This window comes from Solibacillus sp. FSL H8-0538, assembly GCF_038003525.1.
Lineage (GTDB): Bacteria > Bacillota > Bacilli > Bacillales_A > Planococcaceae > JBBOPI01.
Window position 1 is genome coordinate 3,669,960 of sequence record NZ_JBBOPI010000001.1, and the last position, 57,671, is coordinate 3,727,630.

Genomic DNA, 57,671 nt, shown 5'->3' on the forward strand with positions numbered 1-57,671 from the left:
AGCTACTCTCAACAATGTGCACTTTGTGACCAAGTCGCTCTACTAACATTGCCTCGTCAGTACCGAGAAAACCAATCTTTTCCGCTACATCTGCCGCTTCTTTAATCAGATCAAACCGAAAAGCTTGCGGCGTTTGAATTACCCACAAACTTTCACGGTCGACTGTTTCAGTAATGACGCCTTCTGTCACCTTTTTCATCGTATCCTTCGCGCGCACACCCGCAATAGCAGCACCTTTTTCGTAAGCCGTCTGCGCTAAACGCACAATAATTTCTTGGGTAATAAATGGACGCGCAGCATCATGGACGAGTACAATGTCCACTTCTTTCATTTCTTTAATACATGAATGAACCGAATGCTGACGCTCCTCACCACCAGCTGGTAAACCTTTGACTTTCGTCATGCCGTACGCGGTGAGGAGCTCTTGGATAAATGTGCGCTCCTCTGGCTTTACTGCAAGCCAAATACCAGTACAATTAGCATCCTGTTCAAATACTGTGAGCGTATGAATTAAAATCGGACGGTCTTGTAATTGTAAAAATAATTTATTTTTCCCTGCCCCCATACGCTTACCGCTTCCGGCAGCAGGCAATACTACTTCATATCGCAAAAAATCCACTTCCTACTCTTTATACAGCTTTATCTTCTTTTGGTTTCGCGAAAATCATACGACCAGCAGACGTTTGCAGTACGCTCGTCACTGTTACGGTAATCGCTTGACCAATAAATGCGCGCCCACCTTCAACGACAATCATCGTACCATCATCTAAATAAGCAATACCTTGATTATGCTCTTTGCCGTCTTTTATGACAACCACCTGCATATCCTCTCCAGGAATAACAATCGGTTTAACAGCATTCGCTAAATCATTAATATTTAATACTTGTACTTGATGCAACTCACATACTTTATTTAAATTGAAATCATTCGTTAAAATTTGTGCATTCATTTTTTTGGCTAACCGCACAAGCTTTAAATCCACTTCCTGTATGTCTTCGAAATCAACTTCTGTAATAAGTACCTTTGACGCGCGCTCATCTTGCAGGCGCTTTAGTATGTCTAAGCCTCGGCGTCCACGAGTGCGTTTTAATGTATCCGATGAATCTGCAATATGCTGTAGCTCAGTTAATACAAACTGCGGTACAACAAGTGTCCCCTCAACAAAACCTGTTTCCGAAATATCCGCAATGCGCCCGTCAATAATTACACTCGTATCTAACAGTTTATACAACACCTTCTCTTCTTGCTGAGCAAGTGCTTCAGTGGCCTTCCGCTTAGCCGAAGATTTCGTTGAAAACATTTGTAATAACTCATCACGTTTCTTAAAACCTAGACGGAATCCTAAATACCCCGAAATAATGGTCAACGTAACCAGCACTAAATCAGTGACAACGGGAATCTCAATACGATTGATGCCAAATCCAATTAGAAACGCAACACTTAGTCCAATAATTAGACCAAGCGTACCAAATAGTAAATCACCCACCGGCAATTTAAACAGTGTATCTTCTAGCCATGTAATCAAACGCACACAATAATCAGACAATACGAATGACAACACAAATAAAATCGTTGCTCCTAGAGTTACCGAAATATATGGATTGTTGATCCAAGGATTAGATGATAAATTAATAAACTCGTATAATGGCGGTAAGAAAAGTAGACCTAACGCTCCCCCGATAAATAGAAATGCAACTTGAATTACCATTTTTAACATTGTTTTCACCTCCTATTTTAATTATACATAGTTACCTACTTATTGGCGATGTATAAACACGCGCTTCATAATAGTACAGAAGTTGAATTCATTTCTCAACCTTACGACAAAATATGCTGTTTTAAACAATATTTCTATAAAAATTCGTAATTTTAACAAATTTCGCTGCATAAAATTAATACAATAATTCTCCCTGGAATGAACTCCTTCTTGCAAAATGTCTTTATCATATAGTTAACATAAAAAATGTAGTATAAACTCCGTACATTTCAGATAAATGGCACAGTTTTACACATCTGTATTAGATTCTGCGCATAACAACACTTTTGCTACGCTAGCTTTGCTCTTTTGAGGAAGATTATCCGAATAAGCTGATTTATCCAAGCAGGTGTATTTGGAGAAGTACGACAAACGTCTGGTGATATCCGCTAACTCGGCGCCGTCTACATAGGGTATTTACCGTTTACCCTTTTCATGACAATTGGAGCGACCGAGACGAATAAAGTATTATTTACTCCCTTTGTGTTAATCGACTTTTTATTTTTCAGTCTAGCACTTAGCTTGATAGGCATAATGGCACATAACATTTGATTTCCATTACGAAACCCCTTCGCGATAATAAACTATTATTTTACCAGAAATTATACCCGTACATATCATTTATATGTCATCTATAAACAATCCAAAGTATTCTATATTTATAAAAATTATCACTACATTATTTAGGTACTACCCTATTTATAAAATTTCTTACCAAATGAAGAAAACACGTTAGAACGACAAGCATTCTAACGTGTTTTCAGCGCGATCGGCACTCTCGGTCCATGCATCATATACACAAGTTATAAATCATTGAAACACTGGCGTAGCGAATCGCTAATCGTTTCAACACCCACTACTTGAATACCGGCTGGATAATCCCAACCTCCGATATTCGACACTGGGATAAAGGCGCGCTTAAAGCCAAGTTTTGCCGCCTCTTGTACACGATGCTCGATACGTGAAACACGGCGCACTTCTCCTGTTAATCCTACTTCACCAATAAAACAATCGGTCGGCCGAACAGCCTGATCTTTAAAGCTCGACACAATCGAAGTTAACACAGCTAAATCGATGGCTGGCTCGTCTAATTTCACGCCGCCCGCTACTTTAATATAAGCATCCTGCGCTTGTAGCATCATGCCCATACGTTTTTCAAGTACCGCCATTAATAACTGCACGCGGTTTTGGTCAACACCTGTTGCCATTCGCTTCGGATAATTAAAGCTTGTAGGTGTTACAAGTGATTGAATCTCGACTAAAATTGGACGCGTCCCTTCCATCGACGCAACAATTGTCGAACCCGCTACTCCTTGCGAGCGCTCCTGAAGAAATAACTCAGACGGATTTAATACTTCCTTTAAACCGCCTTGTAGCATTTCAAAAATTGCAATTTCATTCGTTGAGCCGAAGCGATTTTTCTGACTCCGTAAAATTCGGTGGTTATGATGACGCTCCCCCTCGAAATACAGAACCGTATCTACCATATGCTCAAGCAGACGTGGGCCAGCAATTTGCCCTTCTTTCGTTACGTGACCGACTAAGAAGATCGCGATATTTTTCGTTTTCGCAATGCGCATCAATTCTGCTGTACATTCACGGACTTGCGACACACTTCCCGGTGCACTCGTTACTTCCGGATGATGGACCGTTTGTATCGAGTCAACAATGACAAACTTCGGTTGCACTTCTTCAATCGTTTGGTGGAGAAATTCTAAATTCGTTTCCGAGTAAATATAAAGCTCCGCTGATTTTACACCTAAACGCTCCGCACGCAGCTTCGTTTGACGAATCGACTCCTCACCAGAAATATATAATACGCGCTTTCCTTGATTTGAAAGCAGTGCAGACACTTGTAATAATAACGTCGACTTACCAATTCCCGGATCACCGCCAATTAGCACGAGCGAGCCAGGTACAATTCCACCACCAAGTACGCGGTTAAACTCATCCATTTCTGTAACAATCCGTGTTTCTTCTTGTGTTTGAACATTTATAATCGGAGTCGCTTTTGTTGTTGTACTTGAATGTTGGAAGGCACCACGAGGCCCTTTTGTAATAATTTCTACTTCTTCATTCATTGTGTTCCACTCACCACAGCCCGGACAACGCCCCATCCATTTTGCAGCTTCGTAGCCACAACCACTACACATAAATTTTGTTTTTTTCTTCGCCACTTGCATGCCCCTCCAAATGTTTGTTCTCATTTTATTGTACAGTAAATAAGCAACGCGTTCTAATGTTATTGTCTGCAATCAGCCAAACGCATCTTTTGCGTTCACTCAGTTAAATTTCATTGTATTTTTCTAACGGCATTTGTCTCAATCGGCGAAATTCACACACAACTTATTTTAAAATAAGCGAAACTGGCACATATTTACGGTTATGTTGTATCACGAATCCATCGAATTGATAGTTTTGAACAAAAAAACAACAGCCTTTTATTATAATTACAATAAAAAACGAGGCAGGAAATCCTACCTCGAAATTATTATTATTATTTACTTAGTGTTACTTTGTCATTGCTTCGAACGATGAATTCACCGTCAGCAAAGTCTAATACTACTTTATTTTCCTTATCAATCGTGCCTTTTAAAAGCTCCTCAGATAATCGGTCCTCTACATGTTTTTGTAGTGCACGGCGTAGTGGACGTGCGCCATATTGCGGATCGTAGCCTTCTACAACAATCTTATCCAGCGCTGAGTCTGTTAGCTCAAGCTCAATTTCCTGTTCTTTTAGACGCTTTGTTAACGAGCCTGCCATTAATGACACAATCTCTTTTAAATGTTCTTTCTCTAAAGAATGGAACACAATCATTTCATCAATACGGTTTAAGAATTCTGGGCGGAATGCTTTTTTCAGCTCTTCTAGCATTGTCCCCTTCATATCTTTATGCTTGGAAGCTGTATCGCCAACCTTAAAACCTAAGTTTTTCTGATACTTCAGCGCATCGGCACCAACATTTGAAGTCATAATGACAACCGTATTACGGAAGTCAACGGTACGACCTTTTGAGTCTGTGAGGCGGCCGTCTTCTAAAACTTGCAATAAAATATTAAACACATCTGGATGCGCTTTTTCAATTTCATCAAGTAGCACAACTGAGTATGGCTTACGGCGCACTTTTTCTGTTAGCTGCCCACCATCTTCAAAGCCTACATAGCCAGGAGGCGAACCGACTAGACGAGATGTTGAGTGTTTCTCCATATACTCAGACATATCAACGCGAATCATGGCATCCTCATCACCAAACATTACTTCAGCTAGTGCACGCGCAAGTTCTGTTTTACCAACACCTGTTGGGCCTAAGAAAATGAAGGACCCAATCGGACGCTTCGGATCTTTTAGTCCCGCACGTGCTCGGCGAATTGCACGAGAAATGGCTTCTACAGCTTCACTTTGACCAACAACACGTTTATGCAACTCTTGTTCAAGTTGCAGCAGCTTCGCAGATTCTTCTTGTGCAATTTTCGATACCGGGATTCCCGTCCACATTGAGACAACCGCTGCGATATCCTCTACCGTTACTTGCGATTCTTCTTTACCTTGCTTTTCTTTCCATTCCTTCTTCGTTTGCTCTAACTCGGTTTTCATTTTTTGTTCTGTATCACGGAATGCCGCTGCCTTTTCAAACTCTTGGCTTTGTACGGCGGCATTTTTCTCCGAACGGATGCCCTCTAAACGGTCTTCTAACGCCTTTAAATTTGGTGGTACTGTAAAAGAACGTAAGCGTACCTTCGAGCCAGCTTCATCGATTAAATCAATCGCTTTATCAGGTAGGAAGCGATCTGAAATATAGCGGTCTGATAATTTCGCCGCCGCATCTACAGCTTCATCCGTAATTTTTACACGGTGATGTGCCTCGTAGCGGTCGCGCAGGCCTTTAATAATTTGAATTGTTTCATCTACGGATGGTTCATTTATTTGAATTGGTTGGAAACGACGCTCAAGCGCTGCATCCTTTTCGATATATTTACGATACTCATCCAGTGTTGTCGCACCGATGCATTGTAATTCACCGCGCGCTAAAGAAGGTTTTAATATATTCGATGCATCAATCGCACCTTCTGCACCACCCGCACCGATTAATGTATGAAGTTCATCGATAAATAAAATGATATTGCCCGCTTGGCGGATTTCATCCATTACTTTTTTCAAGCGGTCCTCAAACTCTCCGCGGTATTTAGTACCTGCAACCACTGTACCCATATCAAGCGTCATAACACGCTTGTCACGTAGTGTTTCTGGTACTTCATTATTAATGATTTGCTGTGCTAAGCCTTCTGCAATTGCTGTCTTACCAACACCTGGTTCCCCGATAAGTACCGGATTGTTTTTCGTACGACGGGATAAAACTTCAACAACGCGTGTAATTTCTTTTGAACGGCCAATAACCGGATCCAGCGAACCTTCACGGGCTACCGCTGTTAAATCACGCGCTAAACTATCCAGTGTTGGTGTGTTTACGGCTTGGGTTGCGCTTGTGCCATTAGTATTCGAATCATTATTTCCAAGTAAAAGCAGGACTTGCTGGCGCGCTTTATTAATGCTCACACCTGTATTCGCTAATACACGTGCGGCTACACCTTCGCCTTCACGAATTAATGCCAGTAAAATATGCTCTGTGCCGATATAAGCATGCCCCAGTTTACGTGATTCATCGACTGATAGTTCAATAACTTTTTTTGCTCGCGGTGTGTAATGCACGATTGGGCCTACATCCTCGGTCCCTTTTCCAACAAGCTCCTCAATACCTGATTCAATCATTTGTGGGCTAATATCAATGGCTTCTAATGCTTTAGCTGCTATGCCGCCACCTTCACGAATAAGACCAAGTAAAATATGCTCTGTGCCGATTGACTCGTGTTTCCAGCGAATTGCTTCTTCTTGAGCGAGTTGTAAAACTTTTTGTGCACGTTGAGTAAAACGATTAAACATCATACGGTTCCTCTCCTTTTTCTCCTGTATCAGGAGTTTCATTACGTTCTTGTGTCTGTAGCTTTCCTTGCATTAGCTTCGCGCGGTACATATCGCGTTCAGCAGGTTGTAATGTTGTGCCAGCATATTGCTGAATAAATCCAGGCTGTATGAGCAGCATGCACTCATTTAATCTGTTTTGTGAAATTTCTTCTATCAATCCTAAATCCACACCTAGACGAACATTCGATAAACATGTAGCGGCTTCCTCGCTAGTAAGTATACGAGCAAATTTTAATGTCCCAAGTGAACGGCTTAAGCGGTCCTCTAAAACAAGGGGTGCTTGCTCTAGTAGCTGCTTACGTGCCAGTCGTTCCCTTTGAATAATTCGCTCTACAACGTTGCGTAATTCTTCAAGTATGTCGGCTTCTGATTTGCCAAGTGTAATTTGGTTTGAAATTTGATAAACATTTCCTAAATTTTCGCTACCTTCTCCATATATACCCCTAACAACCATTCCTAATCGTGTCATCATTTGAATTAAAGCATTCATTTGCTTTGACATCGTAAGAGCTGGTAGGTGCATCATGACGGAAGCTCGGAGACCGGTGCCCACATTCGTTGGACAGCTCGTTAAGTAGCCATATCGTTCGTGATAGGCATAGGGTATCTTCCTTCGTAAATAACTATCAATACGACTAGCTGCCTCATATGCCTCTTCTATTTGCATGCCCGGTGCTAAGCATTGAATGCGAATATGATCTTCTTCATTGACCATGACGCTCATTGCTTCATTGTCCGTTAAAAATACGGACGCGACTTTTTCATTTTTTGCTAAGTACGGGCTAATTAAGTGTTTTTCTACAAGTATTTGACGCTGTAGAATCGGCATATCTTTAATCGTGAAATAAGAAAAGTGCAGTTGTTCTTCATTTAGTGATAGCAGGGCTTGCATCACCTTATCATTGACTAGCTTAGCCTCTTGCTCTGAAAAGCTAATTGGGAATTTGAGATCGGCTAAATTACGCGCCAGTCGAATACGCGTGCTCATGACAATATCCGTCTGCTGTGCATCTACTATCATCCAGCTCGGAGCGGCATTTGTTAAAAAGTGCTCGATATTCATTTGAAATCGACACCTCCCGCATGGACTCTGCTTTCTAGCATCCGAATTTCATCTCGCATTTTAGCAGCTTCTTCAAACTGCTCCTCCGCAATCGCCTGTTTCATTTGTTCGCGAATCGCAGCAATTTGTTGTAACCATTGTCCGATATGCAACTGTTCACCATCTGCCTTACCGATGTGCTTCGTTCCTGCTTGTAGTCTCTTTAATACATTAGGAAGCTGATCTCTGAACGTTTCATAACACTGTGCGCAGCCGAACCTCCCTTTATTTAAAAAATGACGATACGTAAAACCACAGGACGGGCAAGAGAGTAGTTTTTTGTCCGGATTTTGTTTCTCCTCCTGTACGTTTTTTGGGAATGGTACATTGAGCCAATTCGAAACGAGCTGTTGAAGGGAAACCGGTTCTTCTTTTACTTCAAATTGAAATGGATGGAATTGCGCTGCGCAAACTTCACAATAATGACGTTCAAACTTTTGACCGCTTTGAACTTGCGTCACGGTAACATTTGCATGTCTTTGTTTACAATGTTCACATATCACGTGTCAACACCCCTATAATTTTTCAAATTTAATTGTTCGCAACATCGCTTTTAGTATATATGCTCGAATCTCATCTCGTAGTGGTATTGGCAGGGGTATTGTAGAGCGGTCTATTACTACACGCATTATATTCGCTTCCCGTTCCGAAATTACATCTTCGTTTAGCAGTCGGTATATCATATGCTCCGCACTCGCTTGTGCAATGCCGTTGCCAACCTGTGCATCCATTTCATCCAGTAAGTCGGTTCTTGAATGAACGGTTACACGTAAAATTCGGATATAACCACCACCACCACGCTTGCTTTGCACCAAGTAGCCATGTTCTGCTGTAAAACGAGTATTAATGACGTAATTAATTTGCGACGGTACACAATGAAATTTATCAGCAAGTTCGCTTCGCTTTATTTCAATATACCCTTGTCCTTGTAATTCAATAACATCCTTCAAATACCCTTCAATAATGTCAGTAATATTCTGCATTTTTTTACCTCACCTCATTTGAACGACTGACTTTGACTATCTTTGACTTAAATATACAATAGTCAAAAAACGAAATGCAAATTATAACTTCTTTGCCAAAAGAACTAACGTGTTCATGCGCCTGCTTCGCCCCGACAAGCGCAGAAGAGTCCAAAGTGAAGGTGTTCTTTGCTTTCAACCCGAAGACAGACCGCGACCTTTAAGGGGCTGGCGTTTTCGACTGGAAGTTGGGTGTACTTATTTGAATATTATCCACATAGTGAAATTTTATAATTTCCTTCACAATAAAAAAAACAGCAAAACCTGTATTAAGGTTTCACTGCTCACACGTTATACCCAACGACCAACAATTGGGTAATTCCACGATGTTTCGTTTAGTGCTTTGACAATCCCAATAATCGGGGCAACTACCCACATCAATAGGAACACGATTAAGAATGGAAGGCCAATTATAAAAACGCTGAAGAAGCCTGAAATTGCTACTAAAATCCCCATCACAATTTGAAATAATAATGCCTGAATAGACAAACGTTTTACCTCTTCATCCGAACTAATTACGAAAAATAATATCGGTACTAAAAATGGCGCAAAAAACGCACTGGCATGAATAATTACTTTTGACCATTTTAAATCCATGTATATCAACCTCTCATATTTACTTTTTTTAGTCGTTAAGAAAGTATGACTTTCTTAACGACATAATAAAGGACATCCTCTCGCCCTCTAGTTTGGGGCAAGATGTATCTGTTTAATTTACTACTAGTTATACGAACTAGTTGCCAAAAAGATTCTAAAAAAATGAGCTACACCAAAATAGTGGCGTAGCTCTACACACATCAATATGGCCCGAAATCATCCGGACGATCTTCACCAGCTTGTGGAAATAGGAAATACGAAATAAACGCTGCTAAAACTGCCGCGCCTACTACAATTAACACTTTATTCACTGTTGGAACTTCGTTGTATTTGTTTACCAGCATAAAACCTGAAGAAACAGCTACGACAATAGACAATGGAATAACAAATTTTAAACGACCTTTATAAAATTTCATACGTAACTTCCTTTACTCATATTGGAGAAAATATTTCAACAATCAACATATATTTTACAGTGTTTGAAAATAAAACACAAACTGTACTAAACTTCAATTACCAGACGAAATAGTGGTGTTCATTTTGCAAAAACATAGTAAAATAGATAACATACAATTCAATAATATTACTAATTTGAAACTTGTAAGAAACGAGGAAAACGATGATTACTTGGCTTTCTAAATCTGCAAAAAATGCAAACAAACCGTTTTTTGAAACGACTAAATTCATCCGAGAAGTCCATCTTGATGTTTCAAAATATCCTGATTTAAACAAACAGCTCCAATTATTAAAGCTAACAAAAGAGGACTTAGCCATAGTAAAACAACTACAACCACATGCAGGTGAACTGATTCCAGTTATGGTTGAACAGTTTTACGCTTCTATTAGTTTAAGTTCTGAGTTAATGACAATTATACAAAATACGACGCGCATTGAGAAATTGAAAGTAACTTTACATAAGCATTTAACCGAGATTTTTAATAGTCGCATCGACACTGCGTATATTGAAGAGCGAAAAGTGATTGCTCGTGTTCATGTACGCATCGGCTTAAAATCAAAATGGTATTTAGCTTCTTTCCAATCCTTAATGACGACCTTTATTGATTTTATTAATACAATAGAAATGCCAAAAGAAGACGCAACAAAAGCCATTAATGCTTTTTCTAAATTAATCAACTTTGAACAACAGCTTGTAATCGAAGCTTATGAAAACGAGGAAGAACGTATCCGTAATGAAGCAGAGGAGCTTAAACACTCGCTTGTACATACGATTCAAAATACCGCGAAGGAATTAAATGCGATTAGCGAAGAAACAAATGCTTCACTACAGGAAATCGCTGTACAAACAGATGAAATAGCTACAAGTACTGTACAAGGCTTAAATTTCGTTGCTGAAACAGAATTAAAATCTTCTGTCGGTAAAGATCATTTACAAACACAAACAAAGTTAATGACGACTGTTCTAGACCGTGTCGACGTATTAGAAACATCGATGGCTGCTTTACGTGTTTCTTCAAAAAAAATCTCAGAAATTGTTGGCCTAGTTACGGGCATTGCTGACCAAACAAACTTGCTTGCACTGAATGCGTCGATCGAAGCAGCTCGTGCTGGAGAGCATGGCAAAGGCTTTGCTGTCGTTGCCGATGAAGTACGTAAACTTGCAGAGGAAACGAAAAATGCCGTACAAAACGTGTCACATTTAATTAAAGAAACGGAAAACAATATTGTGAGTATGGCCGATTCTGTTAATAGTGTAGATACACAGGTGAAAATGAGCGTCGATACCCAACATAGTATAGCCGATTCCTTCAATTCAATTGCGGAGGCCGTATCTGGAATTAAAGAACAGTACATGAGTACTTCCGAAGATATCCAAACAATTTCAAATGTAATTACTGAATTGACGCAAGCAGCAACGCTCGTATCGTCATCATCTGATTCTCTTTTACGCGTTGTCCACGAACTAAATGATTAATAAGAAAAGCGTATTCGCGCCAGCTAACACTAGTATTGGAATTTTTTCCTGATCGAAAGGCGGTAGCCGTTAGCAACAAAAACGACACGTCCTTTGTCCAATTTAACTAACGTCGTGTTAGCCTCATGCACTTTATAAGCGACACGAATACCTCGCCCCATCTAATAAAAGCTGAGGCTGTGCAAATCGCACAGCTTCAGCTTTTTCTCTTCTGCATTAATACCCGTTTCGCTTTACGATGATCTCGGCGTAAAGGGCCTGTTTCAAATAGACGTCGCTCTTCATCTGTTTCTGGAAAAACTTCTGGGACTGCTGACGGCTTACCTTCATCATTCACTGCGACCATTGTGACGAAAGATTCCGTCGTCAAGCGCTTCTCTCCCGTTTTTAAATTACGTGATAAGACATGGACATATACTTCCATTGATGTACGACCTGTACTCGTCACGAGTGCTTCAAACTCTAAGACATCTCCAGCATGCGCGGGTGAAACGAAATCTACCGAATCAATCGATGCCGTCACCACTTCACTTTGAGCATGCTTCATTGCTGCAATTGCAGCAATTTCATCAATGTAGGCTAACACCTTTCCTCCAAAAATCGTGTTATGATGATTTGTATCGGGTGGTAACACTAATCGTGTTTGTATCGTACGTGACTGACCCATTGGCACTGCATTCCCCATGTAAGACACCCCTTAATTACTATTTATCTCCCTTATGTTACAAGTGAGTCTACTGAAATACAATTGTTTTGCTAAATAATAATCCACTAAAAATTGGTTTTAATCGTAATAAATTTTAACTCGGTCATTTCTTCTACTGCATACTGAATGCCTTCACGTCCGTAACCACTCATTTTCACGCCACCATAAGGCATATTATCCACGCGGAATGTTGGAATATCATTAATTATAATCGCACCCGCCTCCAGTTCGTCTGCCGCGCGCATTGCATCTGTTAGTACATTCGTGTAAATTCCCGCATTTAAGCCCAGTTTCGAGTCATTTACAAGTCGAATTGCCTCGTCTAATGTTTCATATGGAACAATTGATACGATTGGCGCGAATGTTTCCTCACACACTATTTTCATATCCGGCTGCACATTTGTCATTACAGTTGGTGTACAAATACGGTTTGTAAACTCGGCTCCAGTTGCCACAACCGCACCTTGCATTTTTGCTTCTTCTATCCATTTTTTAATACGGGCTACTTCGTCTAGGTTAATCATCACGCTCACGTCTGTGTTTTTATCAAGTGGATCGCCGATTTTTAACTTCTTTGTCTCTTCAACAAAGGCTTGTGTAAATTCATCACAAATCGAACTGTGCACATAAATTCGTTGCAGTGAAATACAAACTTGACCCGCAAAACCGAATGCGCCACCGACACAGCGCTTCACAATTTTTTCAAGCGGCGTAGATGGCTCCACAATGACAGCTGCATTTGAACCAAGCTCTAGGGTAATTTTTCGTAAGCCAATTTTTTCTTTTAGCTTTAAACCAACCGCACCGCTCCCGGTAAATGTCACTTTTTTTACATGTTTATGCGTTATGAGCGTATCACTTAACTCTCTCCCACCACCTGTGACGATTTGTAGTACACCGTCTGGTAAGCCTGCTTCTTTAAAAATTTCGGCCATCACAATTGAACTAAGTGGCGTTTGTGTAGCAGGCTTTAATACAACCGTATTACCTGCCGCAAATGCGGGTCCTAGCTTATGCGCCACTAAATTAAACGGAAAATTAAACGGAGAAATTGCGGATACGACACCGAGCGGAATCCGTTTTGTGTAGCCAATACGGTCCGTTACACCTGGTGCTGCATCTAACGGGATTGTTTCACCCGTCGACTGCTTCGCGGCTTCTGCTGCAAATTGATACGTCGCTATGGTACGGTCAATTTCTGCAAGTCCTGCTGACAGCGGTTTCCCTGCTTCCATCGCTATAATTTCTGCAAATTCATCTTTACGGCCGCGCATAATGTCGACTACTTTATATAAAATCTCTGCACGTTCATACGCAGTTGTTTTTTTGAATAATTGGAATGCTTCATGTGCTCCTTCAATTGCTCGTTCGACATCAGTAGGTGTTGCCTTCGCTACTTTTGCAATGACTTCACCCGTATATGGCGCTGTTAATTCATAGCTCTCCGCCGTGTTTTCCCAATGCCCATTAATCCAAAGCTTTGTTTCTTTCATGTGAAATGCCTCCATTTATATTTGTCTTCTATTCCTTCTATTGTGTAGCCTTAAGTTAGCTGAAAAAGTATCCTATAAAATTATCTACTATACCCAAACCTATTTTTAGTAGATCTTGTAGACCTAAATCCGACATGTTTAGTGCTTGTGTTCAATTAGTGACCTGCATAAAATTTTGAATAATTCATGGATTCCCTTTTTTCACTCACCCTCCCCGTTTATTCGATTATACGCCTCATTTGTTTCAGTGTGAAAAAAGTAAAAGCTGTGCCAATGTGGAATTCCCACTTTTGACACAGCTTCTAAATTAATTTAATTCAACTAGCTCTTCTTTGTTAAAAGCACGGGAGCGAGATAAAAAGCGTTTCCCTTCCACACCTTCTAAGGAGAACATGCCTCCACGGCCATCGACGACATCGATAATAATTTGTGTATGCTTCCAATAATCAAACTGATTTTTGTGCATGTAAAATGGGCTATCACCAATTTCACCGAGTAACACGTCCTGATTACCAAGCAGCAAATCGCCGTCCGGATAACACATAGGTGAGGAGCCATCACAGCAGCCGCCTGATTGATGAAACATCACAGGGCCGTGGCGTTCACGCAGTAGCACAATTAGCTCAAGTGCAGCATCTGTAGCGATGACTCGCTGAACCATCTACCTGCACCTCCTCTCATCTTAGAAGAAACCTAGTTTGTTTTCATCATAGCTCACAAGTAGATTTTTCGTTTGCTGATAATGACTTAACATCATTTTATGATTTTCACGTCCAACACCTGACATTTTATATCCGCCAAATGCAGCATGTGCTGGGTATGCATGGTAGCAGTTCGTCCACACGCGTCCTGCTTGAATACCCCGACCAAAGCGGTACGCCGTATTCATATCGCGCGTCCATACACCTGCACCTAAGCCATATAATGTATCATTCGCGATTTCAAGCGCTTCTTCTTTCGTTTTGAAGGTTGTGACAGCCACAACCGGTCCGAAAATTTCTTCTTGGAAAATACGCATTTTATTATGGCCTTTGAAAACAGTTGGCTTAATGTAGTAGCCATCTGCTAAGTCCCCTTGAAGTTGATTGCGATCGCCGCCTGTTAAGCATTCAGCGCCTTCTTGCTTACCAATTTCTATATACGATAATATTTTTTCCATCTGCTCTGTTGATGCTTGTGCACCCATCATTGTACTCGGATTTAGTGGATTGCCTGTTTGAATAGCTTCAACGCGTTGTAACACACGCTCCATAAACTTGTCATAAATCGATTCTTGAATTAATGCACGGGACGGACATGTACATACTTCACCCTGATTTAGTGCGAAAAGTACAAAACCTTCAACCGCTTTATCTAAGAACGCATCGTCTGCTTCAAAAATATCCTCAAAGAAGATATTCGGTGATTTCCCACCAAGCTCGAGCGTTGCTGGAATTAAATTTTGTGATGCATATTGCATAATAAGACGACCAGTTGTTGTTTCACCTGTAAACGCAATTTTGCCAATGCGTGGATTTGACGCAAGTGGCTTTCCTGCTTCTAAACCAAACCCATTTACAATATTTAATACGCCTGGTGGTAATAAATCTTCAATTAACTCAGCGAGCACCAAAATCGATACAGGTGTTTGCTCTGCTGGTTTTAGCACAACACAGTTTCCTGCTGCTAATGCTGGTGCAAGCTTCCAAACTGCCATTAGTAATGGGAAATTCCAAGGAATAATTTGTCCAACAACACCGATTGGCTCGTGGAAATGATACGCTACTGTGTTATCATCCACTTGGCTTAAACCGCCCTCTTGTGCTCGTAATGCACCTGCAAAATAACGGAAATGATCAATAGCAAGTGGCAAGTCCGCATTTAATGTTTCTCGAACAGCTTTCCCATTATCCCAAGTTTCAGCTACAGCCAACACTTCAAGGTTTTGCTCAATACGGTCCGCAATCTTCAGTAAAATATTACTGCGCTCTGTTACAGAAGTTTTACCCCAAGCATCTTTTGCCGCATGCGCTGCATCTAATGCAAGTTCAATATCTTCTTCAGTTGAGCGGGCTGCCTGTGTAAAGACTTTACCTGTTACTGGTGTGACATTGTCAAAGTACTGACCATTCGTCGGTGGTGTCCATTTACCCCCAATGAAGTTGTCGTAACGCGCTTTAAAATTGACAATTGCCCCAGCTGTGTTCGGATTTGCATATGCCCCTGTTGAGTTTAGAACTGCTTCTGTCATTGAAAATTCTCCCCTTTGCACAAAATAGTTTGTCCATACCTTCTAACAAGGCTGCGTGAAAACTCAGGCTGAAAAACTTTCTATCTGTAAAAAGGTACCTTCTATTAATATATTGACAGAAAACCCATTTTATTTCAATTAATAACCTTCAATTTTCCGAATTTACTGTTTTATTTTTTCTGCTATACTTGGTACGTATGTTTTATACAACAATATTACTTAAAAATAGAATTTATTGGGGGATATTAGTACGTGAGGAATTTGTTTTTAGTCGTGGTAGCATTGATAGGATTGATTACTATGTCAAATAATGAACGGGTATTGGCAGCTACACCCGTAATCACAATGACAGATGATACAACAGCACGGTTCACCCTTCAAAATGGACAACCCGTGAAATATATTACGCTCTCAAAAGGGCAGCACTTTGCCGCAACGAAATCAGATGGTTCGTGGTCCATTAAAGTCGGAAGCGGAATGGTAACTGTAGAAGACCGCCTCGTAACACCATCGAAGAAAAAAATTTCATTTGCTTCTTTAAAAAACAAAATTGAACTCAATACAAATACATTCGCACCTATCTATGCCGCACATGCTAAGAAGGGCAAACCAATTGCGACCATAGCCAAAAATATGCGTATTAGCTCAAATGGATTAAAAGGACAGTTTTATGAAGTAGTTATCGGGGGGCGTACCGGTTATATTCACTGTAATGATGTGAGTGCCGATACAGGCGTACCCGTTTTAATTTATCACCACTTCGTAAAAAATCAGGCAAACTCCGTCTATAAAGATAGCTCATCTGTATATGACATTGATCTTTTCGACCAGCAAATGAATTATTTACAGAAAAACGGATTTTCCACTATTACACTAAAGGATTTAGATTTATGGATGCAGCGCAAACAGGCATTACCTTCTAAGGCGGTTGTCTTGACGTTTGATGATGCCAATCTTTCTGTCGAAAAACTTGTTTATCCAATCTTAAAACGCAATAATATGGTCGCGACGACATTTATCATTGGTGATCGTGTAACGAATAACACTCCTGAATTTAATATGGAGACAGTTCAATTTGCAGGATACGCAGAACTAGCAGGCATAACGGATATTTTTGATTTGGAGTACCATACTTATGGGCTTCACGTCTTTAATTCCCTCACAGGAAAAAGCGGTCTACAATACGCTTCGGCTAATGCACTAAAATATGACTTCATCAACGCCAAAGAGGTGCTGTTAAAGGCAGACCCAACAGCCGTTCCGAGTTATTTTGCCTATCCGTACGGCAAGTATATCAAAGCGAATGAAGCTGTGCTTATTCAAAGTGGGATTTCTTTAGCCTTTTTAAATAAAGGCGGAAAAGCGGAAATTTCAAGCCCGCGCCTCTATATCCCGCGCATACCAGTTCAAGGTCATATGACGGTGAAACAATTTGCAAAAGCCATTCGTAATTAATTACTTCGTTACAGTCCAATTTATTTGGCTATATTGTATACTGAAGATATTCTAACTGTAGGTGAAAAAATATGCGTATAAATAAATTTTTAAGTGAAACAGGCATCGTGTCTCGTCGTGGTGCAGATAAATGGGTAGAAGAAGGTCGCGTAACAATAAACGGCGTACTCGCAACAGTCGGCAGCCAAGTCGAAACGGGGGATGATGTACATGTGGACGGCAAGCCCGTTCAAAAAGAAGAACAGCTTGTCTATATTGTCTTAAATAAACCCGTCGGCATTACAAGTACAACTGAAAAACACATTAAAGGGAATGTTGTTGATTTCATCGGGCATCCTTTGCGAGTTTTTCATATCGGACGTCTGGATAAAGATTCAGAGGGATTACTCCTTTTGACAAATGATGGAGATATCGTAAATGAAATTTTGCGTGCCGAAAACCATCATGAAAAAGAATATGTCGTGCAAGTCGATCAGCCGATTACAGAGGACTTCCTTCTCGATATGGCTTCAGGTGTTGAAATTTTAGATACCAAAACTCTTCCTTGCCGTGTGGAGAAAATATCTTCACATGTATTTAAAATCATTTTAGAGCAGGGACTCAATCGTCAAATACGTAGAATGTGTTCCGCGCTTGGCTATTCAGTCAAACGTCTGCAACGTATCCGCATTATGAATATCCATATTGGGAATTTAAAAGTGGGACAGTGGCGTGATTTAACAGCTAAAGAACGCACAGATCTATTCAAACTACTAAACTACACACCAAAACACTAAAATCCGCAGACTGTTCGTATTGTTTGGAGGCATGCGTACAGTTTTACTAGGGGGAACTTCCATGCTTTCCATTCATCCAACAGAGCATTTAACTGGTGCTCGTATTAGTGGTGACTTTTGGGATATCGACGAATTAGTAAATGCCATTTACCATGTCATCGGGGATGAAAATCGCTACTATGATTACCAAGGTTCACGCAATCGCCTACTCAGTATTTGCTTGGATTTACGCCATGCCACACAAGGTGAGCGTCAAATTGAATTCGTAACAAATGGTATACATAAGGGGATTTCACGCAAGCAGCAGCTTTTATTGCCAGAGAAAAATGTGTATTTTGCTGTAGAGATTTTAATGCCTGAGCTTATTTTTTGCGCACTGGCATTAAATGATTTCATTACGCTTCATAAAGAAATCATTGATGATTCAGAGTGGAATGAACAGATCGCAACAATTCGTAAATTCCAAGCACAAATTGCTGAATGTTTAGAGGGATTAATGGAAAGGGAGCATTACCTCGTCTTTTTCACGACACTTCATGCGAAATCACCCTTCTACTTCCGCTATGCCACGCAATATGTGGACGTGTTGAATCTAGAGTATTTATCTCTTTCCAAAGAAGAGCGCTCCCAGCACTTAACCGCCTTTGCGTTACGGTTACTGATGGAGGACGAGCCTTACAATGCACTCAAAAATCAGTTACTTGAAGCAACGAGTACTTCGAAACTTCCGCTGCACGAAATTCAACTACTATTAAAATACCCAGAAGAAATAGTCTGGTAAAAAAACGACACTGAACAAAGGGGTATCCCTCCTGTTTAGTGTCGTTTCCTTTAATCTAGCGTTTCATAGGCCATCTTACAAATAACTGCTTCATGCTGCGGATACTTTTCAAGTAACTCTGTTTGTGTGAAAAGTTCAAAATCAGCAAAATCAAAACCCGGTGCAACCATACAACCAACGAGGCTAAATGTATCCTGCTCCTCTACAGAAGAACCAAAAATCGCCTGCTTTGGAACAAGAACTTGTGGCACTTCTCCGGCTTCAATATTTAATCCAAGCTTTTTCGCCTCATAGTGCCCATCCGCATGAATAATATGAACCGTTAGCGCGCTACCACCATGATAATACCAAAGCTCATCCGACTGCAACCGGTGTAAATGTGAAATATCATTAGATCCGAGTAAAAAATAGATACTCGTAAACAACGGACGTTCACCTTGCGCGCAAGTAAGCTGCTCATCTGCACGGAATGTCGATTTAAAATAGCCACCTTCCGGATGTGCTTCCATTTGTAATTTTTCAATAAAATATTGTGCTGTAAACTCCATCAAATTATTTTCCCCCAAAACTTTAACATATAAGATAAGCACACCCTCCAAAATAAAGTGATATGATGTTCTTATTTACTTGAATATCCCCAAATTATACTCCTTTCTTTTAGAAAGACACAACTCGCCCAAAATAGGGCGAGTTGATGTCCTTACTTATGTGGTTAAGAAAGTTAAACTTTCTTAACCACCAAAAAAAGGAATTGCCCCTCGAAAAATCGAGAGCCAATTCCTAGACATTATAAACCACCTAAATAAGCAGCCTTTACTTCTTCACTTTCTTGTAATTCTTGAGCTGAACCAGAAAGTACAATTTTTCCTGTTTCAAGTACGTACGCCCGGTTTGCTACGGATAGTGCCATATTGGCATTTTGCTCAACAAGCAATACTGTTGTGCCCTCTTTATTGACCATTTCAATAATATTAAAGATGTTTTTTACCATGAGCGGCGCAAGCCCCATCGATGGTTCATCCATTAGTAGTAGCTTTGGTTTTGCCATCAGCGCACGGCCCATTGCAAGCATTTGTTGCTCCCCACCTGAGAGGGTACCAGATAGCTGCTTTCGACGTTCGTAAAGACGTGGAAACAGTTCGTAAACATGCTCCATATCTTTTTTGATGCCGTCGCGATCCTTACGAAGATAGGCACCTAGATCTAAATTTTCTTCTACGGTCATATTTGCAAAGACACGACGCCCTTCTGGTACATGTGAAATCCCAGTTTTTACAATGGACTGCGCTGCTTTCCCGTCAATCGCTGAACCTAAATATTCAATCGAACCGCGTTTTGGTTTTAGTAATCCTGAAATTGTTTTAAGTAATGTACTTTTACCTGCACCATTTGCACCGATTAATGTAACAATTTCACCTTCATTTACCTCGAGGGAGATTCCTTTTAACGCTTGAATATTGCCGTAGTATACATCGATGTCATTCACTTTTAGCATATTATTCTGTAACCTCCTCACCTAAATACGCTTCAATTACTTTCGGATTTGCAAGAATTTCCTCTGGTGTGCCATTTGCAATCAATTGCCCATGATCCAACACATAAATACGTTCGCAAATGCCCATAACCAGTTTCATATCATGTTCAATCAGAAGAATTGTTAAATCAAATTCTTTTCGAATAAACGCGATTAACTCCATTAAATCATGCGTTTCCTGTGGATTCATACCGGCTGCAGGTTCATCCAATAGCAACAGCTTTGGACCCGCTGCAAGTGCACGGGCAATCTCAAGGCGGCGCTGCATTCCGTACGGTAAGTTTTTTGCTAGCTCATCGCGATACGTATCCAGCCCAAAAATTTTAAGGAAAGATAGTGACTCCGATTCCATCTTCGCCTCACCTGAAAAATGTTTTGGCAGCCGTAAAATAGAAGAAACAATATTATGGTTGGCAAGCGAATGGTTTGCTACTTTTACGTTATCTAATACCGATAGTTCTTTGAACAGGCGAATATTTTGGAACGTACGACTAATCCCGCCGCGCGTTACTTTATACGGATCTAATCCTTGAATCTGCTTGCCATTAAACGTAATCGTTCCTTCTGTCGGAGCGTATACCCCCGTTAACATATTGAACGTTGTTGTTTTTCCTGCACCATTTGGCCCAATTAAACCAATAAGCTCGCCTTGGTTCATATATAAGTTTACATCTTGAACCGCTTTTAGACCGCCGAATTGAATCCCTAATTTGTCTACTGAAAGAAGAGTACTCATGCTTTCGTACCTCCCTTTTTACCAAACTTCAATAAATCAGTAATTTCCTTTGTCCCCATTAACCCTGTTGGACGGTAAAGCATAACAAGAATTAATACAAGCGAATATATAATCATACGTGTTTCCGGGAAGCCTTGTAAGTACGTTGAAATGACCGTTAAGAAAATAGCTGCGATAATAGAACCCGATAGACTACCTAGCCCACCAAGTACCACGAAAATCAAAATATCAAATGATTTTAAGAAACCAAACGCTGTTGGCTGAAGGATATAGAAATTATGCGCATAAATGGCTCCTGCAAGACCTGCAAAGAAAGAACCAATCGCAAATGCAGCTACTTTGTAATACGTCGTGTTAATCCCCATCGCATCCGAAGCAATCTCATCCTCGCGAATCGAAATACATGCACGACCATGACGCGAATTTGTAAAGTTTGAAATGACCAAAACCGTAATTAATACGCCAAAGAAAGCGTATGTCCAGTTCGATTGATGTGTCACCTGCATCCCTGCTGCTCCACCTACATAATCCACGTTTAAAAACACAATCCGAATAATTTCAGCGAATCCGAGTGTTGCAATCGCTAAATAATCGCCCTTTAAACGAAGTGTTGGAATTCCTACCAGTAATCCAGCGAGCGCTGCAAAAACGGCACCTGCTAAAATCGCGGTTGGGAACGGCATACCTAGCTTCATCGTAAAGATAGCAGAAATATATGCCCCTACTGCTAAAAACCCTGCGTGTCCAATCGAGAATTGTCCTGTTATCCCAATGACAATATGTAAACTCACTGCTAGCATAATATTAATACACATTGTAATAAGCATATTTTGATAATAGAAGTTGATAGCTCCTGTTGAAATCATTACTTGAACGACGGCATAGATTAATAGCGCTAAGATTGCATAGCCCCAAAAGACTTTAGACTTTTTCATGCTGCTCACCTACACTTTCTCACGAGTATTTTTACCGAAAATACCCGCTGGTCGTAAAATTAAAATTAAGATTAAAATAACAAATGCCGCTGCATCACGCCATAAAGAATAGCCTAGCGCACTTACAATGGTTTCAACAACACCTAATACTAATCCACCTGTCATCGCACCTGGAATAATACCGATTCCCCCAAGTACAGCGGCTACGAATGCCTTTAGCCCTGGTAATACTCCCATCAATGGATCAATACGTGTGTAGTACACACCGAAAATAACCCCTGCGGCACCCGCCAATGCCGAACCAATGGCAAACGTTGCTGAAATTGTATTATCTACATTAATCCCCATTAACTTTGCTGCATCTGCATCATGAGACACCGCACGCATCGCTTTTCCGATTTTTGTTTGATGTACGATGAACTGCAGTAAAACCATTAAAACAATTGAAACCGATAATATTAAAATTGACTGTGTACTAATTTGCACACCAAAAATATCGAAATTTTTAGCAGCAAATACCGTTGGATACGCTTCTGGAGACGATCCACGGAAGAAAATTACCGTATATTCGATTAATAAAGAAACCCCTATTGCCGTAATAAGTGCTGCGATACGCGTTGCACTTCGTAAACGTTTATACGCTACGCGCTCGATAATTACGCCAATAACTGCACATAACATCATCGCCATAATTAGGGCTAGGAAGAAGTTCATCTCCCATCGTGCAATGGCATAAAAGCCGATAAAAGCGCCAAGCATAAATACGTCACCGTGAGCAAAGTTGATTAACTTGATGATCCCGTACACCATCGTATAGCCTAGTGCGATAAGTGCATAGATACTACCAAGTGAAATCCCGTTCACTAGTTGTTGTATCCATTCCATATTTCTCACTCCTTTTGTCCGTACTTACTTATTATTATGAAAAAACTATAGCTCAAAATCATTAGTTCGACACACCTCGCCCAAAATAGGACGCGTTGATGTCCTTACTTATGTGAATGGGAAAGTTATCCTTTCTTATCCACTAAAAAAGGGGGGCTCGGCTCGCCCCCCTTTTGGTTAAATTTAAGGATTAACTTTAGAGTTGAACACTTGTTTGCCATCTACAAATTCAAGAACCGTTGCAGATTTTACTGGGTTGTGGTTTTCGTCAACTGTGAATGTACCTGTAATTAAGCTTAAATCTTTAGTAGAAGCTAATGCTTTTTGAATTGCTTCACCAGTTACTTCATCTGCACGCTCAATTGCATCTTTGATGAAGTAAATAGAATCATAACCTAATGCATGGAATGCGTTTGGTGCTTGATTGTATTTCCCTTTGAATGCCTCTACGAATTCTTGAATCGTTGCATCTGGATCTTCAGAAGAATAGTGGTTAATGATGTAAGTGTTATTTAATGCATCTGCACCAGCTAGGTCAACTAAAGTTGGTGAATCCCATCCATCCGCACCCATTAACGGTACATCAATTCCAAGTTCACGTGCTTGTTTAACAATTAGACCTACTTCTTCGTAGTAACCAGGAATGAAGATGAAGTCTGGGTTAGCTGCTTTAATTCGAGTTAATGTTGAACGGAAGTCCGTATCTTTTGCTACGTATGCTTCTTCCGCTACGACATTGCCGCCTTTTCCTGTAATCGTTTCTTTAAATGATGCTGCTAAACCTTTTGCATAGTCAGAAGCATTATCCGCAAAAATTGCTACGTTTTTTACGTCTAGCTCATCGGCTGCAAAGTTTGCTGCTACTGTTCCTTGGAATGGGTCAATGAAGCATGTACGGAACGCATATTCGTTTACTGAGCCGTCCTCATTTACGGTAACGTTTGGCGCTGTGCCTGAACCTGTTACGATTGGCACTTTATATTGATTCGCAATTTGCACTGTTGCTACTGAGTTTCCAGATGTAGCAGGTGCAAGCATTGCTACTACTTTTTCTTGTTCTGCTAAACGAATGGCAGCAGTTGTAGCCTCTGAGTTTTCTGATTTGTTATCAACTTTAATAAGTTCTAAAAGTCGGCCATCAATACCACCAGCCGCATTAATTTCTTCAATTGCTAAAACTGCTCCATCACCAATTGAAGAACCGTAAGATGCTACACCACCTGATAACTCAAGGTTTGCACCAATTTTAATTACTTCGCTTGATGAAGAACCACCGTCACCTGTTGATGATGATGATGATGATGATGACGAACTTGAATCATCAGTTGTACCACATCCTGCTAGTACACCCGCTAGCAATGTAGATGCTAAAAATAATGAAGCAAACTTTTTCATTTTGTTTGTCTCTTTCACTTTATGTTTCCCCCTATGAACTTATTAAAATATTAGATATTTCTGATAATTATACTAAAACTATCAATAACCCACAATATAAATTTAAATATTCTGAATTAAGAGAACTGTCCAATATTTTATTTTGCCTTCTGTATTGTAAATCAAACTTAATTTTTAGTCTAGAGTGATTTTTCAGTAAATTTAAGATATTCTCTCCCTAATCCTATTAACCCTCCCAATACCATGCCATAAATAATATGAGCAAGTAGCCAGACAAAAATTGACGACAACGAAAACAGTTCAGGCGTTCTAGTAGAAAATACGGTCGTCGGATAAATTATGATAGCAATCCCTATATTCCCTAGTACACTGCTATTAGAAAGCCACATCTCGCCCAAAATAGGGCGAGATACTGTCCTTACTTATGTAGATATGAAAGTTATACTTTCTTATCTACTAAAAAATCTTTTTGCCACTCCATCTCAGCTTAATCGCTACCAGGTATAATAAAAGACTGATAGCGACTGAAATGACTAAATGAAAGGAAAACTCAACCCATTCCGGAAATTGAAATGCTTTTAGAACTGGCACGTAATCAATATTCATGAGCAGTGTGTAAACCTTTAAGCCGGTAACAGCCTGCATCCCTTTCAGAAAAAAAACCTAATACAAATCCAGCAATGATTCCTCCTATTACCGCCTGGAAAAATTGACGTTTACTCATGTTATCGCCCCTCATTAACCATTCAAAGTGAACACAACGATACGTTCATTTTCATTTTTCTCATTTGCCAATTTAACCTCGACTAATCGTTCAAATGCAGTTTCATACTCTAAATACGCCATATATTCATACGCTGGGTAATACATAATTAAATGGATTTCACGTGGATATTGTTCATAACTATATAAAATATTGCTCATAACTTGACGGAAAATATGAATGGAAAACGGATTAAAAAAGAAAAACACATTGTCTCTAGCATTAATCTCATATTTTTCCGCGAGCATATGTAAAAACGTAATTGGTAAATGCTTCTTCTTTGCCTTTTCTAAATAAAGCTCTCGGTTATTTGCCGCTTCAAAAAAAAACTTCTGGTCCATTTCAATGCCACTCGTCGGAATGTGAAAACGGTAATGCATATAAATTGGAACACGTCCCTTACCACAACCTATATCAATGACTCTCGCCTTTTCTGGAAGTTCGTATTGCTCAAACAGTTGCTCTAATCCCTCATAAGGCGTTGGCTCGTAGCGGTGATATTGTGTGAGCTTCGGAAATCCATGTTGAAATCCTGCTGTATTAATATTTAATAATCTCTCAAATTGTGCCTCGTTCATTAACGTTATTCCTCATTCCTAATATATACGTAATTCTCTATGTTTCAGTTTTCTTGCGGGGGCTCAAAACCTTTAGAAACATAGTACCTTATTTGACGTTATTTTCTATTCCTTCTATATTACACGATCAAATAACAAAAGCGCTAAAGCGCCTGCTTAGCCTAGACATTGCATTTACTTGTTTAAATGTTATCCACATAGCGAAATTTTATAATTTCCTTAACAATAAAAAAGCAGTTAAACACTTCCTCTCTTTTCACAAGAGCGAATTTGTTTACTGCTTTTTGAATGAAACCAACATCGCCACTTCCTATCTAGTAGGAAGTTTACACTTTGTCCCCAGTTGGCATTGCCTTTCAGGTAGATAGAGGGATTTTCACCATGGCTGTCGTCTCTAATTCATTTGTTGAATCAATTGAGATTGTTCCATTATATTCATTTACTACTTCCTTCACAATAAATAATCCTTGCCCTCTTAATTTACCTTGTTCTGTTTTTTTTGTTGAATACCCTTTTTTAAAAACATGTTCATTTTCTATAATCTTAGGTCCTGTATTCGTAATCTTAAATACATACTGCGTATCAAATGTTTTACAATCAATCGTTATTTTACGTTCATTCTCAGGTAATTCTATTGCTGCATCAATGGCATTATCAATTAAATTCGATAATATTTTTATTAAATCTGTTGTTTTTATTTTATCGAAAGCATTACGAGAAATTGTAACATCCATATCAATATTATGATTTTGTGCAGCAAGTTTCTTTGTTTGCAATAATATAGAAAGACCAGGATGATCTATATTTAATTTTAGAGATTCGATCGCCTGAACTTCTTTAGACAAAGACGATAAGTATTGTTGTGCCTGCTCAGCTTCCCCTAATTGAAGAAGTCCGTGTACCACTTGAATATGATTCGTGAAATCATGTCTTAAAGAGGATACAGAGGTGATTAATGTTTTAATTTCTGCTTGATATGTATCTTCTGTTACCCCTACCTCCTTTGTCACTTCTTTTTGATACCACCTTTGTAAAAATAAAAAGGAGCCTATTACGACCAAAATAAATACACCATTAAAGACAAAGATAAAAAGATTATCCTCCAGTATTTTCCCTTTGATATCATTAAGTTTAGCGGCACCAATATCGATGCCAAGGTAGGCGATTACCTTTCCTGCGTCATCCTTTATGGGTGCTCCAACAGAAAGATAGGCACCATAAAGGGAATCATCTATTACACCTGTGACATATGTATTTCCTTCATAGGCTTGTTTGACCTGCTTTTCGGGTACTGTACAAATCTCTCCAATGCCAAAATCCTTTGTTACTTCCTTGGGTAATCCGATTATCATTGCCTTCGATACCTTTGGATTATCAATTTGCAATGTATACACAAATAACGCGCCCTGCTTTTCTCTGGCATCATTTAAATAGCTTCTTATTGCCCAATAATATTCATTTTTCACGGGGTCCTTTAAAAATTTTTGATAGGTTTCTATATCAATGGATGACGCAATGGATATTGCGGCGTCAAGACTTTGGTTTGCGATAGACTCTTCAACCGTCTTTTTCATCTTCACATAAGAAGTAAAGATATTTAAACTTGTAAACAACAATAATAAGAAAGTAGATAATACTAAAATTAGTTTTATTTTACGATTTTTCATAGAAACGGATACTTCCTCAACTTTTCTAATTGAACAGATAGCTAACGGCATAGATTATTGGGATTTTATACACAATATTTATTTACTTATAAAAATTATCTATCCAACTATAGTATTATACTATAGTTAATTCTAAAAATTCCTTCTATTATTTTATATATCATACTTTTTTGAAGACATGAACTGTATGACCACGCAATCCTTATGGTGACGATAATCTTTAAATACTGAAATAGAAAACAATACAAAAAGAGAATAGTATTATCGCTGCCCCATACCTTATACTACCTTAAAAACCGCTATAACCCCAATACGGTACTCTGTATTAGGGTTATTGCGGTTTACGCTTTAAATTGATGCCTTCAGCACAACGCGCACTTAACTTTAAGCATGAGTGAAGAGACCGAACATTTTATGACAGGCAAAAAATACTGAAATAAAATCCCCCTTACACTTTGAGAAACGTGCGGGGGATTGACTCACTATTACCGATCTTCCACAATCTCTTCCACTTCGTTCAATTGATGCTTTACCTGCTCTAACAGCTCCTTATTTTGCTGGACTGTATCCATATGCTCATTATGTTGTTCTGCATTAAATAGCGCATTTTCCGCATGAGATATTGAATTGAAAGCATGCTCAACCGCTATCTCCTGTGGGTGTGACATCGCTTGCTTCACTGCACGATTTGCCTTTTGGACAGAGTTGCTCAACAAAGTGCTTGGATGATCCTGTTTCCAACTTGTATGTGAGTGCTTAGCCAATTATGCATCTTCCTTTCCAGCTCATTAGATAATGTTATCTAATGAATAGTATTGTAAAACATTCAGGAAAATATGCATGGATTGGAGCAAACGAATATTTCTTATACATCATAAGAAGTATATTCTTATACATAACTTTACTTCCGGCGAGCAATACTAGCTACAACCACTGATACATCAACTTAATGAATAGTCAGATGAAAAACCCAAACCACGAGTAATTTATGCATAGGTAGCAGTTATCACTTTAAAAGAATCTTCACCAATTCAGAAATAGGCCCTGGTTGATTTTTCATGTTCAACCAGAGCTTATAAACACATTCCTCAAGTATTTGGTGAAAGACTTCACTTATTAATAATATGGCGTTCCATAATAATGCTAAATAAAGTTTTTACGGCTTTACTTTGAATAATTGTGTGGCTTGCCTGGCACCTCTTCAATGCATTATTTTTATGAGCTTAAATAGCTTCAATATACTTTCTGGGAACGTGCGATCCTTCATTGTGCTTAAGTATACATTGCGATTTAAAAACTCACTATGCACTGGGCGTGTTAGTAAGCACTCTGATAAATGCTGCGTGACATAGTGTTGTGGTAGGATGGCAATTCCTAACCCTTCCTCTACTAATACTTTTATCATTTCAAATCGTTCTATTTTATATTGAATATGCGGTGTGACATTTTCCTGTTCAAATGCTTTTAATATTTGTGCACTCGTTTGAAATTCTGGCATTCCAATTATTAATGCTTCTTCAGTAAAGTCTACTAGCGTTATTATTTCCTTCGTGGAAAATGGATGATCTTTTTTTATTAATACGACGTACGGTTCGTTATACAATAATTCACTTTTTATTTCAGTATCAACAATATGTTGGTTAGTAATTACTCCATGCACTGTTAAACCTAACAACGCCTGGCGCACGGTTTGGTTATAGAGTGTATCAATTAGTGTAATTCGATTATGTGGGTATTGTTTTTGATAGGCAATGATTACTTGTGAAAACCAGTAATTTGCTGATTCAATCATGCCTAATCGAATTTCTAAATGCTCTCCTTTAGCTAACTCTTTTAGCTCCGTATCCATTACTTCAAATTGAGCAATTAAACCTTTCGATCGTTCATAAAATTGCTGACCTAATTCTGTTAATTGAAATTGTTTCGTTGTTCGTTCTATTAACGGTGCACCAATTTCTCGTTCCAAATTTTTTATCGTATTGCTTAACGAAGGCTGTGAAATATGTAACACTTTTGCGGCCCTTGAAAAACTTTGATATTTTACCGTCGCAACGAAATAATACATTTTTCTTAAATCCATGTTGCCACCTCATTTATAGTTTTAAACTATTATAAGATAAAAAATTAGTATTTGTTATTATAAATGTTTAAAAATATAATGAAAATATAAATTTTTCAGTCTTCAGGAAGGTGAATACTATGTATAAAAAAACAGATTCAGCAGTTTGGCAAGGTCGCACCGATCATGAAACGGATCACGCTTACTTTCGATATCATCAAATTGTTCAATTGGCAACGACAGCTAAACAAGGATCAATTGGATTAATAGGCTTTGTTTGCGATGAAGGTGTACGCCGTAACAATGGTCGTGTTGGTGCAAAAGACGCTCCTTTAGCCTTACGTAAGCAGTTAGCACCGTTGCCTTGGCGTAATCCTGTTCATGAAAATTCGCTAATTGATTTAGGGGATATCATTTGTGAAGGTCATGAATTAGAGCGTGCTCAACAGGAACTAGGGGATAAAGTTTCCGATATTTTAACAAACGGAAAGGCCATTGTACTTGGGGGCGGGCATGAAACATTATACGGACAATATTTGGGGGTGCGAAAAGCAGCGGGTCCGGACGCTTCAATTGGATTGCTAAATATTGATGCGCACTTTGATATGCGTTCGTATGACAAACAAACTTCATCCGGTACAATGTTTAAACAAATTTTAGACGACGATCCCAATGCACACTATTTCGTATGTGGCATCCAACAATATGGAAATACGACCGCATTATTCGATACAGCCGATCAATATGATGTGCAATACTTTTTAGATGAAGAATTGGATTCATTATTGTTCACTACAGAATTAAATGACTTTATGGATGCACATGATGTTTTACTCGTTACGCTTTGTATGGATGTTTTAAATGCGGCTGAAGCACCTGGTGTCAGTGCGCCTTCACCATTTGGTCTATCCGCTTTAAAGGTTCGTGACATTTTACGCCAAATGGTTTCACACAAAAAAACAGTAAGCTTCAGCATTTGTGAAGTCAACCCGTTACTTGATGTAAATAACCGAACAGCAAAATTAGGGGCTTACTTTATAAATGAAGTAATTATGAATAGTTTCGAATAAACAAAGGGGGAATTTGTATGGCATTAAATCAAATTACAACGCTATGCCTAGCAGTTACATTATTTTTAATCGGCTCATTTTTAGTTAAAAGGATTGGTTTTTTAGATCGATTTTGTATTCCAGCACCTGTAGTTGGGGGCTTACTATTCGCTATTTTAGCAACGGTTTTAAAAAGTTTCGACATTCTTGAAATTACATTGGACACTTCACTGCAATCCATTTTTATGGTCACGTTCTTTACAACAATTGGACTTGGTGCAAGTTTCAAACTTGTTAAATTAGGTGGAAAACTGCTAGTAATATATTGGTTAGCTTGTGGGTTTTTAGCCCTAATGCAAAATGTGATTGGTGTTTCATTGGCAAAATTAATGGACATCCACCCATTAATCGGGGTGATGGCTGGGGCTGTTTCCATGGAAGGTGGACATGGTTCCGCTGCTGCTTACGGGGAAACGATTGAAGGTTTAGGCGTAACTTCTGCTATTTCAATCGGAATGGCTGCAGCTACTTGTGGATTAATCGCTGGAGGACTTGTTGGAGGTCCAGTTATACAATACTTAATTCGAAAATTCAACTTAAAGCCATCTTCTGAAGAAACAGAAGAATACGTTGAAAAAGCACAACATCCAATTACCGAAAAATCATTCATGTTACAAGTGTTCTTAATCACATTTAGTATGGCTGCTGGTACTTACGTTGGAGAATGGTTCTCTACTATGACAGGATTCGTATTACCAGGTTATGTAGGTGCCATGTTCGTAGCTGTCTTCGTTCGTAATATCGTTGATCGCTTTAACCCTGATTTAATTAACATGAAAGAAATCAACTTAATTGGTGATATTTCTCTTGGTATTTTCTTATCAATGGCATTAATGAGCATTAAATTATGGGAAGTTGCAGACTTAGCGTTACCATTATTTATCATCGTTTTAGCTCAAGTCATCTTCATCGTATTATTCGCCGTGTTCGTTCTTTTCCGCTTACTAGGCAAAAACTACGATGCAGCAATTATGGTGTCTGGTTTCCTTGGTCACGGTCTTGGTGCAACCCCAAATGCAATGGCTAACATGTCAGCTGTCGTTTCTAAATTCGGCCCATCACGTAAAGCATTCCTCATCGTACCAATCGTAGGAGCCTTCTTAATCGACGTGTTCGGCATGCCAATTATTATTACAACAATTAATATGTTTAAATAAACGTGCCTGGCACTGACACAATTCAAAAAGCACAAACCCTTGCATTCCATGGGTTTGTGCTTTTTTATTTAGTAAATTAAGTGCGTGCCTGTAACAATTACTTCACAATCGTTACTAACATCGCCAACCCAACAAGCGGAATACTAACTATTAGAAAAAACAATCTACTTATGGTACGGTTCTCCAAAACCAGCCAACTAGCGATTTTTATTTCAACCTCACAAATCACTACGAATTGAAAAGATCTCGACTTACTACCATATATTCTCTCCTCAAAACCTCACTCAACAAAATCAATCATTTCTCTAAAGTTGTTTGAGGGACTGGCATCAAAATAATAAAACGATTGTAGATTAACCTAACGTCCATTACACTAAAGCTGATGCTTCAACAAATTACAGGGGGATGGCAATGAAGAGTCTATTCAAACCAGGGATATTTATTTTAGACAAATTAACATTCAGTAAAAAATTCATGTTGCTATTTATCGTAGTCATATTAACGTTTAGTTACCTATTGTTAGACATTGTCCAGCAAACGAATGAGCGAATTCACACTGTCGAAAAAGAATTAACAGGGGTCGACCTAATTGAAGACGTTTACCCCGTATTAAAATTCACACAACAACACCGCGGCCTTACTGTGAACTTAGTCAGTGGAGATGCAACTGCCGCTTCTAAACGAGAAGAAGCAGGTAAAAATGTAAATGACTCTTTCGAAGCATTACAAAAAAATATCAAAAATTATCCATCTTATTCTGATATTCAAGCGGACATCAACGCTGTGAATGAAAATTGGAAGGAGGTCCAAACCTCTTCAGCTAACGGAACTGCAGCGGAGGCCATTTCATTACATAGTAATTTAATTATCCAAATGTTAGATTTAATAAAGTTTATTGCAGAAGACACACAGCTTTCTTTAGATCCAGATTCAACTAAACATCATTTAAACAACTTGTTAACTGAAACATTACCTCCCATTACAGAAAATATGGGGAAAGCGCGTGCGACAGGTGTTGGGGTTGCGACCAAAAAAGAACTATCAGACGAAAATCGTTACCAGTTGTTATTTTTAATGCAAACGATGCAGAGCTACGTAGACGCATCCTTCGATAATTATGAAACGATTTTCAAAACAGATCCGTCTTTAAAAAATCGTTTAGAAACACAAGCAAATGAATCATTAAAAAGTACTGAAGATATTTTAGCAGTCATAAATACAGAATTATTGAATACTACAATGATTACAATCGTACCTGCTGATTATTTTGATGCAACGACTGCTGCAATTAATTCGATTTTCGAATTAATTGCTTTCCAAAAGAATGAGTTGCAAGACCGTTTAGAAAACGACTTAGCATCCTATGAGTCAAAACGTGCAATTACATTAGCTGTAATTGCAGTCATTGTATTCATTTTATTGTATGCTTTACTTTCATTCTATTTCAGCATTCAAACTCAAGTGAAATCCATTCAGCACGTTGCAAAACAACTAGCTACAGGGGATTTAACAGAACGTATCGCTATTACATCAAAAGATGAATTTGCATCTATTTCTACATCATTAAATGAAATGATTGAAGAAATTAAGCGGGTCATTACAAATAGTAAAACAACAGCTGAGTCTGTTGATTATTCAAGTAAAGATTTATTTGCTGTCACAGAAGAAACAACGAAAGCAACGAATCATATTTCTGAATCAGTGGAAAAAGTATCAGAAATTATTGAAGAACAACTGACTCAAGCGAAGAAAAATGTACAATTAATGGATGATGCGGCTCAGCAATTAGATATGATTGCACAAGCACATGTGCACGTGTTAGATGCTTCAGATGCGACACTACGCGAAGTAGAAGACGGCAATCACAACTTCGATAACTTAACGAAACAAATGAATATTATTACACAATCCGTAACCACTACTTCAGACGTAATCCATCAATTAAACGAGCGTTCAAAAGAAATTGGTACGATTCTAGATGCGATTGTTACCATCGCAGAACAAACAAACTTATTAAGCTTGAATGCCGCAATTGAAGCTGCACGCGCTGGTGAACATGGGAAAGGCTTTGCCGTCGTAGCCAATGAAGTACGGAAATTAGCCGATGAATCATCTCGTTTTACTGAACAAATTCGTCATATTGTTCAAGGAATTCAACAAGATACAACGAATTCGGTAACCGCTATGCAAAATGTCTCGAATGAAACTGTAGCTGGCACAAAGTTAATTCATACAACAAAAGATTCTTTAACACGTATTTTTGAACAAACAAAAGACGTTTCAGAAGAAATTCATTCCGTTATCAAATCGGTTGAAACCGTAGCCAAAGAAATGAGGCTATTAGATGATTCCATTCATATAGAAGCGGACCAAGCAGAAATATCTGAGGACAATATTCAAATGATTGTGGCAGCTACAGAACAACAGCTTGCCTCCATGGAGGAAGTAACTGCTTCCGCTCATATGCTTAGTGACAAAGCATTACAATTAAAAGAGACAATGGAAAATTTCAAAACGGATTTATGAACAGTTAAAGTTGTGCGAAAAATTGATTGTTTAATTAATAGGGAAAAGCCATTCGGTCAAATGACAACCGAATGGCTTTTTCTTATCTGTTGTTTGAGTGACGGGCACCAACACTAAAAAACTCACTTACATATGGTAAGGTTCTCCGTAATGTAGCAAAGTGAGGTTTAATCTTCATCATCTATATCTATGTCGCAACCGTCACATAAAATTATTCTTCATAATTTGCACCTTTATGCGCTCTATCAAAAGCTAAGGATATTTTCTCCTAAAATAAGGATTACCATACCTATTTGTGCTACAGTCCACCGTGATAGGAATGCACGAGGTTTCTTAAATTGTCACCAAGCATTATTACTTCGACAATCAAGGTATAGCTTATCCATATACTTTGCTTAAAAACACTTTATCCTATTATTAATTCCACAATCCTGCTTTTTCTAATTTCTTTTTACCTTTAAATGCTAAGATAATGGCTCCAACATTCAAGATCAACATTATAAAAATACCATATAAAACATAAGTGTAACTACCTGTTAATTCAAAGATATAGCCGTATGCAGGTAACACAACAATACCTGCAACTGCTAAACCCGTAATTGCAAGTCCATAGATTCGACTAAACTCTTTACTACCAAATAGAGCTGTTGTTAAAAGAGGCCCTAATGTTCCAAGAGATGCGACAACAAATCCATATAGACCAGTAGCTATTGTAAACATCATTGGGTTTTCAGGAACTATAATAAGAATTCCTACTGGAACTAGCCCTATAAGCATTGCGGAAATCGCTGTATTCTTCACTCCTATTTTATCACTGAGGAAGCCGAAGAATAACGCTCCAATTACTACACCTACCGACCAAGCGCCCATTGCATTACCCGCAAACTTGATATCATAGCCTAAACCCATCGCGAATGGCGCAACATGTTGGTTAAAAGCAGCTATTGAGGTATCAAACAAGAAAAAAAGTATTAAGAAATAAAATGCACTCGACTTTTTCGCTATGGCAACAGTAACGCCGCTATTTGTTGTAGTTTGAACTTGAATCTTTTCATTTGGCTTAATTTCATCCATACCATACGGCTGTAAACCTTTTTGTTGCGGAGCCATTCTAATCGTTAATAACACGACTGGTATAACAACCACCATTACGCCTACCCCTAAAATAAAGTACGTATTTCTCCAACCTTCACTAGCAATTAAATTTCCTGCTACCGGTTGTAGGAAAGCTCCTATTAAACCTCCAGCTCCGACCATAATACCCATAGCCAAGCCTTTATGCTTTTTAAACCAATTATTAATCAGTACCGGGCCTGCCAATTGAGTGACTAATACCGACCCCATTGCCATTGGGATAGCAAACAAATACCAACCCCATACTGAGTTCATGAACCCAAACATTGCAAAGGAGCCTGCCTCTAAAATAACAGCTACTACTAAAAGTATTCTAATATTATATTTTGCTATCATCTTACCTGCAATTGGTAAGGAAATCATTGTTATAATTGATGATATACTAAAGTACAATGTTAAACTTCCCATTCCAATACCTAAATCTTCTGTAACTGGCGTTAAAAATAACCCACCTGTAGTCATAATGCCACCTTTAGCAGCTCCGACCATTACAACTAACCCTAACAATACCCACCAAGCATAGTGAATTTTTCTCTTTGACTGACTCATGATGTTGTCCCCGATTCGCATATCGATTTCCATTTTTTGCAAAATATCATTATTTCCATAATAAACGTTTAATCTCTATTTCCAATTTGAAAGAAGATTTATTATTAAAATACCGTTAATTAGTATATACAACTTTTAATAACCTAGTTATTTCACGTAACAACAATAACCCGATGCGGATAATGTGTCAATAATATGAACTTTACTAATTTGACAAAAAAAAAACTATCTTATATAAGTTGAACTTAAGAGTCCTACATGCTACCTATACATTTGCACTGGCCGCACGCTCACATAAGCCCTCAAAATACGTGCGGTCTCATTCCTCACGTTCATGCGGCATACTAGGCGCCAATGTGTACGGTGTTGCTTACTTACTAGAATCATTAGTTGAATATACACTTCTATTAAAATGAATAAAAACCCCATCCTATTTAGTGGAAGGGGTTAAACAAACCAATACATATTATTTACTGATTTTTAAGTAGTAAAGCCGCAAGATATAAAAGATAAATAATTCCTCGCGTCATCCACTCCTGCCATATCTTTTAAGAAGAATCAAATATCTTCGTATACTTGTTCACGTTCTCTGCCTAAAGTAATAATATGACCAGATTGTTCATACTACTTTAGCTTTTTAACTGATGTCCGTACATTGTCATAATACTAGTAGTGCTGTATTTATATGAAGACTACTTCAAGTAAAATTCGTATAATTTCGGTTAATCAACACGCTTGATAAAAAATAAAATGAAACCTCATTTACTTATGATACGGTTCTCCCTTAATAATTCTAAAACTACGGTAGATTTGCTCTACTAATACAAGCTTCATTAGCTGGTGCGGCAGTGTCATTTTACCGAAACATAACTTTTCATCTGCTCGGCGAAGTACGTCATCATGCAGGCCTAGTGAACCACCAATGACAAAGGCCACTTTGCTTTTGCCGTACGTCATTAAAGAATCTATATCGGCTGCCATTTGTTCGGATGTTTTCATTTTTCCATCTAGTGCAAGCGCAATAACATGTGTGCCTTCACTAATTTTGGCTAAAATGCGTTCGCCTTCTTTTTTCTTAACAATTTCCATTTCAGCATCACTAAGTTGTTCAGGCGCTTTTTCATCTGGTACTTCAACAAGTTCGATTTTTGCATAGCCCCCTAAACGTTTTACATATTCCTCGATGCCCATTTTTAAATACTTTTCCTTTAATTTACCCACGGAGATGATGGTGATATTCACAACTTATCCACCTTTACAATTCATTTACGAACAAGTTATCCACAATAGTTATCCACATATCAACAGGCAGGCGCTATATATTGTGTAAAGTTATTTACTTGATACAATATATGTCGCCAACTCTTTACAATAAGAACATTTTGTTGATAACTTTTCTTCTTCTTTTAGCATATCCATCATTGGGTACTCTTCCGTTTCCGCCACATGCATGTCTAATGCATGATCTATATGGGTTTCACAGCTATACTTTTTCATTTTCTAATACCTCCGAAATTCTGAAATTTCTACAAACTTATGCACAATTTCATGAATGTTATCCACAATCCATTGTAACAAACAAAAAACAAGTAGGAAAGACAAGCTTTTCTTTCACTACTTGTTGTGTACAAGTTTTTTAATTATTCCCAGTTATCCACATTTTATAAGGTTGTGTTATTAACTAATGTTAATTTCAGCTCAACTAATTTGCCTTGGCGATATACTTTAATTTGTAATGTGTCGCCGATTTTCTTTTCATTATACAGATGCTTACGCAGATCAATGGCATTTTCAATCTTCTCGCCATCCATCTCTACAATGACATCATATTGCTGCATACCTGCTGTTTGCGCTGCTGAGTCTTGAACTACTTGTGTTACGACTACTCCAGTTGTCAATTCTGCAGGAATACGTAATGTTTGTTGCTGATAGAATGCTGGTACTTCTGTTAAATCAAGTAGCGATACACCCATCGTTGGTCGTTGTACTTCCCCATTTTTCTCTAGCTCTTCGATAATTGGAATAGCCGTGTTAATCGGGATTGAGAAGCCAAGCCCCTCTATTGTCGATTCTGCAATTTTCATCGAATTAATGCCAATCAAATCACCAGTAATGTTAATAAGTGCGCCGCCGCTGTTACCAGGATTGATTGCCGCATCTGTTTGCAATACTTCTGTTGACCAGTCTTCATAGCCATCCTCATTTAAATCAACGGGTACTGAACGGTCTTTACCTGAAACAACGCCTGTTGTAACAGAGCCGTAAAAATCTAAGCCAAGTGGATTTCCAATAGCAATGACCGTTTCTCCTTGTTTTAATACATCCGAATCCCCAAACTGTGCGACGGTTTTTATATTTTTACTGTTAATCGCAATGACAGCTAAATCTGTCCAAATATCACTGCCGACTAGTTGGGCTTCTTCTTTTGAGCCGTCTGGTAAGGTTACTTCTAGCTGCTGAGCGCCATTTACTACGTGGTGGTTTGTGACAATGTAAGCTTTATCGCCCTCTACCTTATAGACAACACCCGAGCCGCTTCCTGCTTCCTGGGATGACGAAGATTGATTCCAGAAATTTGTTGCGACCTGCTGAATATTTGTAATGCCGACTACTGCTTCTGATACTTTTTCAACGGCCGTTGTCACATCTGTTGTTACTTCCGTTGCCGTTTGTGTAGTTTTATTAGGATTTTCATTTGATGAGTTTGTTAAAGTTGAGCCTGGTAGCTGGTTCGATAGTGACGGCAATAGTAACCAAATTATTAGTGCGCCGACAATGACACCGCTAAGTCCACTAAGGAAGTAGCCTCCTTTGCTGCCGCCTCGTTTTTTCATGGAACGTTTTTGCTTGTCCTCCTCCTCTTTCTTCAACCTTTCCTGCAATGGTGTTAATTCATTATTTAAAGGATCTTTGCGTTCATCGTCATTGAAATAACTCATTTTCTTCATCCTTTCATTCTTTACTTACGTATAGAATACACATGAAACATTAAAATTAAATGAAAATTTTTTAAAAATACATTAAGAAAGTCACAACCTGCAGAAAATAGGGGAGAGGATGTCCTTACTAATGTGGATGTGAAAGTTATACTTTCTTAACCAACAAAAAAAGAATTTTGCTGATGCAAAATTCCTTTCTCAGTTTTATACCGTTACAAGCGGCGTTGGTTCTTCCGCATTAGTATCATGTAAGTGTACAAATTCTCCTGTAACAATGCCACATGATTGCAATGTTTGTGTGACACTCATGCGTGCTAAGTCTTTCATATTATTATCTTTACTTAAATGTGATAGATAAATTTGTGTCGGCTTTTCAAATACGACTTCACTCATTGCAACAGCCGCGTCCTCGTTGCAAACGTGACCAACATCCGATAAGATACGGCGTTTTATACTCCAAGGGTAACGGCCCATTTGTAGCATCCCCACATCGTGATTGCTTTCAAATACATAGGAATCTGCACCACGAATATAACCTTTCATACGATCGCTCACATAGCCAGTATCCGTAATCACGACTAGCTTGCGATCGCCTTCATGAAATGTATAAAACATTGGATCAACCGCATCATGGGACACAGCAAATGATTGGATATCAATACCACCAAATGATTTTACCGTTTCCATATCAAATTGGAATCGCAGTTCAGTCGGAATATTACCCACTAACCCATCCATTGCGCCCCATGTTTTTTCATTCGCGAAAACTGGGATTTTGTATTTTCGTGCAACGACACCTAAACCTTTAATATGATCACTATGCTCATGCGTGACTAAAATGCCTGATAGTTTTTTCATATCGCGATCAATTTTAGCGAAAAGCTGCTCCATCTTCTTGCCACTTAAGCCTGCATCAACTAAAAAAGCGTGCTCATCATTTTCTACATAAATTGCGTTGCCTGAACTGCCACTTGCTAAAACACTAAATCGCATGATTAAAACTCCTTACTCATCTACTTCATCCACTTTTTTTAGATCGAGTTGAATATCAATTACTTTTCCTTCGACAGCATTCACAAAATATTCCTCAACCTCACCGTCTTTTGTGTGTACACGTACTTCCCATGTTGGCGCAAATACTTGTGTTTGTGTAAGCTGGACAAGGGTTGAATAACCAAGCTTCATGCTTGTAATTCGTGAATCTGCCTTTAATAAATTTTCCGCATATAATACTTGGATAATTTGAATGGGCTCAAAAATATTCTCTTGCTGCTCAAGTTCCTCTAGCTTCTCCAACATTGTTTGCTCATACATATATACTTCTTCATCTAGGTTCCAATAAATTTTCACAAAGCCGCTCACATTATAAAACAGCGTGCGGTCATTTACATGCTGGAAGAAGATTGCTTCACGCTTTTCTTTATCTACGCTCCAGAGGGCATAGGATGCACCTTCATACACATACATATGTAAAAATTCCGTGAAGCTCTCTTTATCCCCTAGACTTTTAAGTTTAATCGGATTGTTAAGCTTTACAATCAGCTTACTTTCATTTTCAATTTCGGCATTTTGATTTGTAAAATAGGGTAATTCCGTTGAATGAAAATTCTTTACCTTACCCGAAATATACGAGGCCGTTTCAATATTACTAGGCAGTGTAACATACGTAATATTATCCTCTTTCAGCCTTGGTTCAATTGTTTTTTCTCCCAGCACCCCTACCTTCTGTGCCTCGGAATAACTATTTAAATACTGGGAATACAAAAAGATGTTGAGGATTAAGAAAACGCCGATGAAAATCGATTTTGTTTTACTCCAATCCAAATTCAACACCTCCTAATCGCTCAGGTGTGACGCGTGTCCATAGATTATCCGAAATGACAAACCAACTTGGCTCTAGCGTAAATAAGCGCAAGTTTTGATCTTGCATTAAATAATAACCGACGACAATTTCATCCACCTTACTAAAATCTAGACTTTCACTATTTTGAATGTACTCAATTATTTCTCGTCCTGACGGTAATTCCTTAATCGTTTTTTCGCTCGGAATATCCATATCTAATGAATAGTACGGACGACGGTAACGGAAAATCCGATTATCTCCCCAAGTTGTCGTAATATGTGTTGACGTCAGGCTACTATGCACTGGGAAGCCTTGTAAATAGAGCTGATACTCTGTCACATGCTTGGATTGGTTCATGAATGCAAAGCGGTAATCAGCTGTAATGCCACCATGTTCATTTAAAAATTCAAAGCTATCGCGTAATAACCTCGTAGCCGGAATGTTTGATATACTTTCCGCCGCTGGATACACATAGTTTAGTACCCTACTTTGGGTATCTACAGTCATAAGTGACGTATCATCGGTATACTTTTCAAATTGCATACTTTCTACATTCCGCTGTACGATGCTTGGATCAGTAAATAATACGTTCTTAAATAAGTCCGGTGCAATTTCTTCAATATAATACGTATATTTAATTGATTCAATACTATCCTCTACAACGTAAAAAGACTGAAGATTTACGCGTTCCACCTCTACATAATCATTGTAATTTGACGTAGGCTCCAAAATATTCATACGAAATTTTTGTTCGTTTGCCATCGTTACATAGGAACGGTATAGCGTACGTTCTTCTGTATTGACAAAAAGTAGCTGCACTTGGTTGTTTGTACTTACACTACTCCAATCTAAAATCAGGCGATCAAATGCTGTATTGGGTACCTCTTTATCACGGAACGGGAGCACAGATTCGAACAATTGCAACGGCACCTTAGCGGTAAAGAACAACGTCAAACGATCGTTTAATCGGAGCATTTCGTTTAATTTAGCATCCGATAGATTATTATTAATTAGCGTTACTTCATGAGCATCCCAAGTAGCAAACTGAGCGAATAAATCATCAATTGCTGAAGTTGAAACGGTGCCCTTAAACTGGTCCTCTTGACGGAATAATAACCGGTACGGCTTGAGAACATCCTTCAACTGTTTCTTGTCACCAATTTCCACTTGGTCGACAGGCATTTCTTCGATAAACGGATAGTCCGGCTTATAGTTCCAAATCATAAAGGTTAATGAAATACTTAGTAAAACAAAGAACAGTAAAACAACAGACTTTATTTGCTCTACATATTTCATTCCCAGTCCCCCGCTTCATCAAGTTCGTAAGGTAATGTAAAGAAGACGGTTGTTCCCACGCCTTCATCACTTTCAGCCCAAATTTTTCCGCCATGTGCCTCAATCATTTCCCTTGCAATGGCCAGTCCAAGCCCTGTACCGCCCATTGAGCGCGCTCTTGCACGGTCGACGCGGTAGAAGCGATCAAAAATACGCCCTACATTTTCTTTTGGAATACCCATTCCATCATCTGAAATCATCACTTTTAACATATTATCAAATACCGTAAATCCAAAACGAATCTCTCCGCCATCTGGTGAATATTTCATTGCATTCGAAATAATATTATCAATAACTTGAGTGAGCTTATCGGTATCAACCTCAACAAAATAGCTCGTTTCAGGTAATAACCGTGAAAACTCTACATTCTGGGATTTGGACATTTCAAAACGGTCAATAATCCGATCAAAGAATTTATTGAATTCCACAAACTCCCGACTTAATTGATAATCCTGGCTATCCATTTTAGATAGCTGCAATAAGTCATTGACGAGACGAATCATGCGCTCTGTCTCTGTTTGCGTTACGTTAAGAAAGGTTGGTGCAATGTTTTCGTCCTTCCAAGCACCGTCTGCCAACGCCTCTAAATAACTACGCATTGTCGTAAGCGGTGTACGTAATTCATGCGATACATTCGCTACAAACTCTCGACGCTCCATATCAATTTTCTCTTGCTCCGTAATATCATGTAGTACGGTGATCAGTCCGTTCACAAAGCCTGTTTCTTTTTGAATAACTGAAAAATTCGCACGCAGAATATACGGTGCTTCCTGAGTGCTAAAGTTTAAATTAACCGATTCTTTCATATGAATTAAGTCTTCAAAGCTATAATCTTGATCTAGTCCTAATACTGAAGCAATTGGGCGATTAACCGTCATTTCGCGTGTAACATGTAATTGACTTAACGCGGGATCATTAATTAAAATTATTTTCCCTTTACGGTCTGTGGCAATTACACCGTCTGTCATATTACTCAGTACACTTGCTAGCTTACGACGCTCCGCTTCAGTCGTGGCCTGTGCTTCTTGCAAGCGGTTCGTTAAATGATTGAAGGCAATAGCTAATTGCCCAATTTCATCTGTCCCGTAAACACGTACTTTACGAGAGAAGTTCCCTTTTGACATGGCCTGTGCCTGCTTCCGCATATCCGAAATGGGGCGTGTAATGGTACGTGCGACTAAAATCCCTAAAATAACTGTGATTATTAGTGACATCGCTGTCCCGGCTGCGAAAATACGATTAATAGTGGTCATATTCTCAAATACTTTTTCAATATTGGATTCAATATAAATGGCCCCAACAACTTCCCCGTTTGGACCAACCGTATCTAAAACTGGCGTCGCCAAAACCCAGACTCGGTCCCGTGTCTGTTTATCAATCGATATCGTTTCTTGAAATGTTTCTGCTGAAATTGATTTACGTACAAGATCATCATTGGCACGTTGCCCGACCATCAAGTGATTCGCGCTTTTCGATGTAGCAAGCACACGGTTACGACTATCTATGACGCGGATTTCATTAATATCTACTGTAGAAAATTCTCTTAAAATAACACTCAAACTTGCCTCTAGTGTAGGCGTCGTTTCATTACGTTCCTTTAAAATTTCTTCACGGATGCTATATTGCACGAGTTCAATTCGTTGCAATATAGACTCCTGAAAGTTGGTTTTTAGCGTTTGTTCAAGTTCCTTAGAAAAGTACAAACCAATAATTTGTAGCGCAATGATGATCAGCAAAACATAGATAAGGACAAGCTTTACATGAATCGATTTAAAAAAACTTACTTTTTGCATGTCATTTACTCCTGTTCAGGATTTCGTAAATAATAGCCGACTCCTCGTCGAGTGACAATCCACATTGGGTGACTAGGGTTATCTTCAATCTTCTCACGCAGACGACGAATCGTTACATCTACTGTTCGTACGTCACCGAAATAATCATAGCCCCATACGGTTTGCAGCAAATGCTCACGCGTCATCACTTGGCCAATATGTTTCGCTAAATAATGAAGTAACTCAAATTCACGGTGCGTTAGTTCAATCGACTCTTCGCGCTTTAATACTAAATACGCATCCGGCTGAATTGTTAATGAGCCGACAACGATATCATTTGTTTCCTCCACAGCCTCTTCGACTTGTGCTGCAACATTTAATCGGCGCATATTTGCTTTTACGCGTGCAATTAACTCACGCGTGCTAAATGGTTTGGTAACATAATCGTCAGCCCCCATCTCCAATCCAAGCACTTTATCAATTTCAGAGCCCTTCGCCGTTAGCATAATAATTGGGAAATCGTATTTTTTACGAACTTCACGACAAACTTCCATACCATCACGCTTTGGTAGCATAATATCTAACAGCATTAAATCCGGTTGCTCTTCTTCAATTTTTTCTAACGCTTCGTCTCCGTCATAAGCACAAATAACACGGTAGCCTTCTTTAATTAAATTAAACTGCAAAATGTCTGCGATCGGTTTTTCATCATCCACTACTAAAATAGTTTTATTCATTATCCACTCTTCCTTTCGCAATACTATCTATTATCAAAAGATTTATTTGTTTTCTAAATTCCTACTACTAACTCTATCATGCTTTAACTTTTGATGCATTAAACAGATGTTTTTGTGCAATTATTTTCTGGGAAATAAACGCATAAATGAACAAAAGCGCTAAAGCGCCTGCTTAGCCCCGACAGCTGCTTTCGAGCCCGAAGTGAAGGCGCTCTCTTTGCCTTCACCCGAGGGATCGAAGCGACCTCAGGGGGGCTGGCGCTTTAGCCTAGACGTTGCATTTACTTTTTTAAAAGTTATCCACATGGCGAAATTTTATAATTTCCTTCACAATAAAAAAAGAACAGTCCGTTCGAAAATGGACTGTCGAAATGGTTTATTTTAAATAAGATAAAGGATTAACATATGAACCGTTTTTATGCACTTCAAAATGTAAATGTATACCCGTTGAACGTCCTGTTGATCCCATAATGCCCATGCTAGATCCTTGTGCGACTACTTGTCCAACCGAAACACTGATTTTTGATAAGTGTGCGTAAATTGTTTCATATCCATTGTTATGATTCACAACGATTTTATTACCGTATGTACCGTCCCAGCCTGTAAACGTTACAACACCATTATCAGATGCTTTAATCGCATAGTTTGAAGGACGTGCAATATCAATGCCGCGGTGGTAAGAGCCCCAACGTGCGCCCATATCGCTTGAAATGTATCCCCCGTTTGTCGGCCAAGCAAATGTACCTGTACCACGAGAAGGTATCACTTTTGTGCCTATAACAACAACGCGATTTTCTGGCTCTTGAAGAATTGTTTCACTTGTTTGAGCACGTTCGACACGAATGCCGTTTTCTTCAGTAATTAAATAGGAAACTTCTTTCTTACCAGATGCTCCTTCTTGTTTAACAACTTTCTCACCTTTAAGCATTGTGTCATCTTCTTCAGTAATCTTTGCGTAATCAATATTTTCAGTGTTCTTTTTTTCATAAACTACATTTACTGAAACATATGGCTTATGTACTGTTACATTAATTTGTTGACCAATATTTAATACCGAATCTTCATTAATCGACGGATTTAATGCTACTAGCTCTGCTGTTTTTAGACCATGTGCATGCGCAATAGAGCCTAATACATCTCCAGCTTTAACCGTGTAAAGCTGTTGCTCTAATGACCCTGTTTGCAGTAGTTGCACCGCTTCTTCTACCGTAACAATCGATGAAGGCAATACAGATGCTTCACTACCTGTTATATCTGCGGATAAAGCTATTTCTAAAATACGAGTTGCATCTTTCTGCAACGGTGGTAATTCGGCAATAGCTACTTGTCTAGTATTCAATTCATCTATCTCTTCTTGCGAAACATATTGAAGTTTCAATAAGTTAATAGCATCTTCATAGTCGTTTTGATCCTTTAAGTAAGCAACTGGCGTACCGTTCACCTGCAACGCATAGGCTTGTGCCTCTACTTCGATTACTTCTTGAAGTTTTTCTAATGTTTCACTATCTTTTGCTTCTACCTTAAATACTTGCTCCGGTATTACTGTAATATTCGAACTAGCATCAACAAATAATTCCTTATATTGAATTCTAGCTTCTTGCTCTTTTTGTTCAACTAATTGTTGAATAACTGTTTCGTCTGATACCGAACCAATATATGAATTAGCCACATAGACGTGGTATATCTTTTCGAATGCATCTTTATCTTCTATCTCTTTTGCGAAACCTAGATTAAAAGTCAAGCTGGATATTAAAAATGCTAATACTGCAGCCTTCTTAAACTTACCATTTTGACGATTAAAAAGACTTAAATTTAGTTGTTTGAAGTCTATTTTGTTCCATTTCGAACTCATGATAAAGCCCCTTCCGATAGATAACCTATAACCATTTGTATAGGTTTTTTTTATCGTGCATAAAAAACACACTTATCTAATGTACCATATTCCTTATTTCGGGTGAAGATTTTACAGCTCTTTGTAATATAATTGTATTATTTTCTAAATTTTTATTACATCCGACTTAATGCAGTACGAGTATGATTAAGGGTGTAGCATTTATTTTTATATTCAAATAACAAGAGTTCTTTACTATTTTATTTTTATTTACTTATTACTTTTTACTTTAAAGCTATTTCGTTAAAATAAGAGCTAGAGAACAACACAAAGTGATTGGAGAGATTTTTATTGAGTGACCATTCAAAGACATCACAACCACATGTGATGCAAAAACCTTTATTGACTGGTAAATTTTTTATACGTATTATTTTAGTTATAATAGGTGCTCTTATCTTCGCTGTCGGACTTGAGTTATTTTTAGTCCCTAACCAAGTAATGGATGGTGGTATAGTTGGTATTTCTATTATGGCTTCCCACATATTAGGTGTACCTTCCGGGGTATTTATCTTCACCATCAACCTTCCCTTCCTATACCTTGGATACAAACAAATTGGTAAAACCTTTGCAATTACTACTGCTGTTGGAATTACCGTACTTTCAGTTGCAACCATCTACTTACATCAACTAGAACCTTTTACCACTGATGTACTACTAGCGACTGTATTTGGTGGTATTATTTTAGGTGTCGGTGTAGGTATTGTTATCCGTTTTGGGGGATCACTAGACGGGACTGAAATTTTAGCTATCCTATTTACGAAAAGGCTTCCTTTCTCAGTAGGTGAGATCATTATGTACGTCAACTTACTGATTTTCACAGCAGCTGGTTTCGTCTTTACATGGGAACAAGCAATGTATTCGGTTATTGCCTACTATATTGCCGCTAAAATGATTGACATTGTAGTTGAAGGATTAAACGAATCTAAATCTGTTCACATTATTAGTGATCATGCTGATATTATTGGTCAGGCAATCATTGACCGCTTAGGACGTGGTGTTACATACTTAAATGGCCAAGGCGCTTACACAGGTGATGATAAAAAAGTTATCTTCACTGTAGTAACCCGTATCGAAGAAGCAAAATTAAAGAGCATTGTGCAAGAACTTGATCCGAACGCCTTTATGTCTATTAGCAATGCTGCGGAAGTTAGTGGCGGACGCTTTAAGAAAAAAGATATTCACTAATAGTAGTTCTATCCCGCCAGCATGCATCAGCGTGCTACGGGATTTTTTTTAGTTGGAGTAGCGAGGCTATTTTGAAATTAATGCATTCCATTCTAAAACATAACGTGCAATTGATTTAGGCCGAAACTACATACTATCTATACACTTACAAGTTACCTTTTCAATATTCTTATATTTCACTTACTACATTAAATTTGGCTGCAGCTCCAACATCGATAAAATTAGAAAAACCCCTAAAGGTTGATCCCTTAGGAGTTGCATTTTCATTATTCCCAAATATCATTTACGACGTCCGCTCTCTCCGTTCGCGTTTGCAGCTGACGCTTCGCTTTCGCTGCAGAACAAACGTCGGGTAAAATCAATACTTCTAACGGATTACCCTTTAGGAGTTAAGATTTCATTATTCCCATATATCGTTTACGACGTCCGCTCTCTCCGTTCGCGTTTGCAGCTGACGCTTCGCTTTCACTGCAGAACAAACGTCGGGTAAAATCAATACTTCTAACGGATTACCCTTTAGGAGTTAAGATTTCATTATTCCCATATATCGTTTACGACGTTTGTTTGCTCCCGAGCTGGACCTACTGAGAACGTCATTAGGTTAATGCCTGTAAGCTCTAGTACCCGTTCGATGTATTTACGTGCATTCTCAGGTAATTCCTCTAACGTACGGACATTTGTTACATCCTCTGACCACCCTGGAAGCTCTTCGTACACAGGTTTACACTGTTCAATAATGTGTAAGTTCGCTGGATATTCTGTAATGATTTCACCGTTATAGTCGTAAGCTGTACAAATTTTTACTGTCTCTAAACCTGATAAAACATCGATTGAGTTTAAAGCTAAATCCGTAATTCCTGATACACGGCGAGAGTGACGTACGACAACTGCGTCAAACCATCCAACACGGCGGGGACGACCTGTTGTGGTACCGTATTCACGTCCCACTTCGCGGATTTGATGTCCAATTTCATCGTGTAATTCACTTGGGAACGGACCATCACCTACGCGAGACGTATACGCTTTACATACACCAACTACACGAGATATAACATTTGGACCTACACCAGCGCCGATTGCCACGCCACCTGCTACTGGATTTGATGATGTAACGAATGGGTATGTTCCTTGGTCCACGTCTAGCATAATACCTTGTGCACCTTCAAATAGCACTTTACCTCCTTCATCGATTACATCATTTAAAATTTTCGATGTATCTGTTACATAATGGGCAATTTCTTGACCATATGCATAATATTCTTCAAAAATGTCCTCGAAGTTTAGGCCTTCCACTTCATAAAATTTCGTAAATAAACGGTTTTTCAGTTCTAAGTTTGTTCGTAATTTTTGTTCAAAAATATCTTTATCTAAAAGATCTGCCATCCGAATACCAATACGACCTACTTTATCTTGGTAACATGGGCCAATCCCTTTTGCTGTTGTGCCTATTTTTTGATTGCCACGGCTTGCTTCGTCTACGATGTCTTGGTGGATATGATAAGGAAGAATAACGTGAGCACGATTTGAAATACGTAAGTTAGATGTCTCAATACCGCGAGCCTGTAATCCTTTTAATTCAGTAACAAGTGATTTCGGGTTAACAACTAAACCATTTCCCATAACTGATATTTTTTCTTTATAAAATATACCCGATGGAATTAAGTGTAACTTATACGTTTCATCACCAATTTTAATCGTGTGACCTGCATTATCTCCGCCAGCAAAGCGTGCAATTGCATCTGCTTTTTTTGAAAGGAAGTCCGTAATTTTACCTTTACCTTCATCTCCCCATTGCGTTCCAACTACAACAACTGATGTCATACTGAGCACCTCCGAAAGACGCTTCTCGCGTCCTTGTTATCAAGCAAGAAACATTGTAACAATTCATACTATATTACGTCAACAAAAAACAAATAAAAAACACGAACATTTATTAGCTAACGCTAATTACATGTTCGTGTTCCAGGAAATCAGTCCCTTGGTGGCGGTGCTTCATATTGTGACCAGTCCACATTGAGAAATTTATTAAATTCTTTACGGAAAGCAAGTGTTACGGTACCTGTTGGACCATTACGCTGTTTGGCAATAATAATTTCAATCATATTCTTACTTTCGGATTCTTTATCGTAATAATCATCACGGTATAAGAAGGCAACGATATCCGCATCTTGCTCAATTGATCCCGACTCACGTAAATCACTCATCATCGGACGTTTATCCTGACGTTGTTCTACACCACGTGATAACTGAGATAACGCAATGACGGGAACTTTTAATTCACGCGCTAATCCTTTAAGGGAACGCGAAATTTCAGATACTTCCTGTTGGCGATTTTCCCCAGGCTTCCCACTACCTTGGATTAACTGCAAGTAATCGATCAAAATCATGCCAAGCCCATGCTCTTTTTCGAGACGACGACATTTTGCACGAATTTCGTTAATACGAATACCTGGTGTATCATCAATGAAAATACCCGAGTTTGATAAGCTCCCCATAGCCATCGTTAGCTTACCCCAGTCGTCTGTCGTTAGGGCACCTGTACGTAACACCTGTGCGTCAATATTACCTTCCGCACAAAGCATACGCATAACAAGTTGGTCTGCCCCCATCTCTAGTGAGAAAATTGCTACGTTTTCACGCGCCTGTACGGCCACACTTTGCGCGACGTTTAGCGCAAAGGCTGTTTTCCCTACTGAAGGACGAGCTGCTACGATAATTAAATCATTGCGCTGGAAACCCGCAGTTATATGATCTAAATCACGGAAGCCGGTCGGAATACCGGTAACATCACCCTCCCGTGATTGGAGCTGCTCAATTTTATCAAATGTTTGTACAAGTACATCTTTTACGTGCTTAAAATCCCCCGCATTTTTACGGTTGGAAACTTCTAGCATCTTTTTTTCGGCTTCAGATAACAAAGCCTCTACTTCATCTTCACGAGTATAGCCATCTTCTGCAATTTTTGTTGCAACACGAATAAGTCGACGAAGAAGTGCTTTTTCTTCTACAATTTTTGCATAATGTGCAATGTTGGCAGCTGTCGGTACAGCGCTCGCAAGCTCCGTTAAATACGATAGCCCGCCCACATCCTCAAGCTCTTTTTTAACCGATAGTTCTTCTGTTACTGTGACAACATCTATCGCTTTCCCTTGATCGCTTAATGTGAGCATCGTTTGGAAAATTTTCTGATGTGCTGTCCGGTAAAAATCTTCCGCGATTAAAATTTCTGATGCCGTGATAAGCGCTTGTGGTTCAAGGAATATGGCACCGATAACCGATTGCTCAGCTTCATAGTTATGCGGCGGAACGCGGTCCATCATGGATTCGTTCATAGTGTTCGCTCCTTATTCTTCTGTAACCTGTACTTTAAGTATTGCCTTTACTTCAGGATGTAGTTTTACCGGAACATTAGTGAAGCCTAAAGAGCGGATGCCCTCGTTACATTCCATTTTACGTTTATCAACTTTAAAGCCGTGTTTCTTTTGTAGCGCGTCTGCGATTTGTTTTGTTGAAACAGACCCAAAAAGACGGCCACCTTCACCAGATTTTGCTTTTAATTCAACTGTTAATGCTTCCAGCTGCGCTTTTAAATCTTTTGCGGCTTGAAGTTCAGCAGCAGCATTTTTTTCTTCTAATTTCTTTTGACCCTCTAATTGACTCATTGCTTGGTTACTCGCTTCTACCGCAAAACCATTTTTAATTAAAAAGTTTTGCGCGTAACCGTCCGCCACATTTTTAATTTCACCTTTTTTACCTTTACCTTTAACATCTTTTAAAAATACTACTTTCATTGTTCCGAACTCCCCTCTACTATTTCTGTAATTGCTGTTGTTAAGTATTGTTTAACCTCATCAATGGAGTTAGCCTCCATTTGAGTTGCAGCATTCGTTAAATGGCCGCCCCCGCCGAGTTTTTCCATGACGAGCTGAACGTTAATATCGCCAAGCGAGCGCGCACTAATGCCAATTAACCCGTCCGCACGATGCGCAATAACAAATGCCGCTGATACATCCTTCATTGTCAATAAAATATCCGCTGTTTGTGCAATAAGTACTGAATCGTACACGCGATTGTCTTCACCACTTGCAATAGCAATACCCGGACGTACAAATTTAACCGTTTGAACGATTTTTGATCGCGCAATATACGTATCCACGTCTTCTTTTAATAGGCGCTGGACTAAAATCGTATCAGCACCATGTGTTCGTAGATACGACGCAGCTTCAAACGTACGCGCCCCTGTACGAAGTGTAAAACTCTTCGTGTCCACGATAATACCAGATAATAAAGCAGTTGCTTCTAGCATCGCCATCTTCTCTGTTTTTGGTTGGTATTCTAACAGCTCCGTGACAAGCTCAGCTGTTGATGAGGCGTACGGTTCCATATAAACAAGTGTCGGATTGACGATAAACTCTTCGCCGCGGCGATGGTGATCAATCACAACAACCTTTTCTACTCTACTCAGCAAACGCTCATCTATAACTAGGCTCGGCTTATGTGTATCCACAATGACTAAAAGCGATTTAGCTGTCATTTTTGAAAATGCTTCCTCTGGTGAAATAAAACGATTATAAAAATCAGAGCGTGCTTCAATTTCATCCATCAGCCGGCTAACACTACCATTCAATTCATCGAAATTAATTACAACGAAGCCTTCTATTTTATTCATTTCAGCCATTTTACGCACGCCAACAGAAGCACCGATTGAATCCATATCCGGGTATTTATGACCCATGACAAATACGCGGTCACTATCTTGAATTAAGTCACGCAGTGCATGAGAGATGACACGAGCACGTACACGTGTCCGCTTCTCTACCGGATTCGTTTTCCCTCCGTAAAATCGCAGTTTCCCGTTTGGTTGTTTAATTGCTACCTGGTCCCCGCCCCGCCCTAACACAAGGTCTAAACTTGACTGCGCAAGCTCACCTAGCTCTACAAGTGACGGCGAGTCTGCACCTACACCAATACTCAACGTCAGCGATAAATTTTTTTGGATTGTCTTTTCACGAATATCATCTAAAATGGAGAACTTCTTTTTCTCAAGCTCCGCTAAAATAGATTCATTTAATACAGCTATAAAACGGTCTGATGAAATACGCTTCGCAAAAATCCCGTACTTTGCTGCCCAGTCATTAATAATCGAAGTCACCATCGTATTCGTCAAACTACGCGTCTGATCATCCATAGCTGATGTTAACTCATCATAGTTATCAATAAATAAAATGGCAAGAACAGTGCGGTCTGCGTAATACTGCGTTTCAATTTCTAATTGCTCTGTTACATCGAAGAAATAGAGTAGCTGTTCACTTTGTTTGTAATACACGCGATATTTTCGATCCCGAATAGTCACTGTAATCTCACGCTTCTCTTCCGGCTTTGTTAAGCTGTAAAGCCCTTCCGATAAAACGAACATATCCTGACCAATTAATGTTTCTGTATCAAGTATTTGGAGCATAAACGGATTGGCCCATTCAATGATATATTGACCATTAATGAGTAAAATTCCGATTGGCATTTCTAAAAAGGCTTCTTCCCCTACTTTTTTCATACGGAAAGATAGTGTTTCAATATGCTTCTCTGTTTCTATATACGTATTTTTTTCAATTTTCCATGCATATGCAATTGCCACTAAATCAATCATTACGTACGCGATACCAATCCAGACGTTCCAAATCATTAAGAAGGCAGCTGGGACTATACCTAAAATGGATAGAACTAAAAGTGGATAACGAATTGGTCGTTTACGAAAAATACCCATTTTCATCAGCTCCTCATTTTTGAATCTTGCCTTTGATAAATTCACGCACATTAAAGCCTAAATCAATAATGCCCAGTAAAATTACAAACGAATAGAGCGGAATTGCGAGTAATGTCCCGAGTACTTTGATAAACTTTGGCAGGCCGTATTCATCGACAGTAAAATGAATGAATGATACCCCTTGGACCGTCAAAAGTACCCATAACACAAGTGACACGTTTAATGTTATGACATAGGACGTCGAGCCCACTTCTGGATGAACGAATAAATTAATACACAAAACTATAAGGTAATACCACAATACTGCACGAGGCAGGCGTAAATTTTTAAATGTCGAAAATTTTGGAACTTCAATACCTAAACGTTTAAGCATTGGTAAGTTTAACGCGATAAGTAGGAAAGTCAGTGCAAATATCGCTACGGTAATAGATGCTGGCAGAGCCATTTCCATCATACTAAACATTTGTTCTAAATTTTCTTCTGAAATAGGCGTTTGCCCCGTTATATTTTCAGAAAACTCAATGGATTTCTCATAACTTTCACGCATTAACTTCATTGAATCTTGAATAAAATCAAATTCAAATAAACGTAATGAGATTAAGTACTGCACAGCAAATGTAAATAATAGCGTTAAACTAGAAGATATAAATAAATAAACTTTACTCTTTTTCAGGCGAAGTGCATCACCAATCGCAACACCAACTGCTGAAAAAATTAGCGAAAACGGTAAAATCAATAAACCGCCAATGAAAAATGTAATAAAAATTGCTATAGCTGCCACAAAAATAGATGAACTACGATTATAGGTTGCGCTATACCACGCTATCGGTAATAGTGCAAACACAGTAGCTATAATGCTAATAAAAGGTACATAAAAGGCAACTGCAATTAATACCGTAAATAGCGCAATCATCATCGCACCATGTGCTAGCCTTTTTGTTTGATTATTTGGCATGGAGAACCTTCCTTTTTCTAATTAAAAAAACTTTTCTCACTCATCTATTGTACCATCTTTCAAAGCGCAAACAAAATAACGACAAAGAGAATGTATGTGAATTTGACAAGTCATTGACCGTCCACATTGTTTGCTTACAGGCTTTTTGGACAATAAAAAAACCGATAAAATCTACGAGAGATTTCATCGGATTTTCAATTGTTTGATTGGTTCTGAATAACCAATTCATTCAATCTTATTTGTCTTCAGCTACGAATGGAAGTAATGCCATAATACGTGAAACTTTAATTGCAGATGTAAGTTTACGTTGGTATTTAGCGCTTGTTCCAGTTACGCGACGTGGAAGAATTTTTCCGCGCTCAGAGATGAATTTCTTTAAAAGATCTACATCTTTGTAGTCGATGTGCGTAATGTTGTTCGAAGTGAAGTAGCAAACTTTACGGCGTTTGCGGCCTCCGCGACGTGGTGCCATTATCGGTGTCCTCCTTTAATTTTTATTTAGTAGATGTCTCATTCTTAAAACGGTAAATCGTCTTCAGAAACTTCGATTGGTCCTTTGCTATTAGCAAATGGATCTTCATCTACACGTGTATAATTTTGCTGATTCTGAGGTGGTTGATTTTGTTGATATGAACCATACGAATCTTGTGCAGGAGCACCGCCACCAAATTGTTGGTTAGGTTGACTATTATATGCCGGTTGCCCGCCACCATAATTTTGTTGTCCACCATACTGTTGATTTGACGTTGGTTGCGATGTGTTACTTGCGGTACCACGCGATTCTAAGAATTGCACAGCATCAGCAATGACATCTGTCGTGTAAACACGCTTCCCATCTTGTCCTTCATAGCTTCCTGTTTGAATACGGCCTTCCACTCCAATCAAACTTCCCTTTTTCATGAAGTTCGCTAAGTTTTCAGCTTGTTTTCTCCAAGCAATACAACCGATGAAGTCAGCTTCGCGTTCACCTTGTTGATTCGAAAAAGTTCGGTTTACAGCAATTGTAAATCGAGCCATTGGAACCCCACTTGGTGTATAACGAAGTTCTGGATCCTTCGTAAGTCTTCCGACTAAAACGACACGGTTAATCATCAATAAACAACCTCCTTTTCAGCATTTTGGTTAAAAATTATTTTACTTCTTGACGAACAGCGATGTGACGGATAATGTCTTCGCTGATGTTAGCTAAACGAGTGTATTCATTGATAGCTTCTGTTTCAGCGTTTACTTTCACGATTTGGTAGAAACCTTCGCGGAAGTCGTTGATTTCGTAAGCTAAGCGGCGTTTGCCCCACTCTTTTGCTTCGATGATCTCAGCACCGTTTGAAGTTAAGATTTCGTTGAAACGCTCTACTAAAGCTTTCTTCGCTTCATCTTCAATGTTCGGGCGGATGATGTACATTAATTCATACTTTCTCATCTTTATTTTGCACCTCCTTATGGACTTGGGCTCTCCGAATTTTCGGGAGCAAGGAGTAAGTAACTTTTATTACTCACATCAATGAATTGTAACACAGTCAAAAATTCCGCGCAACTATGTAGCTAGCAATTCACTAGATTACCTGGCTATAATCTAAACAAAGGAGGTTTGATAATGGAACAACCTACTGTTATTGAACTAGATATGCAAAAACTAGCAAAACAAAATGTGTGGGCAACTTTTATTTGTACAGCCGTGCTAATTTTCTTAAATGTATTAATTCAAGGGCAGTTTTCTGCCGCCTTTCATCTAATTCATCTTGTTTATTTTGCCCTTTTTTACATGGTACTAATCGTGCTACACGAGGCATTTCATTTAATTGGTTTTATGCTCTTTGGACGCGTAAAATATCGCGACCTTGATTACGGCGTTAATTTTAAGCTTGGCGTTGCCTATGCAACGACCTCAAAACCTTTGCAAAATGCAGCAATGAAAAAAGCATTGCTCCTTCCGTTTTGGACAACCGGTATGGTGCCGGTACTGTGCGGGCTCTATTTTGATAACTACTTACTACTAACCGTGGGCGCATTTCTGATAGCTGGTGCAATCGGTGATTTTACGATGTATCGCAAACTAAGAGCCTTCCCAAACGATGCACTCGTGAAAGATGATCCACAACAACCACGCCTTTATGTCTACTCTGATGTTCATTCATTATAACTCAACGCAAAGAAATACACAAACACTTGTTCGTATATTATTAGAAAGACACAACTCGCCCAAAATAGGGCGAGTTGATGTCGTTACTAATATGAACAGGAAGGTTATACTTTCTTATCCACTAAAAAAACGAGGAAATCACAATAGATTCCCTCATTTGTTTCTTCATTATTAATCTTTATCTAGCTTCGCGCATTAGCCGCTCAGCTTTTATACGTTAAAACGGAATAACATAATGTCACCGTCTTGTACGATGTATTCTTTACCTTCTAAACGTACTTTACCCGCTTCTTTTGCTGCTGCTTGAGAGCCAGCTACTACTAAATCATCAAATGCCACTGTTTCTGCACGGATGAAGCCGCGTTCAAAGTCTGTGTGGATTACGCCTGCACATTGTGGCGCTTTCATGCCTTTACGGAATGTCCAAGCGCGTACTTCTTGTACACCTGCAGTAAAGTAAGTAGCTAGTCCAAGTAGATCATAAGAAGCGCGAATTAATTGGTCTAAACCAGACTCTTTAATCCCTAGTTCTTCTAAGAACATTGCCTTTTCTTCGTCATCTAACTCTGAAATTTCTTCTTCAATTTTTGCACAAATTGTAATAACTTGTGCGCCTTCAGCTGCTGCAAATTTACGCACCATTTTTACGTATTCATTATCGTCCGCTTCTGCTACTTCATCTTCTGATACGTTTGCCACATACAGCATTGGTTTGATTGTTAATAAGTGAAGACCTTTGACCACTTTCATTTCATCTTCTGTTAGTTCTGCCGCGCGAGCAGGTTTTTCAGCTTCTAATGTTTCTTTAATTTTAAGGAGGATTGGCTCTTCAATCATCGCTTCTTTATCTTTTTGTTTTGCCATTTTTGCAACACGTTGAATACGTTTCTCTACTGATTCCATGTCCGCTAAAATAAGCTCTAAATTGATAACTTCGATGTCATCGATTGGGTCGATTGTACCGGCTACGTGTGTAATGTTTTCATCTACGAAACAACGTACTACTTGGCAAATCGCATCTACTTCACGGATGTGCGCAAGGAATTTATTCCCTAACCCTTCACCTTTTGAAGCGCCTTTTACAATGCCCGCAATATCAGTAAACTCGAAAGCTGTTGGAACAGTTTTCTTCGGAACGACCAATTCTGTTAACTTTTGTAAACGAGCATCCGGAACTTCTACGATTCCTACGTTTGGATCGATTGTTGCGAATGGGTAGTTGGCAGCAAGCGCACCTGCTTTTGTAATTGCGT

52 protein-coding genes and 1 pseudogene (2 of these 53 cut by a window edge) are annotated in these 57,671 nt (G+C 38.9%); 10 read left to right on the forward strand and 43 right to left on the reverse strand.

Going from position 1 to position 57,671, the window contains the following annotated elements:
- Positions 1 to 610, reverse strand: partial view of a 2-C-methyl-D-erythritol 4-phosphate cytidylyltransferase gene (ispD, locus tag MHH87_RS17615; RefSeq protein ID WP_340750715.1) — the 5' portion only. Its footprint begins 74 nt before the window's first position; only the first 610 of its 684 coding nucleotides appear in the window; the start codon lies at positions 608 to 610; its stop codon lies off the left edge, out of view.
- A 19-nt stretch (positions 611 to 629) separates the two neighbouring features.
- Positions 630 to 1,718, reverse strand: coding sequence for a PIN/TRAM domain-containing protein (locus MHH87_RS17620; protein WP_340750718.1), 1,089 nt, complete (start codon positions 1,716 to 1,718; stop codon positions 630 to 632).
- 378 nt (positions 1,719 to 2,096) lie between these two features.
- On the opposite strand from MHH87_RS17620, the pseudogene MHH87_RS18980 reads away from it, so the two are divergent.
- A pseudogene (locus MHH87_RS18980) lies at positions 2,097 to 2,300 on the forward strand (acetate uptake transporter); the annotation flags it as partial.
- A gap of 260 nt (positions 2,301 to 2,560) precedes the next feature.
- On the opposite strand, the gene radA reads toward MHH87_RS18980, so the two are convergent.
- From radA to MHH87_RS17655, 7 genes are all read right to left on the reverse strand, one after another.
- Entirely contained in the window at positions 2,561 to 3,934 is a 1,374-nt protein-coding gene (gene radA, locus MHH87_RS17625) for a DNA repair protein RadA (RefSeq protein WP_340750720.1), read from the reverse strand.
- A 320-nt stretch (positions 3,935 to 4,254) separates the two neighbouring features.
- Positions 4,255 to 6,699: an ATP-dependent Clp protease ATP-binding subunit gene (locus MHH87_RS17630; RefSeq protein ID WP_340750722.1), complete on the reverse strand. Its 2,445-nt coding sequence runs from the start codon at positions 6,697 to 6,699 to the stop codon at positions 4,255 to 4,257.
- The gene (locus MHH87_RS17635) at positions 6,689 to 7,801 is read right to left on the reverse strand and encodes a protein arginine kinase (RefSeq protein ID WP_340750724.1); all 1,113 of its coding nucleotides are present in this window, start codon (positions 7,799 to 7,801) and stop codon (positions 6,689 to 6,691) included. Before MHH87_RS17635 ends, MHH87_RS17630 begins: the two co-directional genes overlap by 11 nt.
- The gene (locus MHH87_RS17640; RefSeq protein WP_340750726.1) at positions 7,798 to 8,343 is read right to left on the reverse strand and encodes a UvrB/UvrC motif-containing protein; all 546 of its coding nucleotides are present in this window, start codon (positions 8,341 to 8,343) and stop codon (positions 7,798 to 7,800) included. The genes MHH87_RS17635 and MHH87_RS17640 overlap by 4 nt, the downstream gene beginning before the upstream one ends.
- 12 nt (positions 8,344 to 8,355) lie before the next feature.
- Entirely contained in the window at positions 8,356 to 8,823 is a 468-nt protein-coding gene (locus MHH87_RS17645; RefSeq protein WP_340750728.1) for a CtsR family transcriptional regulator, read from the reverse strand.
- A gap of 330 nt (positions 8,824 to 9,153) precedes the next feature.
- On the reverse strand, positions 9,154 to 9,459 hold the full coding sequence (locus MHH87_RS17650; RefSeq protein ID WP_340750730.1) for a DUF4870 domain-containing protein: 306 nt from the start codon (positions 9,457 to 9,459) through the stop codon (positions 9,154 to 9,156).
- Between the two features lie 200 nt (positions 9,460 to 9,659).
- Positions 9,660 to 9,875 (reverse strand): acyltransferase, encoded by a 216-nt coding sequence (locus MHH87_RS17655; protein WP_340750731.1) that lies wholly within the window; start codon positions 9,873 to 9,875, stop codon positions 9,660 to 9,662.
- A 203-nt stretch (positions 9,876 to 10,078) separates the two neighbouring features.
- On the opposite strand from MHH87_RS17655, the gene MHH87_RS17660 reads away from it, so the two are divergent.
- Entirely contained in the window at positions 10,079 to 11,392 is a 1,314-nt protein-coding gene (locus MHH87_RS17660; RefSeq protein ID WP_340750732.1) for a globin-coupled sensor protein, read from the forward strand.
- Positions 11,393 to 11,588: 196 nt separating this feature from the next.
- On the opposite strand, the gene MHH87_RS17665 is transcribed toward MHH87_RS17660, so the two are convergent.
- From MHH87_RS17665 to adh, 4 genes are all read right to left on the reverse strand, one after another.
- Complete coding sequence (locus MHH87_RS17665) at positions 11,589 to 12,077, reverse strand: acyl-CoA thioesterase (protein WP_340750733.1); 489 nt, start codon at positions 12,075 to 12,077, stop codon at positions 11,589 to 11,591.
- A gap of 86 nt (positions 12,078 to 12,163) precedes the next feature.
- On the reverse strand, positions 12,164 to 13,591 hold the full coding sequence (locus MHH87_RS17670) for an aldehyde dehydrogenase family protein (protein ID WP_340750734.1): 1,428 nt from the start codon (positions 13,589 to 13,591) through the stop codon (positions 12,164 to 12,166).
- 307 nt (positions 13,592 to 13,898) lie between these two features.
- Positions 13,899 to 14,252, reverse strand: a complete 354-nt coding sequence (locus MHH87_RS17675) for a DUF779 domain-containing protein (protein WP_340750735.1) — start codon at positions 14,250 to 14,252, stop codon at positions 13,899 to 13,901.
- A gap of 21 nt (positions 14,253 to 14,273) precedes the next feature.
- Positions 14,274 to 15,821, reverse strand: a complete 1,548-nt coding sequence (adh, locus tag MHH87_RS17680; RefSeq protein ID WP_340750736.1) for an aldehyde dehydrogenase — start codon at positions 15,819 to 15,821, stop codon at positions 14,274 to 14,276.
- A gap of 300 nt (positions 15,822 to 16,121) precedes the next feature.
- Between adh and MHH87_RS17685 the strand changes: the two genes are divergently transcribed.
- The 3 genes from MHH87_RS17685 (at position 16,122) to MHH87_RS17695 (ending at position 18,833) form a co-directional block, all read left to right on the forward strand.
- Entirely contained in the window at positions 16,122 to 17,276 is a 1,155-nt protein-coding gene (locus MHH87_RS17685; RefSeq protein WP_340750737.1) for a polysaccharide deacetylase family protein, read from the forward strand.
- Positions 17,277 to 17,347: 71 nt separating this feature from the next.
- Positions 17,348 to 18,052, forward strand: coding sequence for a 23S rRNA pseudouridine(2604) synthase RluF (rluF, locus tag MHH87_RS17690; protein ID WP_340750740.1), 705 nt, complete (start codon positions 17,348 to 17,350; stop codon positions 18,050 to 18,052).
- A gap of 61 nt (positions 18,053 to 18,113) precedes the next feature.
- Complete coding sequence (locus tag MHH87_RS17695) at positions 18,114 to 18,833, forward strand: DUF6904 family protein (RefSeq protein WP_340750742.1); 720 nt, start codon at positions 18,114 to 18,116, stop codon at positions 18,831 to 18,833.
- A gap of 50 nt (positions 18,834 to 18,883) precedes the next feature.
- On the opposite strand, the gene MHH87_RS17700 is transcribed toward MHH87_RS17695, so the two are convergent.
- The 11 genes from MHH87_RS17700 to MHH87_RS17750 form a co-directional block, all read right to left on the reverse strand.
- A complete protein-coding gene (locus MHH87_RS17700) occupies positions 18,884 to 19,381 on the reverse strand; it encodes a cupin domain-containing protein (protein WP_340751045.1) in 498 nt (165 codons plus the stop codon).
- 239 nt (positions 19,382 to 19,620) lie between these two features.
- On the reverse strand, positions 19,621 to 20,328 hold the full coding sequence (locus tag MHH87_RS17705; protein WP_340750743.1) for an ABC transporter ATP-binding protein: 708 nt from the start codon (positions 20,326 to 20,328) through the stop codon (positions 19,621 to 19,623).
- A 1-nt stretch (position 20,329) separates the two neighbouring features.
- Positions 20,330 to 21,103: an ABC transporter ATP-binding protein gene (locus tag MHH87_RS17710; protein WP_340750745.1), complete on the reverse strand. Its 774-nt coding sequence runs from the start codon at positions 21,101 to 21,103 to the stop codon at positions 20,330 to 20,332.
- On the reverse strand, positions 21,100 to 22,038 hold the full coding sequence (locus tag MHH87_RS17715; RefSeq protein WP_340750747.1) for a branched-chain amino acid ABC transporter permease: 939 nt from the start codon (positions 22,036 to 22,038) through the stop codon (positions 21,100 to 21,102). Before MHH87_RS17715 ends, MHH87_RS17710 begins: the two co-directional genes overlap by 4 nt.
- Positions 22,039 to 22,047: 9 nt before the next feature.
- Positions 22,048 to 22,923: a branched-chain amino acid ABC transporter permease gene (locus MHH87_RS17720; RefSeq protein ID WP_340750749.1), complete on the reverse strand. Its 876-nt coding sequence runs from the start codon at positions 22,921 to 22,923 to the stop codon at positions 22,048 to 22,050.
- Positions 22,924 to 23,106: 183 nt separating this feature from the next.
- Complete coding sequence (locus MHH87_RS17725; protein ID WP_445683135.1) at positions 23,107 to 24,318, reverse strand: ABC transporter substrate-binding protein; 1,212 nt, start codon at positions 24,316 to 24,318, stop codon at positions 23,107 to 23,109.
- 595 nt (positions 24,319 to 24,913) lie between these two features.
- On the reverse strand, positions 24,914 to 25,042 hold the full coding sequence (locus MHH87_RS17730; protein WP_340750753.1) for a hypothetical protein: 129 nt from the start codon (positions 25,040 to 25,042) through the stop codon (positions 24,914 to 24,916).
- A 14-nt stretch (positions 25,043 to 25,056) separates the two neighbouring features.
- Positions 25,057 to 25,659 carry a class I SAM-dependent methyltransferase gene (locus MHH87_RS17735; RefSeq protein ID WP_340750755.1) on the reverse strand — a complete coding sequence of 201 codons (603 nt, stop codon included), beginning with the start codon at positions 25,657 to 25,659 and terminating at the stop codon, positions 25,057 to 25,059.
- A gap of 356 nt (positions 25,660 to 26,015) precedes the next feature.
- Positions 26,016 to 27,326, reverse strand: coding sequence for a sensor histidine kinase (locus MHH87_RS17740; protein ID WP_340750757.1), 1,311 nt, complete (start codon positions 27,324 to 27,326; stop codon positions 26,016 to 26,018).
- Between the two features lie 485 nt (positions 27,327 to 27,811).
- The gene (locus tag MHH87_RS17745; protein WP_340750759.1) at positions 27,812 to 28,090 is read right to left on the reverse strand and encodes a DUF2564 family protein; all 279 of its coding nucleotides are present in this window, start codon (positions 28,088 to 28,090) and stop codon (positions 27,812 to 27,814) included.
- A 437-nt stretch (positions 28,091 to 28,527) separates the two neighbouring features.
- Complete coding sequence (locus MHH87_RS17750) at positions 28,528 to 29,406, reverse strand: LysR family transcriptional regulator (protein ID WP_340750763.1); 879 nt, start codon at positions 29,404 to 29,406, stop codon at positions 28,528 to 28,530.
- Positions 29,407 to 29,525: 119 nt separating this feature from the next.
- On the opposite strand from MHH87_RS17750, the gene hutG reads away from it, so the two are divergent.
- The 3 genes from hutG (at position 29,526) to MHH87_RS17765 (ending at position 34,177) form a co-directional block, all read left to right on the forward strand.
- Positions 29,526 to 30,455: a formimidoylglutamase gene (gene hutG / locus MHH87_RS17755; protein ID WP_340750765.1), complete on the forward strand. Its 930-nt coding sequence runs from the start codon at positions 29,526 to 29,528 to the stop codon at positions 30,453 to 30,455.
- 11 nt (positions 30,456 to 30,466) lie between these two features.
- A complete protein-coding gene (gene gltS / locus MHH87_RS17760) occupies positions 30,467 to 31,651 on the forward strand; it encodes a sodium/glutamate symporter (protein WP_340751047.1) in 1,185 nt (394 codons plus the stop codon).
- Between the two features lie 411 nt (positions 31,652 to 32,062).
- Positions 32,063 to 34,177 carry a methyl-accepting chemotaxis protein gene (locus MHH87_RS17765; protein ID WP_340750767.1) on the forward strand — a complete coding sequence of 705 codons (2,115 nt, stop codon included), beginning with the start codon at positions 32,063 to 32,065 and terminating at the stop codon, positions 34,175 to 34,177.
- A gap of 417 nt (positions 34,178 to 34,594) precedes the next feature.
- On the opposite strand, the gene MHH87_RS17770 is transcribed toward MHH87_RS17765, so the two are convergent.
- From MHH87_RS17770 to MHH87_RS17815, 10 genes are all read right to left on the reverse strand, one after another.
- Complete coding sequence (locus tag MHH87_RS17770; RefSeq protein ID WP_340750769.1) at positions 34,595 to 35,860, reverse strand: MFS transporter; 1,266 nt, start codon at positions 35,858 to 35,860, stop codon at positions 34,595 to 34,597.
- A 762-nt stretch (positions 35,861 to 36,622) separates the two neighbouring features.
- Positions 36,623 to 37,102 (reverse strand): 23S rRNA (pseudouridine(1915)-N(3))-methyltransferase RlmH, encoded by a 480-nt coding sequence (gene rlmH / locus MHH87_RS17775; protein ID WP_340750771.1) that lies wholly within the window; start codon positions 37,100 to 37,102, stop codon positions 36,623 to 36,625.
- Between the two features lie 90 nt (positions 37,103 to 37,192).
- The gene (locus MHH87_RS17780) at positions 37,193 to 37,357 is read right to left on the reverse strand and encodes a CxxH/CxxC protein (RefSeq protein ID WP_340750773.1); all 165 of its coding nucleotides are present in this window, start codon (positions 37,355 to 37,357) and stop codon (positions 37,193 to 37,195) included.
- Between the two features lie 164 nt (positions 37,358 to 37,521).
- A complete protein-coding gene (locus MHH87_RS17785) occupies positions 37,522 to 38,799 on the reverse strand; it encodes a S1C family serine protease (protein ID WP_340750775.1) in 1,278 nt (425 codons plus the stop codon).
- 204 nt (positions 38,800 to 39,003) lie between these two features.
- Positions 39,004 to 39,792, reverse strand: coding sequence for an MBL fold metallo-hydrolase (locus MHH87_RS17790; RefSeq protein WP_340750777.1), 789 nt, complete (start codon positions 39,790 to 39,792; stop codon positions 39,004 to 39,006).
- Positions 39,793 to 39,804: 12 nt separating this feature from the next.
- Positions 39,805 to 40,632, reverse strand: a complete 828-nt coding sequence (locus MHH87_RS17795; RefSeq protein ID WP_340750779.1) for a two-component system regulatory protein YycI — start codon at positions 40,630 to 40,632, stop codon at positions 39,805 to 39,807.
- A complete protein-coding gene (locus tag MHH87_RS17800) occupies positions 40,610 to 41,938 on the reverse strand; it encodes a YycH family regulatory protein (protein ID WP_340750781.1) in 1,329 nt (442 codons plus the stop codon). Before MHH87_RS17800 ends, MHH87_RS17795 begins: the two co-directional genes overlap by 23 nt.
- The gene (gene walK, locus MHH87_RS17805) at positions 41,935 to 43,770 is read right to left on the reverse strand and encodes a cell wall metabolism sensor histidine kinase WalK (RefSeq protein WP_340750783.1); all 1,836 of its coding nucleotides are present in this window, start codon (positions 43,768 to 43,770) and stop codon (positions 41,935 to 41,937) included. The genes MHH87_RS17800 and walK overlap by 4 nt, the downstream gene beginning before the upstream one ends.
- 5 nt (positions 43,771 to 43,775) lie before the next feature.
- Entirely contained in the window at positions 43,776 to 44,486 is a 711-nt protein-coding gene (yycF, locus tag MHH87_RS17810; protein WP_340750785.1) for a response regulator YycF, read from the reverse strand.
- 376 nt (positions 44,487 to 44,862) lie between these two features.
- Positions 44,863 to 46,338 carry a M23 family metallopeptidase gene (locus tag MHH87_RS17815; RefSeq protein ID WP_340750787.1) on the reverse strand — a complete coding sequence of 492 codons (1,476 nt, stop codon included), beginning with the start codon at positions 46,336 to 46,338 and terminating at the stop codon, positions 44,863 to 44,865.
- 366 nt (positions 46,339 to 46,704) lie between these two features.
- Here MHH87_RS17815 and MHH87_RS17820 point away from each other — a divergent pair, with 366 nt between their 5' ends.
- A complete protein-coding gene (locus MHH87_RS17820) occupies positions 46,705 to 47,562 on the forward strand; it encodes a YitT family protein (protein WP_340751049.1) in 858 nt (285 codons plus the stop codon).
- 534 nt (positions 47,563 to 48,096) lie between these two features.
- Here the strand turns inward: MHH87_RS17820 and MHH87_RS17825 are convergent.
- From MHH87_RS17825 to rpsF, 8 genes are all read right to left on the reverse strand, one after another.
- Positions 48,097 to 49,383: an adenylosuccinate synthase gene (locus MHH87_RS17825; protein ID WP_340750789.1), complete on the reverse strand. Its 1,287-nt coding sequence runs from the start codon at positions 49,381 to 49,383 to the stop codon at positions 48,097 to 48,099.
- 149 nt (positions 49,384 to 49,532) lie between these two features.
- Complete coding sequence (gene dnaB / locus MHH87_RS17830) at positions 49,533 to 50,894, reverse strand: replicative DNA helicase (protein ID WP_340750791.1); 1,362 nt, start codon at positions 50,892 to 50,894, stop codon at positions 49,533 to 49,535.
- A gap of 12 nt (positions 50,895 to 50,906) precedes the next feature.
- Positions 50,907 to 51,353: a 50S ribosomal protein L9 gene (gene rplI, locus MHH87_RS17835; protein ID WP_340750793.1), complete on the reverse strand. Its 447-nt coding sequence runs from the start codon at positions 51,351 to 51,353 to the stop codon at positions 50,907 to 50,909.
- A complete protein-coding gene (locus tag MHH87_RS17840) occupies positions 51,350 to 53,323 on the reverse strand; it encodes a DHH family phosphoesterase (protein ID WP_340750795.1) in 1,974 nt (657 codons plus the stop codon). Before MHH87_RS17840 ends, rplI begins: the two co-directional genes overlap by 4 nt.
- 13 nt (positions 53,324 to 53,336) lie before the next feature.
- Positions 53,337 to 54,278, reverse strand: coding sequence for a YybS family protein (locus MHH87_RS17845; RefSeq protein ID WP_340750797.1), 942 nt, complete (start codon positions 54,276 to 54,278; stop codon positions 53,337 to 53,339).
- Positions 54,279 to 54,513: 235 nt separating this feature from the next.
- Positions 54,514 to 54,753 carry a 30S ribosomal protein S18 gene (gene rpsR / locus MHH87_RS17850; RefSeq protein ID WP_188227411.1) on the reverse strand — a complete coding sequence of 80 codons (240 nt, stop codon included), beginning with the start codon at positions 54,751 to 54,753 and terminating at the stop codon, positions 54,514 to 54,516.
- Between the two features lie 41 nt (positions 54,754 to 54,794).
- Positions 54,795 to 55,370, reverse strand: coding sequence for a single-stranded DNA-binding protein (gene ssb / locus MHH87_RS17855; RefSeq protein WP_340750799.1), 576 nt, complete (start codon positions 55,368 to 55,370; stop codon positions 54,795 to 54,797).
- Between the two features lie 37 nt (positions 55,371 to 55,407).
- Positions 55,408 to 55,698, reverse strand: coding sequence for a 30S ribosomal protein S6 (gene rpsF, locus MHH87_RS17860; protein WP_340750800.1), 291 nt, complete (start codon positions 55,696 to 55,698; stop codon positions 55,408 to 55,410).
- 174 nt (positions 55,699 to 55,872) lie between these two features.
- Between rpsF and MHH87_RS17865 the strand changes: the two genes are divergently transcribed.
- A complete protein-coding gene (locus tag MHH87_RS17865) occupies positions 55,873 to 56,418 on the forward strand; it encodes a DUF3267 domain-containing protein (RefSeq protein WP_340750802.1) in 546 nt (181 codons plus the stop codon).
- 210 nt (positions 56,419 to 56,628) lie between these two features.
- Here the strand turns inward: MHH87_RS17865 and ychF are convergent, their stop codons facing one another.
- Positions 56,629 to 57,671: the 3' portion of a redox-regulated ATPase YchF gene (ychF, locus tag MHH87_RS17870; protein ID WP_340750805.1), read on the reverse strand. The gene runs 58 nt beyond the window's last position; 1,043 of the gene's 1,101 nt are visible here — the last part of the coding sequence; the start codon falls outside the window, past its right edge; the stop codon is at positions 56,629 to 56,631.

Bases quoted from the DNA above. Each gene is read 5' to 3' on its own strand.
- MHH87_RS17845 (WP_340750797.1), bottom strand. From the start codon at position 54,278: ATGCCAAATAATCAAACAAAAAGGCTAGCACATGGTGCGATGATGATT.
- MHH87_RS17645 (WP_340750728.1), bottom strand. From the start codon at position 8,823: ATGCAGAATATTACTGACATTATTGAAGGGTATTTGAAGGATGTTATT.
- MHH87_RS17670 (WP_340750734.1), bottom strand. From the start codon at position 13,591: ATGAAAGAAACAAAGCTTTGGATTAATGGGCATTGGGAAAACACGGCG.
- MHH87_RS17695 (WP_340750742.1), top strand. From the start codon at position 18,114: ATGCTTTCCATTCATCCAACAGAGCATTTAACTGGTGCTCGTATTAGT.
- MHH87_RS17655 (WP_340750731.1), bottom strand. From the start codon at position 9,875: ATGAAATTTTATAAAGGTCGTTTAAAATTTGTTATTCCATTGTCTATT.
- dnaB (WP_340750791.1), bottom strand. From the start codon at position 50,894: ATGAACGAATCCATGATGGACCGCGTTCCGCCGCATAACTATGAAGCT.
- MHH87_RS17675 (WP_340750735.1), bottom strand. From the start codon at position 14,252: ATGGTTCAGCGAGTCATCGCTACAGATGCTGCACTTGAGCTAATTGTG.
- MHH87_RS17720 (WP_340750749.1), bottom strand. From the start codon at position 22,923: ATGGAATGGATACAACAACTAGTGAACGGGATTTCACTTGGTAGTATC.
- MHH87_RS17665 (WP_340750733.1), bottom strand. From the start codon at position 12,077: ATGGGGAATGCAGTGCCAATGGGTCAGTCACGTACGATACAAACACGA.
- MHH87_RS17650 (WP_340750730.1), bottom strand. From the start codon at position 9,459: ATGGATTTAAAATGGTCAAAAGTAATTATTCATGCCAGTGCGTTTTTT.
- MHH87_RS17825 (WP_340750789.1), bottom strand. From the start codon at position 49,383: ATGACATCAGTTGTTGTAGTTGGAACGCAATGGGGAGATGAAGGTAAA.
- MHH87_RS17620 (WP_340750718.1), bottom strand. From the start codon at position 1,718: ATGTTAAAAATGGTAATTCAAGTTGCATTTCTATTTATCGGGGGAGCG.
- MHH87_RS17710 (WP_340750745.1), bottom strand. From the start codon at position 21,103: ATGAGTACTCTTCTTTCAGTAGACAAATTAGGGATTCAATTCGGCGGT.
- rpsF (WP_340750800.1), bottom strand. From the start codon at position 55,698: ATGAGAAAGTATGAATTAATGTACATCATCCGCCCGAACATTGAAGAT.
- MHH87_RS17630 (WP_340750722.1), bottom strand. From the start codon at position 6,699: ATGATGTTTAATCGTTTTACTCAACGTGCACAAAAAGTTTTACAACTC.
- MHH87_RS17765 (WP_340750767.1), top strand. From the start codon at position 32,063: ATGAAGAGTCTATTCAAACCAGGGATATTTATTTTAGACAAATTAACA.
- MHH87_RS17820 (WP_340751049.1), top strand. From the start codon at position 46,705: ATGCAAAAACCTTTATTGACTGGTAAATTTTTTATACGTATTATTTTA.
- hutG (WP_340750765.1), top strand. From the start codon at position 29,526: ATGTATAAAAAAACAGATTCAGCAGTTTGGCAAGGTCGCACCGATCAT.
- MHH87_RS17735 (WP_340750755.1), bottom strand. From the start codon at position 25,659: ATGAACGAGGCACAATTTGAGAGATTATTAAATATTAATACAGCAGGA.
- MHH87_RS17840 (WP_340750795.1), bottom strand. From the start codon at position 53,323: ATGGGTATTTTTCGTAAACGACCAATTCGTTATCCACTTTTAGTTCTA.
- MHH87_RS17705 (WP_340750743.1), bottom strand. From the start codon at position 20,328: ATGCTAAAAGTGAATGACATCGATGTATACTACGGCAATATTCAAGCG.
- yycF (WP_340750785.1), bottom strand. From the start codon at position 44,486: ATGAATAAAACTATTTTAGTAGTGGATGATGAAAAACCGATCGCAGAC.
- MHH87_RS17750 (WP_340750763.1), bottom strand. From the start codon at position 29,406: ATGGATTTAAGAAAAATGTATTATTTCGTTGCGACGGTAAAATATCAA.
- adh (WP_340750736.1), bottom strand. From the start codon at position 15,821: ATGACAGAAGCAGTTCTAAACTCAACAGGGGCATATGCAAATCCGAAC.
- MHH87_RS17785 (WP_340750775.1), bottom strand. From the start codon at position 38,799: ATGAGTTATTTCAATGACGATGAACGCAAAGATCCTTTAAATAATGAA.
- MHH87_RS17685 (WP_340750737.1), top strand. From the start codon at position 16,122: ATGTCAAATAATGAACGGGTATTGGCAGCTACACCCGTAATCACAATG.
- MHH87_RS17660 (WP_340750732.1), top strand. From the start codon at position 10,079: ATGATTACTTGGCTTTCTAAATCTGCAAAAAATGCAAACAAACCGTTT.
- walK (WP_340750783.1), bottom strand. From the start codon at position 43,770: ATGCAAAAAGTAAGTTTTTTTAAATCGATTCATGTAAAGCTTGTCCTT.
- rluF (WP_340750740.1), top strand. From the start codon at position 17,348: ATGCGTATAAATAAATTTTTAAGTGAAACAGGCATCGTGTCTCGTCGT.
- rplI (WP_340750793.1), bottom strand. From the start codon at position 51,353: ATGAAAGTAGTATTTTTAAAAGATGTTAAAGGTAAAGGTAAAAAAGGT.
- MHH87_RS17815 (WP_340750787.1), bottom strand. From the start codon at position 46,338: ATGAGTTCGAAATGGAACAAAATAGACTTCAAACAACTAAATTTAAGT.
- MHH87_RS17865 (WP_340750802.1), top strand. From the start codon at position 55,873: ATGGAACAACCTACTGTTATTGAACTAGATATGCAAAAACTAGCAAAA.
- MHH87_RS17700 (WP_340751045.1), bottom strand. From the start codon at position 19,381: ATGGAGTTTACAGCACAATATTTTATTGAAAAATTACAAATGGAAGCA.
- MHH87_RS17730 (WP_340750753.1), bottom strand. From the start codon at position 25,042: ATGAGTAAACGTCAATTTTTCCAGGCGGTAATAGGAGGAATCATTGCT.
- ssb (WP_340750799.1), bottom strand. From the start codon at position 55,370: ATGATTAACCGTGTCGTTTTAGTCGGAAGACTTACGAAGGATCCAGAA.
- MHH87_RS17770 (WP_340750769.1), bottom strand. From the start codon at position 35,860: ATGAGTCAGTCAAAGAGAAAAATTCACTATGCTTGGTGGGTATTGTTA.
- MHH87_RS17800 (WP_340750781.1), bottom strand. From the start codon at position 41,938: ATGAAATATGTAGAGCAAATAAAGTCTGTTGTTTTACTGTTCTTTGTT.
- MHH87_RS17790 (WP_340750777.1), bottom strand. From the start codon at position 39,792: ATGCGATTTAGTGTTTTAGCAAGTGGCAGTTCAGGCAACGCAATTTAT.
- MHH87_RS17725 (WP_445683135.1), bottom strand. From the start codon at position 24,318: ATGAAAAAGTTTGCTTCATTATTTTTAGCATCTACATTGCTAGCGGGT.
- MHH87_RS17740 (WP_340750757.1), bottom strand. From the start codon at position 27,326: ATGAAAAATCGTAAAATAAAACTAATTTTAGTATTATCTACTTTCTTA.
- MHH87_RS17635 (WP_340750724.1), bottom strand. From the start codon at position 7,801: ATGAATATCGAGCACTTTTTAACAAATGCCGCTCCGAGCTGGATGATA.
- MHH87_RS17715 (WP_340750747.1), bottom strand. From the start codon at position 22,038: ATGAAAAAGTCTAAAGTCTTTTGGGGCTATGCAATCTTAGCGCTATTA.
- MHH87_RS17780 (WP_340750773.1), bottom strand. From the start codon at position 37,357: ATGAAAAAGTATAGCTGTGAAACCCATATAGATCATGCATTAGACATG.